This is a genomic window from Parahoeflea halophila (genome assembly GCF_900220985.1).
Taxonomy (GTDB): domain Bacteria; phylum Pseudomonadota; class Alphaproteobacteria; order Rhizobiales; family Rhizobiaceae; genus Hoeflea; species Hoeflea halophila.
The window spans coordinates 1,487,720-1,545,390 of sequence record NZ_OCPC01000001.1 but is presented as its reverse complement, the minus strand read 5'-3'; the positions used below and the strand labels follow the sequence as shown (position 1 = coordinate 1,545,390).

General features: G+C 62.0%; 50 protein-coding genes and 1 pseudogene (2 of these 51 running past the window's edge). 31 read left to right on the top strand and 20 right to left on the bottom strand.

Annotated features, from left to right (window positions below; genetic code table 11):
- From CRO46_RS07240 to CRO46_RS07195, 10 genes are all read left to right on the top strand, one after another.
- A protein-coding gene (locus CRO46_RS07240; RefSeq protein WP_097106597.1) for an ABC transporter substrate-binding protein crosses the window boundary here: on the top strand, positions 1-1,413 show its 3' portion. It extends 183 nt beyond the left edge of the window; the window shows 1,413 of its 1,596 coding nt (coding positions 184-1,596); the start codon falls outside the window, past its left edge; its stop codon occupies positions 1,411-1,413.
- A gap of 64 nt (positions 1,414-1,477) precedes the next feature.
- Positions 1,478-2,509: an ABC transporter permease gene (locus CRO46_RS07235; protein ID WP_244577789.1), complete on the top strand. Its 1,032-nt coding sequence runs from the start codon at positions 1,478-1,480 to the stop codon at positions 2,507-2,509.
- Positions 2,506-3,339, top strand: coding sequence for an ABC transporter permease (locus tag CRO46_RS07230; protein WP_097106305.1), 834 nt, complete (start codon positions 2,506-2,508; stop codon positions 3,337-3,339). Before CRO46_RS07235 ends, CRO46_RS07230 begins: the two co-directional genes overlap by 4 nt.
- Entirely contained in the window at positions 3,336-4,214 is an 879-nt protein-coding gene (locus tag CRO46_RS07225) for an ABC transporter ATP-binding protein (protein ID WP_097106303.1), read from the top strand. The genes CRO46_RS07230 and CRO46_RS07225 overlap by 4 nt, the downstream gene beginning before the upstream one ends.
- Positions 4,211-5,029, top strand: coding sequence for an ABC transporter ATP-binding protein (locus tag CRO46_RS07220; RefSeq protein WP_097106302.1), 819 nt, complete (start codon positions 4,211-4,213; stop codon positions 5,027-5,029). The genes CRO46_RS07225 and CRO46_RS07220 overlap by 4 nt, the downstream gene beginning before the upstream one ends.
- A complete protein-coding gene (locus tag CRO46_RS07215; RefSeq protein WP_097106301.1) occupies positions 5,026-5,526 on the top strand; it encodes a GAF domain-containing protein in 501 nt (166 codons plus the stop codon). The genes CRO46_RS07220 and CRO46_RS07215 overlap by 4 nt, the downstream gene beginning before the upstream one ends.
- Positions 5,526-7,601 carry a hydantoinase/oxoprolinase family protein gene (locus CRO46_RS07210; RefSeq protein WP_097106300.1) on the top strand — a complete coding sequence of 692 codons (2,076 nt, stop codon included), beginning with the start codon at positions 5,526-5,528 and terminating at the stop codon, positions 7,599-7,601. Before CRO46_RS07215 ends, CRO46_RS07210 begins: the two co-directional genes overlap by 1 nt.
- 14 nt (positions 7,602-7,615) lie before the next feature.
- On the top strand, positions 7,616-9,274 hold the full coding sequence (locus tag CRO46_RS07205; RefSeq protein ID WP_097106298.1) for a hydantoinase B/oxoprolinase family protein: 1,659 nt from the start codon (positions 7,616-7,618) through the stop codon (positions 9,272-9,274).
- A 19-nt stretch (positions 9,275-9,293) separates the two neighbouring features.
- The gene (locus CRO46_RS07200) at positions 9,294-10,391 is read left to right on the top strand and encodes a M24 family metallopeptidase (protein ID WP_097106594.1); all 1,098 of its coding nucleotides are present in this window, start codon (positions 9,294-9,296) and stop codon (positions 10,389-10,391) included.
- Entirely contained in the window at positions 10,388-11,974 is a 1,587-nt protein-coding gene (locus tag CRO46_RS07195) for a hydantoinase B/oxoprolinase family protein (RefSeq protein WP_097106296.1), read from the top strand. The genes CRO46_RS07200 and CRO46_RS07195 overlap by 4 nt, the downstream gene beginning before the upstream one ends.
- A gap of 196 nt (positions 11,975-12,170) precedes the next feature.
- On the opposite strand, the gene CRO46_RS07190 is transcribed toward CRO46_RS07195, so the two are convergent.
- The 10 genes from CRO46_RS07190 to CRO46_RS07140 all read right to left on the bottom strand — a co-directional run bounded on the left by CRO46_RS07190 (position 12,171) and on the right by CRO46_RS07140 (position 24,422).
- Positions 12,171-13,685, bottom strand: a complete 1,515-nt coding sequence (locus CRO46_RS07190) for a class I adenylate-forming enzyme family protein (protein ID WP_097106294.1) — start codon at positions 13,683-13,685, stop codon at positions 12,171-12,173.
- A gap of 36 nt (positions 13,686-13,721) precedes the next feature.
- Positions 13,722-14,501, bottom strand: a complete 780-nt coding sequence (locus CRO46_RS07185) for an HpcH/HpaI aldolase family protein (protein ID WP_097106292.1) — start codon at positions 14,499-14,501, stop codon at positions 13,722-13,724.
- Positions 14,502-14,504: 3 nt separating this feature from the next.
- Positions 14,505-16,052 (bottom strand): hydantoinase B/oxoprolinase family protein, encoded by a 1,548-nt coding sequence (locus CRO46_RS07180; protein ID WP_097106291.1) that lies wholly within the window; start codon positions 16,050-16,052, stop codon positions 14,505-14,507.
- Positions 16,052-18,130 (bottom strand): hydantoinase/oxoprolinase family protein, encoded by a 2,079-nt coding sequence (locus tag CRO46_RS07175; protein WP_179758973.1) that lies wholly within the window; start codon positions 18,128-18,130, stop codon positions 16,052-16,054. Before CRO46_RS07175 ends, CRO46_RS07180 begins: the two co-directional genes overlap by 1 nt.
- Positions 18,127-18,906, bottom strand: coding sequence for an IclR family transcriptional regulator (locus CRO46_RS07170; RefSeq protein WP_097106288.1), 780 nt, complete (start codon positions 18,904-18,906; stop codon positions 18,127-18,129). The genes CRO46_RS07175 and CRO46_RS07170 overlap by 4 nt, the downstream gene beginning before the upstream one ends.
- Positions 18,907-18,910: 4 nt before the next feature.
- Complete coding sequence (locus CRO46_RS07165; protein ID WP_097106286.1) at positions 18,911-20,188, bottom strand: TRAP transporter large permease; 1,278 nt, start codon at positions 20,186-20,188, stop codon at positions 18,911-18,913.
- On the bottom strand, positions 20,185-20,745 hold the full coding sequence (locus CRO46_RS07160; protein ID WP_097106285.1) for a TRAP transporter small permease: 561 nt from the start codon (positions 20,743-20,745) through the stop codon (positions 20,185-20,187). The genes CRO46_RS07165 and CRO46_RS07160 overlap by 4 nt, the downstream gene beginning before the upstream one ends.
- Positions 20,746-20,883: 138 nt before the next feature.
- Complete coding sequence (locus CRO46_RS07155; protein ID WP_097106284.1) at positions 20,884-21,252, bottom strand: cupin domain-containing protein; 369 nt, start codon at positions 21,250-21,252, stop codon at positions 20,884-20,886.
- A gap of 4 nt (positions 21,253-21,256) precedes the next feature.
- A complete protein-coding gene (locus tag CRO46_RS07150; RefSeq protein ID WP_097106282.1) occupies positions 21,257-22,240 on the bottom strand; it encodes a TRAP transporter substrate-binding protein in 984 nt (327 codons plus the stop codon).
- Positions 22,241-22,973: 733 nt separating this feature from the next.
- Positions 22,974-24,422, bottom strand: coding sequence for an aminotransferase class V-fold PLP-dependent enzyme (locus CRO46_RS07140; RefSeq protein WP_097106278.1), 1,449 nt, complete (start codon positions 24,420-24,422; stop codon positions 22,974-22,976).
- Positions 24,423-24,505: 83 nt separating this feature from the next.
- Here CRO46_RS07140 and CRO46_RS07135 point away from each other — a divergent pair, with 83 nt between their 5' ends.
- The 6 genes from CRO46_RS07135 to CRO46_RS07110 all read left to right on the top strand — a co-directional run bounded on the left by CRO46_RS07135 (position 24,506) and on the right by CRO46_RS07110 (position 29,713).
- A complete protein-coding gene (locus CRO46_RS07135; RefSeq protein WP_425479239.1) occupies positions 24,506-24,979 on the top strand; it encodes an Lrp/AsnC family transcriptional regulator in 474 nt (157 codons plus the stop codon).
- Between the two features lie 576 nt (positions 24,980-25,555).
- Positions 25,556-26,029 (top strand): (2Fe-2S)-binding protein, encoded by a 474-nt coding sequence (locus CRO46_RS07130; RefSeq protein ID WP_210421487.1) that lies wholly within the window; start codon positions 25,556-25,558, stop codon positions 26,027-26,029.
- 1 nt (position 26,030) lies between these two features.
- Positions 26,031-26,372, top strand: a complete 342-nt coding sequence (locus CRO46_RS07125) for a RidA family protein (RefSeq protein ID WP_097106274.1) — start codon at positions 26,031-26,033, stop codon at positions 26,370-26,372.
- Positions 26,373-26,525: 153 nt separating this feature from the next.
- Positions 26,526-26,816 carry a LysR family transcriptional regulator substrate-binding protein gene (locus tag CRO46_RS07120; protein WP_097106272.1) on the top strand — a complete coding sequence of 97 codons (291 nt, stop codon included), beginning with the start codon at positions 26,526-26,528 and terminating at the stop codon, positions 26,814-26,816.
- Between the two features lie 26 nt (positions 26,817-26,842).
- The gene (locus CRO46_RS07115) at positions 26,843-28,246 is read left to right on the top strand and encodes an amidase (protein WP_097106270.1); all 1,404 of its coding nucleotides are present in this window, start codon (positions 26,843-26,845) and stop codon (positions 28,244-28,246) included.
- Between the two features lie 663 nt (positions 28,247-28,909).
- Positions 28,910-29,713, top strand: a complete 804-nt coding sequence (locus CRO46_RS07110) for an IclR family transcriptional regulator (protein WP_097106268.1) — start codon at positions 28,910-28,912, stop codon at positions 29,711-29,713.
- Here the strand turns inward: CRO46_RS07110 and CRO46_RS07105 are convergent.
- The 3 genes from CRO46_RS07105 to CRO46_RS07095 form a co-directional block, all read right to left on the bottom strand.
- Positions 29,700-30,584, bottom strand: a complete 885-nt coding sequence (locus CRO46_RS07105) for a DMT family transporter (RefSeq protein ID WP_097106265.1) — start codon at positions 30,582-30,584, stop codon at positions 29,700-29,702. The two genes, CRO46_RS07110 and CRO46_RS07105, sit on opposite strands and share 14 nt — an antisense overlap.
- Before the next feature lie 80 nt (positions 30,585-30,664).
- Positions 30,665-32,365 carry an FAD-dependent oxidoreductase gene (locus tag CRO46_RS07100; protein WP_097106264.1) on the bottom strand — a complete coding sequence of 567 codons (1,701 nt, stop codon included), beginning with the start codon at positions 32,363-32,365 and terminating at the stop codon, positions 30,665-30,667.
- 29 nt (positions 32,366-32,394) lie between these two features.
- On the bottom strand, positions 32,395-33,147 hold the full coding sequence (locus tag CRO46_RS07095) for an SDR family NAD(P)-dependent oxidoreductase (protein ID WP_097106262.1): 753 nt from the start codon (positions 33,145-33,147) through the stop codon (positions 32,395-32,397).
- A gap of 154 nt (positions 33,148-33,301) precedes the next feature.
- Between CRO46_RS07095 and CRO46_RS07090 the strand changes: the two genes are divergently transcribed.
- The 5 genes and pseudogenes from CRO46_RS07090 to CRO46_RS07070 all read left to right on the top strand — a co-directional run bounded on the left by CRO46_RS07090 (position 33,302) and on the right by CRO46_RS07070 (position 38,132).
- Positions 33,302-34,336, top strand: a complete 1,035-nt coding sequence (locus CRO46_RS07090) for a TRAP transporter substrate-binding protein (RefSeq protein WP_097106260.1) — start codon at positions 33,302-33,304, stop codon at positions 34,334-34,336.
- A 123-nt stretch (positions 34,337-34,459) separates the two neighbouring features.
- A complete protein-coding gene (locus CRO46_RS07085; RefSeq protein WP_097106259.1) occupies positions 34,460-35,032 on the top strand; it encodes a TRAP transporter small permease subunit in 573 nt (190 codons plus the stop codon).
- Entirely contained in the window at positions 35,025-36,371 is a 1,347-nt protein-coding gene (locus CRO46_RS07080) for a TRAP transporter large permease (protein WP_097106258.1), read from the top strand. The genes CRO46_RS07085 and CRO46_RS07080 overlap by 8 nt, the downstream gene beginning before the upstream one ends.
- A gap of 310 nt (positions 36,372-36,681) precedes the next feature.
- Positions 36,682-37,203 (top strand): annotated as a pseudogene (locus tag CRO46_RS07075) (ABC transporter permease); the annotation flags it as partial.
- 14 nt (positions 37,204-37,217) lie between these two features.
- On the top strand, positions 37,218-38,132 hold the full coding sequence (locus CRO46_RS07070) for an SMP-30/gluconolactonase/LRE family protein (protein ID WP_097106257.1): 915 nt from the start codon (positions 37,218-37,220) through the stop codon (positions 38,130-38,132).
- Between the two features lie 70 nt (positions 38,133-38,202).
- Here the strand turns inward: CRO46_RS07070 and CRO46_RS07065 are convergent, their stop codons facing one another.
- From CRO46_RS07065 to CRO46_RS07040, 6 genes are read right to left on the bottom strand one after another with little or no spacing between them, the layout of a single operon-like run.
- Complete coding sequence (locus CRO46_RS07065; protein WP_097106256.1) at positions 38,203-39,696, bottom strand: FGGY-family carbohydrate kinase; 1,494 nt, start codon at positions 39,694-39,696, stop codon at positions 38,203-38,205.
- 29 nt (positions 39,697-39,725) lie between these two features.
- Positions 39,726-40,979 carry an alpha/beta fold hydrolase gene (locus tag CRO46_RS07060; protein ID WP_097106255.1) on the bottom strand — a complete coding sequence of 418 codons (1,254 nt, stop codon included), beginning with the start codon at positions 40,977-40,979 and terminating at the stop codon, positions 39,726-39,728.
- On the bottom strand, positions 40,976-41,953 hold the full coding sequence (locus CRO46_RS07055) for an alpha-ketoacid dehydrogenase subunit beta (RefSeq protein WP_097106592.1): 978 nt from the start codon (positions 41,951-41,953) through the stop codon (positions 40,976-40,978). Before CRO46_RS07055 ends, CRO46_RS07060 begins: the two co-directional genes overlap by 4 nt.
- A gap of 11 nt (positions 41,954-41,964) precedes the next feature.
- Positions 41,965-43,002: a thiamine pyrophosphate-dependent dehydrogenase E1 component subunit alpha gene (locus CRO46_RS07050; RefSeq protein WP_244577788.1), complete on the bottom strand. Its 1,038-nt coding sequence runs from the start codon at positions 43,000-43,002 to the stop codon at positions 41,965-41,967.
- Complete coding sequence (locus CRO46_RS07045; protein ID WP_097106254.1) at positions 43,002-43,850, bottom strand: sugar phosphate isomerase/epimerase family protein; 849 nt, start codon at positions 43,848-43,850, stop codon at positions 43,002-43,004. Before CRO46_RS07045 ends, CRO46_RS07050 begins: the two co-directional genes overlap by 1 nt.
- On the bottom strand, positions 43,850-44,824 hold the full coding sequence (locus CRO46_RS07040; RefSeq protein WP_097106253.1) for a sugar-binding transcriptional regulator: 975 nt from the start codon (positions 44,822-44,824) through the stop codon (positions 43,850-43,852). Before CRO46_RS07040 ends, CRO46_RS07045 begins: the two co-directional genes overlap by 1 nt.
- 227 nt (positions 44,825-45,051) lie before the next feature.
- Here CRO46_RS07040 and CRO46_RS07035 point away from each other — a divergent pair, with 227 nt between their 5' ends.
- The 6 genes from CRO46_RS07035 to CRO46_RS07010 all read left to right on the top strand — a co-directional run bounded on the left by CRO46_RS07035 (position 45,052) and on the right by CRO46_RS07010 (position 51,259).
- Positions 45,052-46,038, top strand: coding sequence for an autoinducer 2 ABC transporter substrate-binding protein (locus tag CRO46_RS07035; protein WP_097106252.1), 987 nt, complete (start codon positions 45,052-45,054; stop codon positions 46,036-46,038).
- Positions 46,039-46,113: 75 nt separating this feature from the next.
- Entirely contained in the window at positions 46,114-47,613 is a 1,500-nt protein-coding gene (locus tag CRO46_RS07030) for a sugar ABC transporter ATP-binding protein (protein WP_097106250.1), read from the top strand.
- On the top strand, positions 47,610-48,611 hold the full coding sequence (locus tag CRO46_RS07025; protein ID WP_097106248.1) for an ABC transporter permease: 1,002 nt from the start codon (positions 47,610-47,612) through the stop codon (positions 48,609-48,611). The genes CRO46_RS07030 and CRO46_RS07025 overlap by 4 nt, the downstream gene beginning before the upstream one ends.
- 28 nt (positions 48,612-48,639) lie before the next feature.
- The gene (locus tag CRO46_RS07020; protein ID WP_097106247.1) at positions 48,640-49,638 is read left to right on the top strand and encodes an ABC transporter permease; all 999 of its coding nucleotides are present in this window, start codon (positions 48,640-48,642) and stop codon (positions 49,636-49,638) included.
- A gap of 14 nt (positions 49,639-49,652) precedes the next feature.
- Positions 49,653-50,654 carry a dihydroxyacetone kinase subunit DhaK gene (locus CRO46_RS07015; protein ID WP_097106245.1) on the top strand — a complete coding sequence of 334 codons (1,002 nt, stop codon included), beginning with the start codon at positions 49,653-49,655 and terminating at the stop codon, positions 50,652-50,654.
- A complete protein-coding gene (locus tag CRO46_RS07010) occupies positions 50,651-51,259 on the top strand; it encodes a dihydroxyacetone kinase subunit L (RefSeq protein WP_097106243.1) in 609 nt (202 codons plus the stop codon). Before CRO46_RS07015 ends, CRO46_RS07010 begins: the two co-directional genes overlap by 4 nt.
- Positions 51,260-51,365: 106 nt before the next feature.
- Here CRO46_RS07010 and CRO46_RS07005 read toward each other — a convergent pair whose 3' ends face one another.
- A complete protein-coding gene (locus CRO46_RS07005; protein WP_097106242.1) occupies positions 51,366-52,445 on the bottom strand; it encodes an aldo/keto reductase in 1,080 nt (359 codons plus the stop codon).
- 1,012 nt (positions 52,446-53,457) lie between these two features.
- Between CRO46_RS07005 and CRO46_RS07000 the strand changes: the two genes are divergently transcribed.
- From CRO46_RS07000 to CRO46_RS06985, 4 genes are all read left to right on the top strand, one after another.
- Positions 53,458-53,688, top strand: a complete 231-nt coding sequence (locus CRO46_RS07000) for a hypothetical protein (RefSeq protein WP_097106241.1) — start codon at positions 53,458-53,460, stop codon at positions 53,686-53,688.
- Between the two features lie 68 nt (positions 53,689-53,756).
- Complete coding sequence (gene ku / locus CRO46_RS06995) at positions 53,757-54,638, top strand: non-homologous end joining protein Ku (protein WP_097106240.1); 882 nt, start codon at positions 53,757-53,759, stop codon at positions 54,636-54,638.
- On the top strand, positions 54,638-57,124 hold the full coding sequence (gene ligD, locus CRO46_RS06990; protein ID WP_097106239.1) for a DNA ligase D: 2,487 nt from the start codon (positions 54,638-54,640) through the stop codon (positions 57,122-57,124). Before ku ends, ligD begins: the two co-directional genes overlap by 1 nt.
- A gap of 106 nt (positions 57,125-57,230) precedes the next feature.
- Positions 57,231-57,671 carry the 5' portion of a TetR/AcrR family transcriptional regulator gene (locus CRO46_RS06985; RefSeq protein WP_097106237.1) on the top strand. The gene runs 150 nt beyond the window's last position, so the window shows 441 of its 591 coding nt (coding positions 1-441); its start codon is at positions 57,231-57,233; its stop codon lies off the right edge, out of view.

The following is a 57,671-nucleotide window of genomic DNA, read 5'->3' as shown; positions in this document are numbered from 1 at the left end:
CTGGTGCTGCCGGCGCAGGGAGCTCCCGGCCACGTCCCGCATCTCGCGGCAAGCTGGGAAGGCGACGGCACGACCTACACTTTCAAGCTGCGCGATGATGTGAAATTCGTCTCAGGCAACCCGATGACCGCGGAAGACGTCGTCTTCTCGCTCGATCGCATGAAGGCGATGGGCAAGGGGCTGTCCTACCTGTTTGCCAATGTGGAGGGCGCGGAAGCCGTTGATGACTCGACCGTGAAATTCACACTGAGCCAACCCTACGCGCCGTTTGTCGCTTCACTGGTGCGCCTGCCGATCGTCGACAAGAAGACCGTGATGGAAAATCTCGGCGAGGGCGAAGGCGAGATGAAGGACTGGGGTGCTGCCTATCTGACGGCCAACAGCGCCGGAACCGGGGCCTACAGGATCGTTTCGCACAATCCGCAGGAAGAAACGGTGATGGAGAAGAACCCGGATTACTTCCTCGGCGTTCCCGATCCTGCTCCCGACACTGCCCGCCTTCGCTACGGACTTGAAGCCGCGACCGTGCGTACGCTGATCGCGCAGGGCGAACACGACATCGCCTCGCAGTGGCTGCCGCCCGAAGTCATCAGGGCGCTGGCCTCGAACGGGGCGCAGGTTCTGACCGAAAGCGGCACCGGCGGGTTCTACGTCAAGATGAACACCACCAAGCCGCCGCTTGATGACGTCAATTGCCGCAAGGCTTTTGCCAAGGCGTTCGATTACGGCGCTGCGATCAAGATGATCGCGGTTACCGACACCGTCTCGCAGGGTGCTGCCGCCACCGGTGCGATCCCCGTGGGCATGTTCGGCGCAAATCCCGCCGACCAGATGCTGACCCGCGATCTCGAGGCCGCAAAACAGCATCTGGCGGAGTGCAAGTACAAGCCCGAGGATTTCACGCTCGAAATCTCGTGGATTGCCGAAGTGCCGCTGGAAGAGCGCTTTGCGCTTCTGATGCAGGCCAATTATGCCGAACTTGGCGTCAAGTCGGAAATCAGGAAGATGCCCTGGGCATTGTTCGCCGAACAGGTTTCCAAGCCGGAAAACACGCCGCACATGTCGCAGCTCTTCGTCAACGCGGTGACCGGCGATCCCGATACGCTGCTTTACGGCATGTATCATTCCTCTTCTGCGGGCACATGGCAGTCGCCCGAATATCTCAACGATGCCGAGGTCGACAAGCAGCTCGATGCGGGCCGCACGGCCGCGACGCCGGAAGGGCGGGAGGAAGCCTATGCCGCGCTCAATGCCCGGCTGATGGAAATCGCCCCCACGATCTATGGCTACGACCGCCAGTCGGTCTTCGCTGCCAGCAATCGCGTCAAGGTTCCGGCCTTGTCCGATCCATCCAAAGCCTTCGGTCTCGACGGAATGGGTTTCACCTTCCGTCTGATGGAAGTCGCTGACTAGAGACACTCCCAGGACGGCCGGGATCGCTCGCCTCGCGGCAAGTTTTCCCGGCCTGATGGAGCACATGACCATGATACCCTTGGCCCGCCTTCTTGCGAAGCGGCTGGCAACGTCGCTGATTGTTCTCATTGGCGTGTCCATGCTGATATTCGCCATAGCCCGGATCATCCCCGGCGACCCCGCGCGCATTGCGCTGGGACCAAACGCAACCGCCGAACAGATCGCCGATTTGCGGGCCGAGCTGCATCTCGATGACAATATTGCCGTTCAATACGGCTACTTCATTGCCGATGTCGCCCGGGGCGATCTCGGCATATCGCTCTACACCAACCGGCCGGTGACCGCGGACATCGCGCTTTATCTGCCGGCGACGCTCGAGCTCGTGCTGGTCGCGGGGCTGATGATGGTGTGCATCGGCCTGCCACTCGGCATCTGGTCCGCGCGCTGGCGCGGGCGCGCGGCGGACAACATCATTCGGCTGATCTCGTTGCTCGGGGTGTCCGCGCCAAGCTTTGTCTGGGCGGTGATCCTGATGTTGCTGTTTGCGTTCTACCTGCCGCTGTTTCCGATCGCCGGCCGTATTTCCGATAGCTACGCCATATCGCCGGTGACCGGTTTTCTGCTGATCGACACGTTGCTTAAGGGCGACATCCGCGCCTTTGGCAATGCCGCCTGGCACATCGTGTTGCCGGCGTTCGCACTGGCCCTTTCGGGCATCGGCCAGGCGGCGCGGCTGACCCGCGCCAACATGGTGGAAACCTATGAGAAGCCCTATATCGAGATGGCGCAGTCCTACGGCTTTCCGGCCCGCCGCATTGCCAATCACTACGCCTTCCGCCCGTCACTGATTCCATCGCTGACCATCATCGGCCTCGATTTCGCGGCGATGCTGGGCAATGCCTTTCTGGTCGAAGCGATCTTCGCCTGGCCGGGCCTGTCGCGCTACGGCGTGGCGGTGATCCTGCGCAAGGATCTCAACGCCATTGTCGGCACCGTGTTGATCATCTCGGCCACGTTCCTGCTGGTCAATATCATCGTCGACCTGCTGATCGCTTTTCTCAATCCCCGTATCCGCTACTCACAGAGGCCGGCATGAAACGCACCCTTGCCATCCTTCTGGCCAACCCGCTGTCGCTGCTGGGCGTTGTCCTGGTTTCGCTGGTGGTGCTGTCGGCGCTGTTTGCCGATTTCATCGCGCCGTTCCCCGAACACAGGGGCGCGGTGGTGGATTTCGTCAATTTCAACAAGGCGCCCGAGTGGCCCTACATCTTCGGAACCGACCTCGTCGGCCGCGACATGTTCAGCCGGATTCTCTACGCCTACCGGATCTCGCTGATCCTTGGCGTGGTGGTGCTGGCGATCGCCGTCCCGATCGGCGTCACCATCGGACTTGTCGCCGGCTATCTCGGCGGCCGTTGGGAATATGCGCTGATGCGGCTTACCGACGTGTTCCTGTCCGTGCCGCCGCTGGTGCTGGCGATGTCGATCATGGGCGTGCTGCAGCCGACGCTGGCCAACGGAATGCTGGCGGTCACCGCCATGTGGTGGCCCTGGTACACGCGGCTTGTCTACAACATCACCCGCGGCGAGAAGGAGGAGGGCTATGTGCTGGCCGCCGAGGTGATCGGCGCGTCGAGGGCCCACATCATCTTTCGCGAGATCCTGCCCAATTGCGTGCCCGCCATCATCACGAAGATGACGCTCGACATGGGCTTCGTCATCCTGATCGCCTCCTCGCTGTCGTTTTTGGGGCTCGGTGTCCAGCCGCCGACGCCGGATCTGGGCTCAATGGTGGCTGATGGCGCCAAATACCTGCCCGACAGCTGGTGGCTGACGATCTTCCCCGGCCTTGCCATCCTCGTTGCGGTCTTCGGCTTCAATCTGATCGGCGACGCGCTGCGCGACATTCTGGGAGCCGAGCAATGAGTGCGCCGACACTGGACATCGAAAACCTGAAGCTCGGCTTCAAGGGCTATACCGGCTACACCGAAGTGCTCCACGGCATCTCGCTGTCTGTCAATCCGGGCGAACGCGTCGCTCTGGTCGGCGAATCCGGTTCCGGCAAATCCGTCACCGCCCGCATTGTTCTCGGATTGCTGCAGGAGCTGCGCGCGGCCCGCATCGAAGGACGTGTCAGGTTCGAAGGGCAGGATCTCGACAGCTTGAACAGGCGCGAACGGCACGCTCTGCGCGGCAAGGCCATGTCGATGATCTTCCAGGATCCGACATCCTCGCTCAATCCGGTCTTCAGGATCGGCGACCAGTTCCACGATGTTCTGCGCCGGGCAGATCCGCGTATCACCCGCGACGCGGCGCTGGGCCGGGCTGCGTCGATTCTGGCCGAGGTCTCGGTCCGTGACGCCGTACGTGTGCTCAACGCCTTTCCATTCCAGCTGTCGGGAGGGCTCAACCAGCGCGTCATGATTGCCATGGCGCTCGCCAACGAGCCGGCACTGCTGATTGCCGACGAGCCGGGCACCGCGCTTGACGTGACGGTGCAGGCGCAAACCCTGCATCTGATGCGCAAGCTGGTGGAGGACCACCACACCGCCGTGCTGTTCATCTCGCACAATCTGGGCGTCGTGCGAGAGTTCGCCGACCAGATCTACGTCATCTACAAGGGCAGGATCGTCGAGCAGGGGCCGACGGAAGCGGTGTTCGATGGTCCGCGCCACCCCTACACCCGCGCATTGATGGCAGCCGTGCCGCGGCTGACGGGCGGCGGCATTCCCGACATCGACGAGAATTCCCCGGATTTTGGCGCCCCGCTCGAAACCCATGAGAGGGAGGGCAGGCAATGACCGCTCCGATCCTCGAACTTGCCGCGGTGTCAAAGATCTTCGGAACCGGGGCTGACGCGGTGCGCGCAGCCCAGTCGATCTCGTTTGCCGTCAACAAGGGCGAATGCCTGGCAATTGTCGGCGAATCCGGATCGGGCAAGAGCACGGTCGCCAACATGATCCTCGGCATCTACCCGCCGTCCGGCGGAGAGATCCGGCTCAACGGCACGACGCTACCGGCGAGCCGCAAGCTTGAGCATCGTCGCGCCATCCAGCTGGTGCAGCAAAACCCGTTGTCCTCCCTCAATCCCAGACGCTCGATCGGCGCATCGCTGCGCCTGGCGCTCGATGTGCACGGCATCGGTGCACGCAAGGAACGGGCGGATCTGGTCGGCGGACTGCTCGAGGAAGTCGGGCTGCCGGCAGATTTTGCCAGACGCTCTCCGGCTGCCTTGTCCGGCGGACAGTGCCAGCGCGTCGCGATCGCCCGGGCCCTGGCCTGCCAGTCCGAGATTGTCGTGCTGGATGAGCCGACCTCGGCGCTCGACGTTCTGGTTCAGGCGCGGGTGCTCAAGCTGCTCAACCAGCTGCGCGAAACCCGCAACCTGACGTTTGTTTTCATCACCCACGACCTTTCGGTGGTGCGCAACATCGCCAGCCGCATTGCCGTGTTCGAGAAGGGGCGGATGGTCGAACTGGGACAGACCGAAGACCTGTTTGCCAACCCCGCCCATAGCTACACCCGCCGCCTGATCAGTGCAGTGCCGGTGGTCACACGTGAAGAAGACGCGCTGCGCAGTTCGCTGGCAGCGGGCCTGGAGGAAACGACCAAATGAACCAACACCAAGATCTTGCCACTGCAATGGCATCTGCCGACAACCAGCCGCGGAGCACGTTCGAGGCCCTGTGTGCTCTGGCCAGGCAAGCCGTCGGCGCCAGGCTGTTCACCCTGATGACGTTCGACGCCCGTTCGCGCGGCGCCCAACGGATCTTTTCGAGCATGCCCGATGCCTATCCCGAACTGGGCACCAAGCCGCTCAACGAGACCTGGTGGTCGGACCACGTGCTTGATGGTCACAAGACCTTCGTCGCCAACGACATTGGCGCGATCGCGGAGGTGTTCCCCGATCACGAACTGATTGCGTCGATCGGCTGCGAGTCGGTGATCAACGTCCCGATTGTCATCAACGGCAAGGTTTGCGGCACCATCAACTGCCTCGATGCGGCGGGGCATTACACGCCTGAGCGTGTGGCGGCTTCCGACGCCCTGAAGCTGCCCGGCGCGGCGGCTTTCCTGCTCAACAAATCCATTTCATCCGGGAGTGTCCTCTAATGGCAAACAAGACCATCCGCGTCGCCACCGATGTTGGCGGCACCTTCACCGACCTGGTCTGTTTTGAAACCGATCAGGCAACCGGCAAGTCTACCATTCGCACCGCCAAGTCCGACACCACGCCGCCGAATTTTGAAAAGGGCGTGCTCGACGTGCTGGAAAAGGGTGGCGTCGATCCCGCAACGGTGGATTTCCTTGCCCACGGCACCACGGTCGTCATCAACGCTCTGACCGAGCGCAAGGGCGTGAAAGTCGGGCTGATCACCACCGAAGGGTTTCGCGACACGCTGGAGATCGCGCGCGGCAACCGGCCGGATTTCTTCAACCTGCATTACCGTAAGCCGCAGCCCTTCGTGCCGCGCTACCTGCGCCGCGAACTGCCCGGTCGCATGACCTACAAGGGTGACGAGCGCGAAGCGCTCGATATGAGCGCGCTTCCGCAGATCATTGCCGATTTCAAGGCCGACGGCGTCGAAGCCGTGGCGATATGCTTTCTGCATTCCTACGCCAATCCGGCGCATGAAAAGTCTGTCCAGGCCGAGGTTGAACGGCTGTGGCCGGAGGTGGCCACGGTTTCGTCGCACCAGATCACCCGCGAATGGCGCGAGTATGAGCGCACCAACACCGCCGTGCTGTCGGCCTATGTCCAGCCGGTTGCCGAGCGTTATCTCAAGCGGCTCGATTCCGGTCTCGCATCGCGCGGCTTCAAGGGCAGCCCCTACATCATGCAGTCGAACTGTGGCGTGGACTCGCTGGAAGCTGTGGCCCGGGTTCCGATCACCATGGTCGAATCCGGCCCGGCCTCGGGCTTCTGGGGCGCGGCCGAACTCGGCAAGCTGATCGGTGAAGACAATGTGCTGGCGCTCGACATCGGCGGCACGACGGCGAAATGCTCGCTGATCGAGAAGGGGCAGGTCAAGATCATGACCGACTACTGGATCGAGCGCGACCGCACGTCGGCGGGCTACCCGATCATGGTGCCGGTGGTCGATCTGGTTGAAATCGGCAATGGTGGCGGGTCCATCGCCTGGGTCGATGACTATGCCAAGCTGCATGTCGGCCCGCAATCGGCGGGCGCTGCGCCCGGTCCGGCCGCCTATGGGCGCGGGGGCAGCGAGGCCACCACCACGGATGCCAATCTGTGGCTGGGCCGCATCAACAAGGATTACTTCTGTGGCGGTTCGGTCGAGGCCGACATGGAGGCCGCGCATTCGGCAATCCGCGCCGTCGGCGAGAAGCTTGGCGTCGACACCGATGAGGCTGCGCGCGGTATCGTGCGGATCGCCAACAACAACATGGTCAATGCGCTCAAGCTGGTCTCGCTCAACCGCGGTTTCGACCCGCGCGACTTTACCCTGGTTGCCTTTGGCGGCGGCGGCGCCATGCACGCCGTGGCGCTGGCGCAGGAACTGGGCGTGAAGAAGGTCGTCATTCCCACCGGTGCCGCCGTATTTTCTGCCTGGGGCATGATGATGTCGGATTTGCGCCGTGACTATTTCGTCACCAGCCTGGCCGACCTCAAGCCCGACAGCGCCGCCTCCATCGAGGCTCTGTTCACAGAGACCGAAGAGCTGGCGAAGCGCCAGTTCGAGGCCGAGGGCGTAGAGGCGTCGAAGGTCAAGTTCCTGCGTTTCGGCAAGTTCCGCTACCAGAACCAGGAACACACCACGGAAGTGCTTCTGGGCGACGGTGAAGTCAGCGCCGAACGCATTGCCGAGATCGCGTCGTCGTTCCACGACACCTATGAGCGCGAATACACCTACCGTCTCGATGCGCCGGTCGAACTGGTCGGCATCCATCTGGTTGCGTCCGCCGAGGTCGGCAAGCTGACCATGGAGAAAAGGCCGCTCGGTTCGCCGGATGCGGGCCCGGCGCGCAAGGGCGAGCGCGAGGTGGATTACGCGACCGAAGGCCGCCACCTGGCTGAGATCTATGACGGCGAAAAACTCGAGCCGGGGATGGAATTTGCCGGTCCCGCGGTCATCGAGGATCCCGGCACGACGGTCGTCGTCCACCCGGCCAACCGGGTGGCGATCGACGGCTACGGCAATGTCATCATCACGCTTGCGAACTGAGAAGGGAAAACGCCATGACGACGAATGACCCGATCACCCTGGAGATCATCCAGAACTCGCTGCAATCGGCAGCCGACGAGATGTTCGCGGCGATGAAGAAAACCGCGATGAGCTCGATCATCTACGAAGTGCTCGACATGGGCACCGGTATCCTTGACGCTGAGGGCGACATCGCCTGTTCCGGCGCCGGCATCCCGGCCTTCATCGGCGTGCTCGACAAGGCCGTCAAGGTGATCGCCGCGAAATATGACAAGTCCGGCGACATCGAGCCGGGGGACGTCTTTGCCACCAATGATCCCTATTATGGCGGCGTCACCCATCTCAATGACATCGTCGTGGCCATGCCGGTCTTCTTCGAAGGCAAGATCATCGCCTGGACGGCCAACATCGCCCACAATTCCGATGTCGGCGGCATGGCACCGGGATCGCTGACCGGCGACGCAACGGAGATCTTCCAGGAAGGCCTCAGGCTTCCGGCGATCAAGATCATCTCGAAGGGCGAGCCGATCCGGGCGGTGTTCGACATCATCAAGGTCAATTCGCGCATGCCCGACGTTCTGGAAGGGGACGTCTGGGCCGCCATTGCCTCGGTTCGCATCGGCACCAAGCGCCTGACCGAGATCGCCGAGAAATACAGCAGCGAGACCTTCCAGGCCGCGATGACCCATTTCCAGGACTATGGCGAAAAGGTCTCGCGCGCCGAACTGGCGCATCTGCCCAAAGGGACGTTCGAGCTGTCGGAAGAACAGGATGACGGGCGTATCTTCAACGTCAAGATCACCATTACGGACGACGAGTTCAAGGTTGACCTGCGCGACAATCCCGACCAGATGCCGAACCCGGTCAACACCAGCCGCGACGGCGTGATGGTGGCCGCACAGATGATCTTCAAGTCGCTCACCGACCCCTATTCGCCGGCCAATGGCGGGTCCTTCAGGCCGATCACGCTGCTGACCCGCGAAGGTTCGGTTTTCCACGCCAGGGAGCCTGCACCGATCGGCTTTTATTACGAGATCGAACTGAGGGTCTACGACCTGATGTGGCGCTGCCTCGCACCGCACATGGACGGCAAGCTCGCGGCGGGGCATTTCGCCTCGGTCTGCGGCACCTTCATCGGCGGCATCCATCCCGACACCGGCCGCCAATACACCATCATCGAACCGCAGATCGGCGGCTGGGGTGCAAGCCAGGGCCATGACGGCAACAGCGCCATCTTCTGCGGCTTCCACGGCGAGACCTACAATTGCCCGGCGGAAATCAACGAGGCCCGCAACGGGCTTTACGTCGACCGGATGGAGCTGAACATGGAGCCGGGCGGCGAGGGCGAGTTCACCGGCGGCCGCGGCATCGTCATGGATTACCGGGTCCGCGCCGACAACGGGTTCCTCACCGCCGGCTACACACGGTCGAAATTCCCGGCCTGGGCGGTCGATGGCGGACAGGAGGGCTCGTCCAACTATGTCGAGTACCGGCCGAGTGACGGCGAGCCGCAGCGCTACGCTTTCGTTTCCGGATTGCAGACCAAGAAGGATGACGTGATCCGCGTCGTCACCGGCAATGGCGGCGGCTCTGGCGATCCGAAACGGCGCGATCCGGACAAGGTGAAGGCCGACATCCGCAACGGCCTGATAACGCCCGAACGGGCAAGAGACGTCTATGGCGTCGACGCGTGAACAAGAAGCAGGAAAGACCATGAGCCAAACCGAAAACCGCTTGAAGAAACTTCGCACCGTCATGGCCGAGACCGGCACGGATCTGGTTGTCCTTGGCCCGGGTGCGCACATGCACTGGCTGCTGGGTTTCCACCCGCACGGAGATGAACGGCCCTGTCTGCTGATGATCGGGCGCGAACGCGAGATGTTCCTGATGCCCGCGCTCAACGCCGAGGGAACCCGCGAGGAGACCGATATCGCGTTTTGCGAATGGTCGGACGACCAGGGCCCGGACGCGGCCCTTGCGCAGGCGCTGGACCGGATCGGTGTCAGCGGCGGGATCAAGGTCGTTCTCGACGAAACCATGCGCGCCGACTTTGCGCTCCTGGTGCTCGGGGCACTGCCCGGCGCCCGACACGATTTCACCGTCGACACGGTGGGTGCGTTGCGGATGCGCAAGGACGACGCCGAATTTGCCAAGCTCAAGGAAAATGCGCTCATCGACGACCGTGCCATGCAGGCCGGTCTTGCTGCGCTGAAACCCGGCGTCACCGAGCTGGAAGTCGCCGACGCCATCCGCGCCGAATTTGTCCGGCAGGGCGCAAAGCCCGAATTCACCATCGTCGGCTCCGGCCCGAACGGGGCCTTTCCGCATCATGCTACGGGCAATCGCAAGCTTGAGACGGGGGATGCCGTGGTCATCGACATCGGCGGCCGCAAGGACGGGTTTCCGAGCGACATGACGAGGATGGCCGTGATCGGTCATGCGCCCGAGGGCTATGAGGAGGTTCACGCAATCGTCGAACGTGCGGTTCAGGCGGCGATGGCTGCCGCGCGCCCCGGCGTCAGGGCGATGGATGTGGACGCCGCGGCGCGCAACGTTATCGCCGAGGCCGGCTATGGCGAATATTTCGTCCACCGGCTCGGGCACGGACTGGGCATCGAGGTACACGAGCCACCTTACCTGACCTCGACCTCCGAGACCGTGCTCGATGAAGGCATGGTGTTCTCCATCGAGCCCGGCATCTATCTTCCCGGCCGCTTCGGCCTGCGGCTTGAGGACATTGTCATCCTGCGCGCCGACGGCCCCGAAGTCCTCTCCTCGCTGCCGCGCGATGTTCACGTGGCCGGAAAATGAGCGCAGCCGCACAGGATCCGATCACCTTCAGCGTCATCCAGGCCGGGTTGACGGCGGCGGCAGACGAGATGTTCGCCGTGCTCAAGAAGACGGCGATGAGCCCGATCATCTACGAGGTGCTCGATGTCGGCACCGGCATCACCGACGCCAGGGGCGAGCTCGTCTCGTCCGGCGCCGGGATTCCAACCTTCGTCGGGGTGCTCGACAAGGCGGTCAAGCGCATCCTCGAGATCGAAGGCACCGGCAATCTGCGCGAGGGGGACCTCTTCGTCACCAATGACCCGGCCTATGGCGGGGTCACGCATCTCAACGATGTCGTGGTTGCCATGCCGGTGTTTGCCGACGGGGTCCTGGTCGCCTGGACCGCATCGATCGCCCACTGGAACGACATAGGCGGCATGACGCCGGGATCGATGTCGACAACAGCAAGCGAGATTTTTCAGGAAGGCTTGCGGCTGCCGGCGGTGCGGCTGTTTCAGGCCGGCGAAGTCTTGCAACCGGTCTTCGACATCATCATGGCCAATTCCCGGCTGCCGGATTTCGTGCGCGGTGACCTCTGGGCGCAGGTCGCTGCCAGCCGCCGGGCAGGAACCCGGGTGGCGCAGCTGGTCGAAACCTATGGTCTCGACACGTTCAGGGCGGCGCTGGAAAACCTGTTCGAGGAAGGCGAGCGGCGCGCGCGCGCAGGCCTGGCGCTGCTGCCGAAGGGCATCTTTCGCATCGAGGAACAGCAGGATGACGGCGCGCTCTGGCAGGCCGAGATCCGCATCACTGAAGACAGCTTCACGGTCGATCTTGCGGCCAATCCGGAGCAGCGCTCGGCCCCCTACAACACCAGCCGCGACGGCGCGGTGATTTCCTCGCAGATGATCTTCAGGGCGCTGACGGATCCCACTCTTGCCGCCAATGCCGGGTCATTCAGGCCGTTGAAAGTCATCACAAGGGAAGGGACCATCTTCCATGCCACCGGGACTGCCCCGCACGGCTATTACTTCGAAACCCGGATACGGCTTTACGACATGCTGTGGCAATGCATGGCGCGGGCGCTGCCCGGGCGGATGCCGGCGGGGCATTTCGCCTCGATCTGCGGGACGGTTCTTGCCGGCGACCATCCTGACACCGGCCGCCGCTTCACCATGGTCGAGCCGCAGATGGGCGGCTGGGGCGCGACGGCCGAGCGCGACGGGCTCGATGCTATGTATTCCGCCAGCCATGGCGAGACCTTCAACTGCCCGGTCGAGATCTGCGAGACCCGTTACGGCATCGATGTCGGCTACAAGCGCCTAAGCGAAAGCGCCGACGGCAAGGGCCTGCATGCGGGCGGCAGGGGGCTTTCGGTCTCCTACAGGCCGCGTGGACGCACTGTGCTGGCAGGCGGCTACAGCCGCAACAAGGTTCCGGTCTGGGGCCTGAATGGCGGCGAGGCCGGCGGCACCAATGCAATCTCCGTCACCCGAAAGGACGGATCGAGCCGGAGCTACGCCTTCATAAGCGGCCTCGTGATCGAGCCGGGTGACGAGATCATTGTCTCGACCGCCAATGGCGGCGGCTGGGGAAGCCCGGTCGCAGACACAAAGGAGTGAGCCGGCCGTCCGCTGCCTGTTGTGCTGCCTCCGCCGGCGCCAGATAATACTGCACCGTGATTGGTGCTCTCCGGACCCCCGGACGCCACAAAGTCCCTATCTGCCGCTCTCCGCATGTCTCGCGGGGCTCCAGCGGATCCGAACGAGGCTGAGCATGCCGCCTGCCAATGAACCATTGTAGACGCAGCTCTGACGGCTAATCTTGATTCAGCCGCTCTCTCAGTTCGGTCTTGAGCACCTTGCCGTAATTGTTTTTCGGCAGGGCCTCTTCGAAGACATAGCTCCTGGGGCGCTTGAAACCGGCGATGAGCGAACGGCAATGAGCGTCGAGATCGGCGACGGCCGGTATTTCGGTATCGGAAGCAACGATGAAGGCGACGACCTCCTCGCCCCATTCGGCACTGGGCCGACCGACCACGGAAACTTCCGCCACGCCCGGGTGGATGAGCAAGGCTTCCTCGACCTCGCGCGGGTAGATATTGGTGCCGCCCGAGATGATGACATCCTTGGAGCGGTCATGCAGGGTGAGATAGCCATCCTCATCGAGCGAGCCCATGTCGCCGGTCCACAGCCAGCCATTCCTGATGCTTTGGGCGGTGGCATCGGGGTTTTTCCAGTATCCCTTCATCACCGGCGCACCAGAGGCGACGATCTCGCCGATCTCTCCCACGGGCTTGTCCTCGCCGTCCTCGCCGACCACACGGATCGCGACGCAGGACTGCGCGGTGCCGACCGAAGCCAGCCGTTCACGCCATCTGGGATGTTTGCGGTCCGTGACATCGTCGCGCGACAGCGAGGTCAGCGACATCGGGCATTCGCCCTGGCCGTAGATCTGGACGAACCGGGCGCCGAATTGTTTTGTCGCTGCCTCGATGTCGGAGAAATACATCGGGCCGCCACCGTAAACGATGGTGCGCACGCCTTCTCCCGCATAGCCCGACTGCCGTGCGGCCGCCAGCCAGCGGCTGATCATCGTGGGGGCGGCGAACATGGTGACGTTGCCAAGCCGCGGCGCAAGGTCCGAGAGTTCGCTCGGATCAAACCCGCCCGAGGCAGGTACGACATGGCGGCTTCCGCGCAGAACGTGCATGAAATTGTAGAGCCCCGCACCGTGTGACAGCGGTGCGGCATAGACTGCTGCATCCTCCGGCAGGACGTCATCCACATCGACGAAATAGGCATAGGCCATTGCATGAAGATTGGCGTTGGTCAGCATCACTCCCTTGGGCTTCCCGGTTGTCCCCGAGGTGTAGAAAAGCCAGGCCAGGTCATCGGGCGCACGCGGCTCCGGTGCGGCAAGCGGTTCGACTGCCGTATCGAAAGCGGGGCCGGCTGCGAGATCTTGCATCGTGCACGTGGATGGCAGCAAGGCAGCCAGTTCCTCGGCGCCCGAGACAAACACAACCCTGGCTCCGGAATCCTCGACAATGAAGGCGGCTTCGCGCGGATGTAGCTTGGCATTGATAGGCACGGCCACTGCGCCACAAAACCAGATGCCATAAAGCAATTCGAGATAGGCCGGGCTGTTCTTCATGAAGACGGCAACCCGGTCGCCGGGCCTGACGCTGTGCCGGGCGCGCAGGAAGGCGCCAACGCCCGCGGCATTAGCGGCAAACCCGGCGTAAGTTGCCACCAAATGTTCGCCCGACAAAAGTGCCGGTCTCTCCGGCTCGCGCCTGGCCGTGCGGACGAGCCATTCTGCCAAATTCATATTGTTTCTCCATGATCCCGCGCACGAGCCATCGTTTCAACTGCTGTTACCCGCAAATGCATTACGCATGGCGGCACAGCCCGCCCGGGCCGATTGCATCAGAAAAGACTGGTCGGTACCCAGTACAAAAAGATTGCAGCCACCAGCGCTCCACTCAGCCACGGCCGAAGCATCAGACAAGAACATTCCGGCGGATTTGCCGGAGTCCTGCGCAGCAGACATCACTTGCGCGGCCAGCCCCTTGATCTCCGGCATCGAAGGATCTGTCATGCCATTCGATACTGCAAGATCCACAGGCCCTACCAACAAGCCGTCAACGCCAGCCACCGCGGCGATCTCTCGGGCTACGGAGACAGCGCTGGGATCTTCAATCTGACAGATCAAGACGGTTTCCAGCGGTTGAGCCTGCAGATGTTTCTTGATACCGCGCGTGCCGTAGTCCGCGGCGGCGGTCGAAGGTGAGAAGCCACGGTCAGCGTCATGTTTCATCATGCGGGTGAGGGTTTTTGCCATCGCTTCGCTGGCAACCTGCGGCGCAACAATGCCGGCCGCACCGCAATCCAGTGCCGTTGAAATCCACGCTCCGTTGACTTCCGGGATCCGGACCAACGCGGCCAGGTTGGCGGCGCGGGCGGCAAGCATCGCAATCGCGAGGTTCTCGCGTCCAAACGGGGCATGCTCGGCGTCGATGACTACGAAGTCAAACCCGCAATGCCCCAGCATCTCGATCACGGCGGGATCGCGGAGCTTGACGAATGTGCCGATCAAGGGCGCGCGGGCGCGCAGCCTGTGAGCAAATTGCTGGCGCAACGGCATGGCTCAGGCCTGTCCGTAACCGCCACCCCCAGGCGTGATCATGAATACCTCGTCATCCGGGTTCATCTCACGCTTGCGGGTATCAGCCACATCCTGACCGTTGATCTGGAAGGATCCCTTGGCCCCGTCGCCACCACCGAAAACGCCTTCAGGGCCGTGCGACAGACGGCTCGGGATGGTGTTGAGCAGCCAGCGCGAATTTGTGCGCATCCGGTAGCCGATCCGCTGGCCGTCGCCGCCGGGCTGGCGGCCTTTTCCACCCGTGCCGCGCTCCAGTTCCTTGCAGGTGAATGCGATCGGGTAGGAAGCCTCAAGCACCTCGACGGGGACCGCCGAAACGCCGGTGGGATAGCAGATTGCCGAGAGGCCCGGTTTGTGAGCGCGTGCGCCCATGCCGCCGGAATAGTTGAACATCGAACTGGTGAACGGCTTGCCACTCGTATCCTTGCCCTGGATCTGGATGGTCCAGACCGCGCCGGAGCCTTCAGCGATCACCGCGTCGGGCAGAATCTGTGCCAGCGCTTTCAGGATCGGGAACGGCACGTACATGCCGACCACGTGGCGGGCATTGACCGGCGACGGGTACTGTGCGTTGACCACGCACGCGTCGGGAAGCTTGAGCTTGATCGGCGCCAGCGAGCCCGCATTGTTGGGCAGATCCGGGTTGAGCGTCGACCGGATGGCAAAGGTCGCGTAGGCGTGTGTGTAGGCAGGGACCACGTTGATACCCATGGCGCTGGGCCCGGAGGAACCATCGAAATCGATGGTGATCTCGCCCGCGTCCGGATCGACGGTCACCGCCGTCTTGAGTTCGATGACCTCGCCGCCGGGCACATCGAATGTCGATGCGCCATGCCAGGTTCCCGCTGGCAGCTTGGCGATCGCCTCACGGGTCGCCTTCTCGGAGCGGGCTATGATCTCTTCGGACAGTTCGGAGATGTCGTCGAGGTCATAGCGGTCGCAGAGTGCATTGAGCCGCTCCGCAGCGATCATACCACTCGACACCTGGGCACCGAGGTCGCCCATAAGTGCATCGGGTGTGCGCACGTTGCGCTTGATGATCGAGAACAGCGTCTCGTTCGGCCGACCCTCCTCGTAAAGCTTCATCACAGGAATCCAGAGACCCTCCTCGTGGATGTCGCGTGCGCCCGAGCCGATACCGTATCCGCCGATATCCGAATGGTGAATGGTCGACCCCGCATAGGCGATTATTCTGCCATTGCGGAAGATCGGCGAGATGATGGTGATGTCGAAGAAATGGCCTGCCGACATCCAGGGATCGTTGGTAATCAGGACGTCGCCGGGGCGAAGCTTGTCCATGTCGGTGTGATCAAGCAGGTTGCGGGCAGCGGCCGCAAGCGAGTTGATGTGGCCGGGTGTTCCGGTGACGGCCTGCGCCACCATCCGCGCCTTCTCATCAAAGAGGCCGTTGGCGAGGTCGCCCGCTTCGCGCACGATCGGGCTGAAGGCGATCCGCTGAAGGGCCCTTGCCTGCTCACTGACGATGCCGATGAGGTTGCTCCACAGGATCTGAAGTTCGACGCCGTCCATTACGAGGCTCCCTTTGTCTTTTCCGCCACGATGCTGCCGCTGGCATGCAGGGTGGCAACCCAGTTCTCGAGTACGAAGATAGTGGTCTCGCGTTCCTCGATTATGGCGGGACCGGCAATGCGGTCCTCCGCCGTAATCATCGCGCGCTGGTAAACAGCAACCGATTGCGGTTCGCCGCCGATGAAGACATTGCGGCTTTCGCTGCGGCGCTCGGCTCCCGCCTGTGCCTGGCGTGCAGCCGGGCGGTCCGCCTGGGCACCGCTGGCTGTTACCAGCCAGTTGACAATCTCGATGCCCATGCCTGCGAGCTTTAGACCGTACTGGCGGTGATACTCGGTTTCGAACAGGTCTTGTATGCGCCGCGTGTCGCGCGCCGACACCACGTCGGCGGGCAGGTTGATCCGCACTTCCGACTGCTGGCCGGCATAGCGCATCTCCACCGCGTAAGCGAAGCAAGCTTCGGAATCGGGAATGCCAGCTTCACGCAACGCGTCACCGCCTTCCTTCATCATGCTTTGCAAAACGCCATCCACTGCAGCCCAGTCCAGGCTTTCGAGCGGCGAGACAAGGCTGCGAACGAGGTCGATCTGCGCCGGAGTGACCAGCGTTCCGAAGGCCGAGAGCACGCTTGCCAGCGGCGGATATATCACCTTGGTACTTTCGGTCAGTTCCGCGACCATGCAGGCATGTACCGGTCCGGCGCCACCAAAGGCCAGCAGTGGAAGGCCCCGATAGTCAATGCCGCGCTCGGTGGCGTGGGTCCGGGTTGCAGCGGCCATCTGTTCGCAAACCACTTCAAAGACGCCCCAGGCCGCCTGCGAGCGCGGCAGGCCTAGCTTGCCGCCCAGATCGTCCAGCGCCGTCTCGGCGGCTGCAGTGTCGAGCTGCATGTCGCCGCCCAGGAAGCGTTTCGGGTCGAGAATGCCCAGTACTACGTCCGCATCGGTGACACAGGGATCGGTTCCGCCGCGGCCGTAGCAAGCCGGCCCGGGCATGGAGCCCGCGCTCTCCGGTCCGATCTTGAGCAGACCCAGATCATCGACGGAGGCGATCGACCCGCCACCCGCGCCGATCTCGATCATGTCGATCGAAGGCACGGTGATCGGCATGCCGCTGCCCGGCTTGAATCGGTAACGGCGGTCGACCTCGAAGGTGCCGGTAACCAGCGGTTCGTGGTCCTGCACGATGCAGGCCTTGGCCGTGGTACCGCCCATGTCGAAGGAAATAAGGTCGGGAATGCCAAAGATGCGGGAGAAGTAGCACGCAACCAGCGCGCCGGCGGCAGGGCCGGATTCGATCATGCGCACCGGTATGGTGCTGGCGCGCTCGGCGCCGATGACACCACCGTTGGACAACATGATCAACGGCTGCTGGGAAAAGCCGCGGGTCTTGAGTTCGGTAATCAGCGCTGAGAGATACGGCCGGGTGATCGGGACCGTGTAGGCGTTGATGGCCACGGTCGAGGCGCGCAGGTATTCGCGCATCTGCGGCGCGATGACGCTTGAAAGCGAGACATAGATGTCCGGCGCCTCCTCTGCAAAAATGCGACGCACCTCTTCCTCGTTGGCACCGTTGCGGTAGGAATTGAGGAAGCAGACGGCGACTGAGACGATGCCGGCCTGGCGGCACTTGCCGATGATGTCCAGGATTTCCTGGCGATCGACGGCGACGTCGACCGTGGCATCGGCGAAAGTGCGCTCGCGAACCGTAAACGTGCGCTCCATCGGGATCAGCGGTTCAGCAAACTCGATCTGCGGATCGTACATGTCATAGCGATGCTCTTCGCGGATATAGAGCACATCGCGAAACCCTTCGGTCAGCAACAGGGCTACCGGCGGACCCTTGCGCTCGATCAGTGCGTTGGTGACCACCGTTGTGGCATGAACGACTACGTCGTCCACATCGGCCGGCCCGATGCCGGCCTTGCCCAGAACCAGATCGACACCGCGAAAAAATCCCTCCAGCAGATTGTTGTGGGTGGTCAGGGTCTTGTCGACGTAGCTTCCGCCGTCGGAAGCCAGAAGCACGGCGTCGGTAAAGGTTCCGCCAATGTCGATGGCGAGCGAATAACGTGTCATGTCGGGTACTCCGTGCATCCCAAGTCCATGGAAATTGCGCGCGCGGCTTGGGTCACCGCTGCGCAGAGGCCTGCGGACGGTTCAGGCGGAATATCCTGCACCGAGCCGGCAATTGTGATGGTGGCGACGAACCGGTTCTCGAGATCGAAAATCGGAGCGGAGATCGCATTGAGTCCGCTTAGGGTTTCTTCCGGGGCGACGGCCCAACCGGTCTTGCGCGCGCGGGCGATTTCGGCCTCGAGGCGGGCCGGATCAACGGGCTTTCCGTTGGGCAGGGTGTTATGGTTTGCGGCAAGCACCGATGGCAGCAGGCCCGGATCACCGAATGCGAGGGCAATCTTTCCCTGGGCCGAGGCATGAAAGGCGAGGAGCGCTCCGGGCTTGGTGACGATCTGGACGGGAGAATCGACGCGAATGATGTCGACCACCCGCATGGCGCTTTCCTCCGGAATGGAAAGCGTGCAGGTGAACGCCACCTTGTCGCGCAACTGAACCATGACCGGTCGGGCGGTGCTGGTCAGCTGGGTTCCGTCGGCGATCGCCTGACCGACATGGAACAGTTTCAGTGTCAGCCGGTAGCGCTCGGTGACCGGGTCCTGCCGGACGTAACCTATGTTGCTCAGGGTTTGCAGGTAGCGATACACCTTGGCCCGCGGCATGCCCAGCCGCTTGGCCAGGTCCGTGACGCGCACCGCTTCGTTCATCGGCGCCATTTCCTCTATAATCTGGAAGGCGGCGATTGCGGAATGATTGTTAATCTTGCTTGTGTCTTTCATCTCGTTACCCCGGGAAGAGTGCTGGCAGCGAAAGTGTCAGAAACGGCACGAAAGCGACCAGAGCTAGGATGACAAGGGCGATGCCGATCATCGGCAGAATGGCGACGGCGACTCTTTCCAGAGGTGTCCTGCCGATCGCTGACACGATGAAGAGGCAGAGGCCGACCGGCGGAGTGATCATTCCGATCATCAGGTTGAGAACCACCATCACACCGAACTGGACACGGTCGATTCCCAGCAGCGGGAAGATCTCGTTGAGGATCGGCATCACCAGAACCAGAGCCGCCAACGGCTCCAGGAACAGGCCGAGCAGCAGCAGCACCAGATTAAGCAGAAGGATCAGAACCCATGGCGTGGAACTGATGTTGAGCATCTGGGCGGCAATCTCGCGCGGGATATTCTCAATGCCGAGAATGAACGAGGTCATGCTGGCCATGGCGACGATCAGCATCACGCCGGCGGTCATCGTCGCCGCCTCATAAAAGGAAGAGAAGATCTTGCGGGCATCGAGGGTGCGATAGAGAAGGAGCCCGACAGCGAGTGCATAGACCACTGCCACTGCGGCAGCTTCGGTGGGCGTGAACACCCCGCTTCTGATGCCGCCTACGATGATGACCGGCAGCAGCAGCGCGGGTACTGCCTTCAACGCCAGCGATGCACGTTCGTCGGCAGGGACTTCGGGCGGCAGCGGATGGTCTTCGCGGCGAGCCTTGATCAAAGCGTAGACGAGTAAGCCGGCGCAGAGGGCGAAAGCCGGGAAGATGCCCGCCAGGAACAGGTCGGCAATCGAGGTCCCGGTCAACACGCCGTAGAGGATGAGGGCCAGCGACGGCGGCACAAGCGGTCCGAGAATGGATCCGGCAGCGGTCACAGCCGCTGCATATTCAGGCTTGTAGCCGTCGCGTTTCATCGCCGGGATCATGACGCTGCCGATGGCCGACGCTTCAGCGGTAGCAGCACCGCTGACACCCGAAAACATCATGCTGGCGATCACGTTGACAGCGGCCAGTCCGCCGCGAACCCGGCCCACGAGCATCTGGGCGAAGCGGACGATCTGGCGGGTGAGATCGGCCGAGTTCATCAGGTTGCCGGCAAGAATGAAGAAGGGGATGGTCAGAAGCACGAAATTGTCGATGCCGGCGATCATCTTCTGCGGAAAGCCGATCATCAGGTGCATCTGGCCGTTGACGATCAGATAGGCAATCGAGGACAGGCCGAGACTGAAGGCAACCGGGATGCCGATGATCAAGAAGCCGAGAAAGCTGAGCAAATAGAGGGTCACTGGCCCGGCCCTCCATGCGAGGCGGCAAGGTCCTGGAGCGTTCGTCCATCTGCCCAGGCGCGAAGATAATGGACGATGTTGATCGCGATGCGCAGGCCGAGCAGCATCATGCCCAGCGGCAAAGCAAAATAGACCCAGAAGACAGTCGGCGCCGCCGGGGCACTGGAACCGAATATATCTCCGAGAATGAAGCTGATCGCCGGGATCGGCTGTGATCCTACGAGCTTTGCGTAGAGATAGCCGTACCAGGCGAGCGCTCCGCACATGGCTGCCGAAAGCACGCCGCCGACAATGGCGAGCGCAAGCGCCGGCACGCGCGGCAGCGAATCAGCCAGGATCGAAAGTGCCGCAATCTCACCGCGCTCGAAAGCAAAGACCATGGCCAAGAAAGAGCACCAGATCAAAAGGTAGCGGCAGAGTTCCTCCGACCAGAGCAGCGAGGAGTTGAAGCCGTAGCGCATGATGACCTGGGCGGTCATCACCGTCAGCAGCGTGGCCATCAGCATAACCAGAAGTGCCTTGAGGCCGGTTCGAAAGACAAGATGAAATGCAGTCATTGTCGCGATGCCTCCTCCGGTTTGCGAGCCACGTGAGTGTCCATGTTCTGCTGCCTTCTGAGCAAAGTTTTCCTGGTGACCCGGCGTTAGAAACGCCGGGTCATTCCTGCTTGGGCACAGGATGTTGTCTGCAGAAAATCAGCCGAAATCGGCTTCCTGGTAGTCCGTCAGGTGCAGATAGTCCTCGCGGACGGGTGCAAAGACATCGAGGTTGAGCGCAACCTCGTTGCCCATGGCTTCGCCGCAATGAACGACATCAGGGGGAATACGGACGACCTGCCCAGCTCCCACCTCGACCACATCATCGCCGATTTCGAAACGGACCCGGCCGGAAACCACATAGGCAAGCTGCTCAAAGGGGTGAGAATGGGGTTTCTTCTCCATTCCCGGCTCAAGCCAGTTCATGACCATGAGGGCATTGTCGCCGCGGAAGGCGGTTCGCGACACTCCGTCGCGAACCTTTTCACGGGGAAGACTGTCCCAACCGTAGACCCTGATCGACGCCATCGGATCACTGTCCCGCCGCAAACGCGTCGGTGAACTTGGCGATCATCGGATCCTTGCCCTGCCAGGTCGTTACCACCGAAGCCGTAAGTGCCTTGAGGTCGTCTAGATCGCTGAGCTTGTTGATAGTGACTCCATTGGCCTCGAGGAAGGCCACGGTTTCCGCATCCTGCGAGGCGGCAAGCGCATAGGCCTCGGTGGTGGCTTCCTTGCCCGCCGCTTCGACCGCGGCCTTATCGGCATCGCTCATCTTTTCCCAGGCAGCGTTCGAAATCATGATCACGCCGGGCCAGAAATAGTGGCCTGTCAGGGTGACCTGCTTGGCGGCGTTGTAGAGACTTTCGGACTTGATCGAAGACACATTGATCTCGACGGCATCGATGGTGCCGGTTTCGAGAGCCGAGTAGACCTCGCCGTATGCCATGCCGATCGGATTGACGCCGATGGTCTCCCAGATCGCCTTGTGCAGGGGGATCGGGACGATGCGGGTCTTGAGGCCCTTCATGTCGGCTAGACTGGTGACCGGCTTGTCCTTGGACAGGAAGTGGCGCAGGCCGGCGTCGACGAAGCCCACGCCCTTGATGTTCTTTTCGTCCAGCGTCGCGAGCAGTTCGTCGCCGAGGTCGGAGGTCAGCACAGCGGAAAGCTGCTCGTAGCTCGACACGGTGAAAGGCTGCTGAAGCGCGTCGAAAGAAGCGGCGCCCAGGACCAGCGGCAGGGTTGCCGAAGACACCAGCGCTCCGTCGATGAGGCCAATCTGTATGCCCTCGAGAAGCTGCTTGTCGTCGCCCAGCTGCCGGTCGCCGTAAACCTCGATCTTGACGTTGCCGTCTGTCTTTTCGTCGACCTTCCTGGCGAAGATTTCGAGACCGGTGTGAAAGATGTGCGTCGAAGCGGCCGCATGCCCCATCTTCAGGGTGACTTCCTGCGCCTCGGCAAGCGACGGGAGCACCATCATGGCAACCCCGGCAATAATTGAAAACCTGTTCATTCCATCCTCCCAACAAAAAACCTTGCCTGCGCATTTTGTTTCATTCTGCGTAACAAGATAATGAAGAGTGAAACAAATTCGATTTTACGTCAAGCTTTGGTTCACCAGGCGGGGCAATAAGGAGGAACTTTGCGAGCAGCAGGGGGCATGGTCGACCTATCGATGTAGAAGGCAGCCTCTCTGATGTCTGGTTGTGGAACGAGACTCTCCGGCCGGCATCGCCAACCTGACGGCAGCTTGTCGCATCGGCCAGAATGTGGACGCAGGCGCGCCTTTCCCGAATGATTATGCTTCACGTCTGAAGGCCGCGCGACCGAAACTTGTCATGCGGGTGAGGGGTGTTGTGGCGACCTGTTTCGATTGTTGTTCTTGTTCCACGCGGTGGATTGGTGCGGGCGCACTTCAGTGCCTGACAAGAACAGCGTCTCGTTGAGGCACTCGTCATTGAAACAACGGTTATTCCTCTTGCGGCCCGTTCGAGACTGATAGCAACGACAGCGCCTCGTAAGCAGCGTCCTGGCCGCTGACAATGGCTGCTTCCCTGCGATACCGGACCACCACCCCGTTCGCGTCGGCTGCCACGTGCACGACCGGTGAGCGATAACTGATGCGCTGATCTTTCAGCTTGCCTGCCGGGCCCGCGGCCGAGCCGGCTCGAGCCTGTGCCGGCCGCAAGATTTCATCATCGGGAGGGGAAGGCAGTGCCACCGATACCGGGCCAGCTGAGTGCGCCTCAGGCCGGGGTGAAGATGGCCGTTGCTGGATCGCAGGAATAGGCTGCCTCGTGCTGACCTGCGCTGTCGGCAAGTTCGAGCACCGATTTGAGGATGGTTTCAACCTCTTCATCGGTGGCCAGATAGCTGAAATTCAGTCGGACGAAGCCAGGTTTCTCGAGCTCCCGTCCGGCAAGGATCTCCGCGCGTATCTGCTCTGAGCTGTTATCATCAATGTTGAGAACGCGGTGCACATAGGGCCCGGCGCAGGCGCAGCCGCCGCGGGCCTGGATGCCGTAGCAATCCGACAGCAGGCGGGTCACCAGCTGCTGATGCACATAACCACCCTTGCCGTTGCCCAGCCGGAACGAAAAAATCGGAAGCCGCTCGCAGACGAGATTTCCGAGCAGCTGGATATTGGGATGCGAGCCCCATGCCTGCATCGCTTTCCGGCAATTTTCCCGGTTGCGGCTCGTGATGTAATCCTGGCCGATTTCGGCCTTGACCAGTAAGCAAAGGGCTGCGCGCAGGTCGCCGATTACATTCGGGGTGCCTGCCTCTTCGCGGGCTTCCACATTTCGGGAATAGTCGTGGCCTGTCGGGGAGACGAAACGCACCGTGCCGCCCCCCGGAATTGTGGGTTTTTCGGCCCGCACGGCGTCGTGGCGAAGGATCAGCAGACCGGACGCCTGAGGCCCGCCAACAAATTTGTGCGGCGAGAGAACGACCGCATCAATCAGGGCGTCCAGCGCCGGGCACATGTCAATCGGAAGATAAGGCGCACCGCCCGCATAGTCCCAGACCACGGTGGCACCGGACGCCTTGAGGACGCGGCTGACTTCTTCCACATCGCTGACGATCCCCGAAACGTTGGAGGCGGCGGAGAACGCGCCGATGACTGGCCGGCCCTTGACGCTGGCAAGCGTCCTGTGCAGCGCCGGCAGGCAGGGCCCGCCGGTTTCGGCTTCCGGCACTTCGATCACCTCGGCACCGCTTTCGCGCCAGGGCAGGATATTCGAATGGTGCTCGTATGGACCGATGAGAACCACGGGGGCTTTGCCCTCGGAGACCATTTCCGGTAGTCCGAGAAGATGGACAAGCCGATTGATGCCGGCGGTCGCACCCGATCCGGTAAAGATCACCGCGTGATCCTGGGACGCGTGGCATTCCGCGCGGATGATGTCACGAGCCTGCCGGCGCAGGCGGGTCATCATGCCGCCGACAAAAGAGGCTTCGGTGTGGCTGTTGGCATAGAACGGCAGCAGTTCGGTTAGCACAAACTCCTCGATCTGGCGCAGCGCACGGCCGGAAGCGACGTAATCGGCATAGATCAGTGGCTTGTTGCCCAGCGGCCCGTCGATCGTCGCGTGATGCCCGATCAGGCCGTCGGTCAGACGTGCCACCGTGTCGCCGGTTCGGATGCTGGCGCGGAAACGGTCAAAGAGGTTTACGGCAGGGGACTTGGTCATCACGGCACTCTCGTTCGTTTGTGCGGAGTAATTTACCTGCTTTCAGATCAAATTTTTCTCTTGAATTTGCGCTGTATATAAGAATATTGGGTCATATGATCGAATTGGACGCCATTGACCGCAAAATTCTTGCAGTGCTGCAAAAGAACGGCGCGCTGTCGCAGCGCGATGTTGCCGAAGCAGTCGGACTTTCCCAAAATGCCTGCTGGCGCAGGACCCGGCGGCTGACGGATCTCGGCGTGATCGAAGGCTTCCATGCCCGTTTGAACGCTGATCTGCTGGGGCTGGATCTGACGGTTTTCGTGATGATCCGGACCCGCCAGCACAGCGAGAGCTGGATGCGTGAGTTTCGCAAACACCTTGCCGCCATTCCCGAAATCGTTGATGTGCACAGGATCGGCGGCGATTGGGACTACATGATCAAGGTCGTGACCACCTCGATGTCGGGTTACGACCGGGTCTACAAGAAACTGATTGCGAATGTTGATCTGGAAACGGTGACCGGATTGTTCTCGATGGAAACGATCCTGAAGGACCAGCCGCTGCATCTGCCCTGAGCGCGGTCGGCCATTTCGGCCGATTCCGGCGCGATTTCAGCTCGAATCGGCAGCTGTACCGCAAAATTCGAGTTGCCTCGAGCTTTGGTGCGGCTTGCGATTTGCCCATCGAAGCTTGTGGCCCTCGGGCGACCGCTGGCCGATACGGCCCGGAACCCCAGATTAGGGACAGGCCATAACCAAACTGAATAGCCCTAGTATGATTTGTCATTTAACGTAATGACCCCGCTTCGCATCTTTGACCGATCCGGTGTCTTGAAGGAGCCCTCCATCAGACCCGAAAGTCGTCGCACATGATCCGGACATTTGCGACCGACTTGATGTGGAGCATGGAACAGATCCGCTGGCGGTCCTGTTCCATCTGGCATTTGCGCAATGTCATTGGCGCGTTGCGCAAGGCGAGTGTGGGACGGTTTGCGCGAATCGCGCGTGAATGTTGGCGTGCTTGAGCAATTGCCCGCCTTGTCGTGAAGCAAGTGGTGATGGGCGTCGTAGGGCCAGTGGCGGGGCAGTGGCGGCCGGAGCGGACAAGGCCATGTCTTCATCGCCGGCGACAGCGCCGGCATCGGTGGCGCGGTGGCGGCCGAACTAGAAGGCGCGATCGCAGCGCTAGCCATTGCCTGCGATCTGTCGGTGATCACACGGTCCACGCGGGACAGGGCAGCCCGGCGGCTGCGCCGCAGGTTGCGCGGCGAGCTGGCGGCCCGTCCGTTCATCGACAGGGCCTACCCTCCTCATGCTGAGGCGCTGGCGCCGGCCGACGAGACGATCGTGTGCCGCTGCGAGGAGGTGACCGCCGGCGCAGTACGTGGCTTTGCTCGGCTGGGATGTCTGGGCCCAAACCAGGCCAAAGCCTTCGGACGGCCCGGCATGGGCCCGTGCCAGGGGCGCTATTGCGGCCTGACGGTGACGGAACTGCTCGCCGATGCCAACCGACAAACGCCCGATGCGGCCGGTTATTACCGGATCCGGCCGCTGATCAAGCCGGTCACCCTTGGCGAGCTCGCCGCCATGCACGAGATGCGACAGCAACCAGATCAGGAGCATTGAGATGATTGAGAGACTTCAGACGTCAGCCCGCATGAGCAAGTTCGTCAAGCACAACGGCACCGTCTATCTCTGCGGCCAAGTCGGCGAAGGCGCGAGCGTGGCCGAGCAGACGGCGGAATGCCTTTCGCGGATCGACGCGCTGCTTGAACAGGCAGGATCGTCGCGCAAGCAGATGCTGCAAGCCATCGTCTGGCTTGCCGACATGTCGGATTTCGACGAGATGAACGCGGTCTGGGATGCCTGGGTGCCTGAAGGCCATGCCCCCGCACGGGCCTGCGGCGAGGCAAGACTGGCGCGCCAGGATCTCAAGGTCGAGATCATCGTCACCGCCGCCCTCGACTGAAGGCCAGAGTGATTTGACGCACGGCCGCAGACAGCGGCGCGGGCCTGGGCCTGCTCCTCAACTCGGACCTGGACGCGATCACAGAAATCCGTCGCTTCCCTGATTTCACTGATGTTTTCGTGTGATAGAACCCTCCTGTAGCGAGGGTGCGCGATGTTGAATCTGTCTGCCGCAAAAGATTTCCTGGAGGTCGCACGGCTGCTTGCGATCCGTCTGGCGGCGGACCGGTTGCATGTGGCGCTGCATCTGCGCCAGATCGGCTTCGTCCATGACCACTTTTCCCATCCGTCGCTGGAGACGGTGAGCAAATGGCGCCAGCCGCTGCTTGCAATGGTGCACCCCGATCATCCGCTCGCCGGCAGGAGCGGGCTGACGCTCCCTGACCTGGTGGACATGCCCTGCGTCCTGCCCGATGACGGTTTCGGAATCGCTCACAAGGTTTGAACATCACGCTACGAGAGAGAGCCACCTTGAAACATCACTCCCTTGCTCAAATTGGCGACGACCTGCGGCGCAGGAAGATTTCGGCTTCCGCGCTGGTTTCACAGGCCATCGCCAGTTTTGAAAACTCCGAACCCGAGCTTCGCGCCTACAAGCATTGGGCAGGCTCGCAGGCGCTTCAACAGGCCGGCGCTGTTGATGTGCTTTTGAGCAGTGGACAAGATCACGGGCCATTGATGGGTATGCCTGTCTCGGTCAAGGATCTGTACGGGGTTCCGGGAATGCCGGTCCATGCCGGCACCGATACCAGATTTCCCGAGAGCTGGGAGCGCGCCGGACCGCTGGTGCGGTCTCTCACAGGCCAGCTCGGCATCGTGATGGGCAAGACCCACACGGTGGAATTTGCCTTCGGCGGCATCGGCACCAATCCGCATTGGGGTGCGCCGGTCAATCCCTGGTCCTCGAAGGAGGCGCCGCGGGTCTCCGGCGGGTCCAGTTCCGGCGCCGGCGTCTCGCTAGCGCAGGGGTCCGCGCTCCTGGCGCTGGGCACAGACACCGCGGGCTCGGTCCGCATCCCTGCCGCCTTTACCGGTCAGTGCGCACTCAAGACCACCCATGGCCGGTGGCCGGCTGACGGCATCGTGCCCCTGTCGCCATCGCTCGACACCCCCGGCCTGCTGTGCCGCACGGTCGAGGATCTGGCCTACGCCTTCTCAGCCCTCGACATTCAGGCGAACAACGAGACGAACGGCGCGATCACGCCGCGGCCGCTGGCGGGGCTGCGCATCGGTGTGGTGGAGAATGTTGTCTGGGACGGGATCGACCCTGAGATCGCCGCCAACACCGAAGCGGCGCTGGCGACACTCGAACGCAACGGCGCCTCGCTGTCGAAAGTCTCGCTGAACGGCCTTGATGCGGTGCTGGAGATCTTCCGCCATGGCGGTTTGGCGGCCCCCGAATTGCGCAGCTTCATGGATCTGAATTTTCCGGACCGGATCGGTCGGCTCGATCCGATGGTGCGTGCCCGCGTCGAACAGGCAGACGAGGTCTCCGCGATCGAGTACCTGCGGCGGCGCAACGTTCTGCGGACCTCGGGGCATGCCGCACTGAAGGTGTTCGAGCATGTCGATGTGCTGGTGTCCCCTACCGTGCCGATCAGCGCGCCGTTGCTGTCGGACGTGGCCGAAGGTGATGCCTATCGCGCCGCCAACATGATGGCGCTGCGCAACACCGCCATCGTCAACCTGTTTGGCTGGTGCGCGCTGACGCTGCCATCGGGCCTGGACGGCAACGGCATTCCCTCCGGATTGCAACTGATTGCTCCGCCGATGCGGGAGCCACAGCTTCTGGCCATGGCGCTCGGCGTCGAAAACGTGGTCGGCAAGGCGCCGGAGCTCTTGGGCCCGTCCCCGCTGTGCTGGCGACGCTGCTGATTGTCGTGACCCTGGTCATTCTCTCCCTTGTGCCGCTGTTCAGCATGTGGTTGTCCAATCCCTTATATTGAAGATATCCGAGGCGTGACCAGCCAGGCTTAGGATCGACATGAGAGTCTAACTGTCTTGGCCAGCTCCCTGTTTTCTCACTGCCCCAGGGCAGGTGTTTTGACGGATCTTCACCGAGACGCAGGCCTGGACTGGGGACGTTGGTGTCTTCCGCTCCGGAGTAATCCTTCAATCAGGATCTGCCGTCTTGTTCGACAGCGGAATCGCGGCTGATGATCGATTTCCTGGTCGAGATCGAGGCGATTGCTTGCTAGTCTGTCTGAGCTCTCGGAGCCCAGCCGAAGGGCTTTATGCACAAAAAGGCGAAGGTCAGGTGAACCTGCTTCAGGTGGTCTCGGCCGTGGGGTTCGCCAAGAATTGACGAGCTATTGCGCGCCGTTTTTACTGGATCAACCGGCGGCTTGCCCCTTTGCACGATGGAACCCAATCCGTCACCGGCTGAGAAAGCAACTGCCCGGCAAGCATGGACATTTGCGGTGGACTTGCTGCGTGGCTTCGAACTTCTGGCCATTCTGGCAATCAAAGAGGGCGACAATCTTCACACGGGCCACTAACAAGGTAAGTGTGGGACCAAAGAGTTAGAGACAAGAATCCGTGGCCAAGACCGTTTCCCCGAAATCCCGCGCCCCGCGCGGCGTGCAGTCGATCGAGACCGGTGGTGCGCTTTTGAAGGCACTCGCGCAGGCCGGCGGGCCGGTGAAACTGCGCGATCTTGCCGAGCGGCTGGACATGGCTGCGGCGCAGCTTCACCCCTATCTGGTGTCGTTTCGCAACATCAACATGGTCGAGCAGACCGAAACCGGGCAGTATCAGCTTGGACCCTTCGCGCTGCATCTGGGCCTGACGCGCCTGAACAACCAGAACGCCTATCGTGAAACCATCCGGCGGCTGCCGGTGCTTGCGGAGAATCTCGGGCTGATGGTGACGGTCTCGGTTTGGGGCCTGCACGGCCCGACCATCGTCTACCTGCAGGAATCGGAAGCCCGCATCCACTCCAACGTGACGCTGGGCGGCGGCTACATGGTGACCGCGACGGCCACCGGCAAGGTCTTTGCCGCCTTCATGCCGGCCAAGCAGACAGAGCCGATCATCAGGTCGGAACTGGACGGGCGGGTGGCCCAGCTTTACACGGTTCCGAAAATCAGCGAGAGTTCCTTTCGCGCCGAGGTCTCGGCGATTCGTGAAAAGGGCTATGCCATCACCCGGGATTTGCCAATTCCCGGTGTCAGCGCCATCGCCGCGCCGGTGTTCGACCACACCGAAATGGTGCAGCTGGTGGTGACGCTGATCGGCCCGAGCAACTTCATCGATGTTTCGGAAACCGGCGCCAGCCTCGAGCAGCTAAGGCGTTTTACCGGCGACCTGTCCTACGATCTCGGCCACGTCACTTCCGGCTGAAATGGCGTGCCACCCGATCGAGAGACACGATCAGGCCGGCCGATGCGATAACCACGCCGAGGATCTGCAACCCGTTCGGCCATTGCCGGGCAAGCGGGATGGCAAGGATCACCGCCAGCGGTGGAACCAGCGCGGGAAACAGGCCCGCCAGCCCCGATCCAAGCAGTCTGATCGAGCTTGCGAAGGCGACGATCGCCAGGCCGCCGCCGATGGCGCCCTGGTAAATCAGCTGTTCGATCCATGCCGCCGCCGGCAATTGCGCAGGCGCGAACCACATAAGATAGACCGGCAGGAAGGAGAGGGTGGACAGGATCGACACCGCCGCCGTAGTTGCAACGGCCGGCAGATGCCAGCGTGCCATCAGATAGATGAAAGTGCCCCACAGCGTCCCCGAACCGACAAAGCAGAGATCTCCCAGGATCGCACTGTCGCCGGCCTCTGTCGCAGACGGGCGATCGGCGGCAATGGCGATCACGCCGATGATCAGGATTGCAATCCCAAGCTTGCGGTTACCTGACAGCCGCTGCCGGTCAAGCAGAACCGGAAGCAGATTGGCAACAAGCATCGACATTCCGGGCGAGATGACGACCGCATGGGCGAGCGGCGCCAGCCCGTAGCCGGTGTTGAACAGGAACGCGAAGGGCGGACCGATGATGCAGCTGAGCGCGAGCGCCCGGCCAGAGGTCAGGGATGCTGGCAGTCTGCGCCATTGCAGCATCAGCAGCGGCGCCAGGATCAGCCCGGCGCCGCCATAACGCAACAGCGCCAGGTCTGCACTGGTGAAACCGTCGGCGCGGCCGATCTCGACACCGACATTGTAGATCGCCCAGAGCAGGGCGGCGGCAAGGCCGAAGCCGAGACCCTTTAGCATATCGGGCCGGCCAGCTGCGGCGCCCGCTGCCCTGTCGGCTACCCCATCTGTTGCCCTGTCCGTGTCCCTTGCTGCGGTCGTCACGAATTGGCGCCGGACATGTGCCGGGCCGCGATGTAGCCGAAGGTTATGGCTGGTCCAAGCGTAATGCCGCCGCCGGGATAGTTGCCGCCCATGATGCTGGCCGCATCATTGCCTGCCGCATAGAGGCCGGGAATCGGCTTGCCTGCCTCGTCGAGCACACGGGCGTTCTCGTCGCTGCGCAATCCGGCGAAGGTTCCCAGGTCGCCGATCACCAGCTTGACGGCATAGAACGGGCCGCGCTCGACCGGCGCCACACAGGGGTTGGGCTTGTGTTCGGGATCCCCGAGCGAGCGGTTGTAGGATGTCGATCCCTTGTGAAATTCCGGATCCTCGCCTTTGCGGGCATGGGCGTTGAAGTTCGCCACGGTGCGCTCGAGCTGGGCGCTGTCGGCGCCGATCTTTGCCGCCAGTTCGGCAAGCGTTGCCCCTTCATAAAGATAGCCTGAGCGGATGTGGGGCCGGTAGGGAACCGGGCTCGGCTTGACATAACCGAGACCGTATTTTCTCAGGGTCTTGTGGTCGGCAATGAAGAAGGCGCAGATTTCCCCCTGCTCCTCCTTGCAGGCCTTCACCATCGCCTGGCAGAAATCATGATAGGAGTTAGCCTCGTTGACAAAGCGTTTGCCCGAGCGGGTGACGGCAATGACGCCGGGTTTCGACCGGTCGACGAAATGCGGAAATGTGCCCAGTGTACCATCGGCGCGGGGTGGCCGCGAAACCGGTACCCAGGCCGCGCTGTTGGGCAGGGTGTCCTCGACGGTGGCGCCGATGGCTTCGCCCAGACGCAAACCGTCGCCGGTGTTGCCGGGAGGGGCGGGCGAGGCGTGTTCATGGCCGTTCGGCGCATGTGGGAACATGGCCTTTCTGCGCACCGGGTCCTGTGGGAAGCCGCCGGCTGCCAGCACAACGCCACACCGGGCGGTGATGTTGACCGGGCCTTCGGCCGTATCGACGATGGCTCCGGTCACCCGCCCGTCCGGCTCGCGGATGAGTTCGCGCACCGGCGACCGGGTCCAGATCGGAACATTCTTGTCAAAACAGGATTTGGCCAGCCGTGCGACCAGTGCGTTGCCGTTCATCAGCCGCATCGGGCGGCCGTGAAACGCCATGTCGCGCAAGAACTTGATAAACAGCTTGGCGACGTAGAAAGCGGAGACCGGCGAGCGGGTGACATTGAAGAAATGCAGCAGTTCCTTGCCCGAACCGATCATCATGCCGAGAAAGGTGATCTCGGCCAATGGCGGCCGCAAGCGCTTGATTTCGCCCTTCAGCTCACGGCCATCGAAGGGCCGGGCGACGATCGAACGGCCGCCATCCATGCCGCCGGGCGCATCGGGATGATAGTCGGCGAAAGTCGGCCCGAGGTCGAATTGCAGCGCGGTCTTTTCCTCGAAGAACTCGACCGCCCTGGGACCGGCTTCGAGAAAGGCGTCGACACGGCGGGCGTCGAAATGTTCTCCGGCTTCGTGCTGGAGATATTGTCGCGCCTTTTCCGCGCTGTCTTCAATCCCTGCTCGCTTGCCCGGAGCATTGCAGGGGATCCACATCCAGCCCCCCGACCGCGCACTGGTGCCGCCGAAGACCGGTTCCTTCTCGACCACCAGGACATCGAGATTGCGGTGTGCTGCGGACACGGCGCTGGCCAATCCGCCGGCGCCGGAGCCGACAACGAGAACGTCGCATTGATGATTTTTCATTGAATGACTTTCCACTGCAATTTTCAGGATCAAGCCGCCAGATAGCCGCCGTCGACAGGAAGGATCACGCCGGTGACGTAGCTCGACATTTCGGAGGCGAGGAACAGCACCGGCCCAACCAGCTCTTCGGGCTTGCCGGTGCGGCCAAGCGGGGTGTGCATCATGAAGCGCGAAATGGCGGCGTCATTGGCACGGGTTGTTTCAGTCATCGGCGTGTCGATCACGCCCGGCGCCAGCGCGTTGACGCGGATGCCGCGCGGTGCGAGTTCATGCGCCAGCGCCTTGGTGAACTGGCCGATGGCGCCCTTGCTAGCGACATAGGCGGGAATGCCCGCGCCCGCGGTCTGCGACATGATCGATGCGAGATTGACGATGCGGCCGGCGGTCCTTTCAAGCTGCGGCACGAAGGCCAGCGTCATGTTCTTGGTGCCGTCGACATTGACGCGGAAGGTCGCATCCCAGTGCTGGTCGAAATCCGCGTCGGCGATGCCGTGACGCCGGATGATGCCGGCATTGTTGACCAGAATTTCTGCGTCTCCGAGTTCAGCGGCGACAGTTGCGGCGAAGTCCCGGCACTGTTCCCGGTCCCTGACATCGGCCCGGCGGCTGATGGCAACGCCGTTCTCGGTGCGGATCATCGCGGCCGTTTCCTCTGCCAGCTCGGCGTTCAGATCGCACAATGCAAGCCGCGCTCCGGCGCGCGCCAGGCCGATGGCGATTGCCCGGCCGTTGCCCTGCCCCGCCCCGGTAACGACGGCGATCGCCCCGTTCAAATCCCGCATGATGGCTCCCAAATTAGGTTATTGCTAATTCGTTTGATTATAGATAATAATCGCCAAGGACAAGCGCTTGCCGAAAATTTCGGTTCGCCATCTGATCAGAGGTCCGTGTGCAGGCTGATCTGCCACAAACGAGAAATACCCAGGGAGGTTTCACATGAGAAAAACCATTGGCGCTGCAACCATGGCGGTTGCGATGATGACTGCCGCTCCGGCAACGGCCGAAAGCTTCGATCTGCAGAGCGTGTTCGGCCTGCAGGTGCCTTCGATCGGGCCGAGCCCGGTGAAATGGGCCGAGCGCGTCAAGTTGATGACCGGCGGCGACATCGACATCAAGGTGCACGGCGCGGGCGATTTCGTGCCGCCATTCGAAGTCTTCGGCGCAGTCAGCTCCGGCGCACTGCCGATGGGGTTTGACTGGATCGGCTACTGGGCCAGCACAATCCCGGTCGCCAACCTGATCGGCTCGATGCCGTTCGGCCCCACCCCGGACGTCGCGCTTGCGTGGATGTTTGAGGGCGGCGGGATGGAAATCATCCAGAAGGCCTATGACCCACACGGCGTCAAGGTGATTCCGTGTCACCTCGTCGTTCCCGAAGCCGGTGGCTGGTTCAACAAGGAAATCAACTCGGTCGACGACTTCAAGGGTCTCAACATGCGCATTGCCGGTCTCGGCGGCAAGACCCTGGCGCGGCTTGGCGCCAACACCCAGCTGGTTCCCGCCGGCGAGATCTATGTCTCGCTCGAAACCGGCCGCATCGACGCAACCGAGTTTTCGGCGCCGCAGCTCGATCTCGGTTTCGGCTTCCAGAAGGTGGTGAAGAACTACTACTTCCCCGGCTGGCACCAGCCTTCAAGCTGGGACTCGATCATCATCAACATGGATGTCTGGAACGGCTTCAGCGAAGATGTGCAGAACATCATGGTCGAGGCCTGCAAGGCCAACATCGCCTTCAACCTGGGTGACCAGCTGCATGCACAGGCCGATGCCATTGCCGCCATCCGCGAAGCCGGTGTCGAGATTCGCCGGTTCCCCGACGAGGTGCTCGCAGACATCCGCACCGAAGCGGAAAAGGTGTTGACGGAAGAAGCCGCCAACGACCCGATCTTCAAGGAAGCCTACGAATCGCTTACGGCCTACATGGATCGCGTGGGTGAATGGGAACGGCTGCAGGCCATCCCGGCAAAATAACCGTCTGCAACAGATGAGTTGCTGACAGAACTTTGAGAGCGCATCCCGGCCCGTCATGTCGGGGTGCGCTTTGTCTTGATGGCCCTATTGGCCGTGCAAGCCTGAATTCTGGGAAACACCGCAATGAGCAATATCCTCGAACGGTTGCAGGACATGTGCACGCTGCCGGGCAGGCTGGTCGGGTGGCTTGTCGTGCCGTTGATCGTCAGCGTCTGCCTGACGGTTCTGGCGGCACAATACGGCATCAACCTGCTGGCGGAATGGTCCGACCCGCTGCCGCTCTTCGGCAAGGCGATCACGGTCAACACCCTTTTGGACCTGCAATGGCATATCTTCTCGCTGATGGTGCTGTTTGGCGGCGTGCTTGCATTCCGTGACAACAGCCATGTTTCCGTCGACGTGTTTTCGTCGTCGCTGTCACCGCGCACGCAACTGGCGTTCCGTCTGTTCGGCGACCTGGTGTTTCTGCTGCCGTTCTGCATCGTCATCGCCTGGTACGGCTACAGCTTCGCCGTCAAGGCTTTCGCCACCGGCGAGGGCTCGACCTATGGCGGCATGCTCGACCGCTGGGTGATCAAGGCGATGATCCCGTTGTCGTTTTCCCTGCTCGGCCTGTGCGCGATCCTCCGGGCGATCGAGACCGCAAGGCAATTGATGCGCCCAACCCTCAAGAACAGTGAACAGCCACATGACTGACGCCTACCTGCTGCCGATCCTGATGCTCGTCGGGCTGATGGCCGGCATTTTCACCGGATATTCGGTTGCCTTCGTGCTCGCCGGGATCGGCCTGATCTTTGCTTTTTTCGGCGACGTGCCGATGCTGTTTCTGTCGCTGGGCGTGTCGCGCATCTATTCGGGCGTCTTGACCAACTGGCTGTTGATCGCGATTCCGCTGTTCGTCTTCATGGGCCTGATGCTGGAACGTTCCGGCGTCGCGCAACGCTTGCTGCGCTCGCTGGCGGCGCTGTTTCGCGGCATGCCCGGCGGCTATGCCTTCGCGGTTGCGATCATCGGCATCGTCATGGCGGCCTCGACCGGCATCATCGGCGCTTCCGTTGTCCTGATGGGCATGATGGCGCTGCCGACAATGCTCAAGAACGGCTACGATCCGAAAATCTCCACCGGGCTCATCGCCGCCAGCGGCACCCTGGGAATCCTGATACCGCCAAGCATCATGCTGATCGTGTTGGGCGACCAGATGCGGGTCTCGGTCGGGGATCTTTTCATGGCCGCCGTCGGGCCGGGTCTGCTGCTGGGAAGCCTTTATCTCGCCTATCTGATCTTCGTGGCCCTGTTCCAGCCCTCGCGCATGCCCGCCTCGCGCGAGCAGGCCGGTACCGATCCGTTGTGGAAAGTGGTGCTCGACCTGACCCGCGACCTGCTCGCGCCAATCATCCTGATTGTCTCGGTGCTCGGCACCATCGTCACCGGCGTCGCCACCCCGACCGAATCGGCGGCGATCGGCGCTGCCGGCGCCATGATCCTGGCGATGCTCTCCCGACAGCTCGACCTTGCCGGTTTCGCCAGCGCCCTGCTCGACACCACCAAGACCACGGCGATGATCATCTTCGTGATGATCGGCGCCACCATCTTCAGCGTCATTTTCCGCAAGCTCGGCGGCGACCAGATGATCATCGACGCCTTTTCCGTGCATGGCGAGCGGCCCTATTTGGTACTTCTGACGATCATGCTGCTGGTGTTCGTTCTCGGCTTCTTCCTGGAATGGGTGGAGATCACCCTGGTGGTCGTCCCCATCGTCGCGCCGATTGTCGCCGCGCTCGATTTCGGCCTGACCCCGGAACAGACGCTGATCTGGTTTGCCGTTGCCCTGTCGGTCAACTTGCAGACTTCGTTTCTGACCCCGCCGTTTGGCTATGCCTTGTTCTACCTGCGAGGCATTGCCCCCGAAGGCGTCGGCATAGGCACCATCTATCGCGGCATCATTCCCTTTGTGGTCCTGCAGCTGGTCGGGCTGGCGACGGTCATCCTCTGGCCCGACATCACGCTGTGGCTGCCCGCCTACCTGTCGCAATGAGGCAGAGCCGGACCGAAGCCCAGAAGGCGGTTGCAGCACCTGTCTGAGATCGATCCGGTCTGTTTGACTGTCCTGCCTTTCCGGTCCTGGCACTGTGGGCGCTCGAATCGGGTTAACGGCTTTACTCTCTGCCCTGGCTGGAGCATTCGGCTTGTGGGACAGCCAAAATTTGAAATGACAGACCCGTTGAGGCGACGCTTCCCACAGGATAGCCGAGCGCGGGGTGTCGTCGCGGACCCGGCCTCGCCGGTGCCGGGCAGCGGTGAGTGCCAGGCGCCTGTCGGTATCGTGTTCGGGCCCAAGCCTCTGACTGCGGGTCAAGCCGCCGTCCTGGCTGGCGGAGTTCACCACTTCGAGCCTGTTCGGGGTGCCCAATGTGGCGCTGATCGCGCTTTGCATTTCGGTGCTGGCCTGGGTGCTTCTGGAAAAATCGGTCGATGGTCGCTGGATCTCGGCGATCGGCCAGAGCATGTCGGCTGCGCGCATGTCGGGCATCCCGGTTGACGGCACACGCTTCGTCACATACCTGCTTTGCGCCGTGCTTGCCGCGGTGGCCGGCTATCTGCTGACCTGCTTCTCCGGTGGTTCGGCGCTGAACATGGGGGCGGAGTATCTTCTCATGTCGATCGCCGTCGTGATGATCGGCGGAACGTCGGTGGCGGGCGGCGATTCCAACGTGCCGGGCATCTGGAGCGCATCGCTGTTCATGTTCCTGGTCGTCTCCATGCTAAACACCAACGGGATCGGTGCCGGTATCCGGCTTATCATGACCGACCTCATCATCATCAGCGTCATCATGCTCGCCGGCGGCCGCCGGTCGGGCATGCAGTAAACGGGACCCTTGCCATGGCAGAGACCAGCATCTACGAAATTCACGATCCGCGCTTCCGGCACCTGATCGTCACGAGCGCCCATCTCGACGAACTCTATTCCGGCTGCCGCTGGGCCGAAGGTCCGGTCTGGTTCAATGACGCCAACCAGCTGCTGTGGAGCGATATTCCCAATCAGCGCATGTTGCGGTGGACGCCCGATGGCGGGGTGTCGGCCTACCGGCAACCCTCGAATTTCGTCAATGGCCACACCCGCGACCGTCAGGGAAGGCTCGTCTCCTGCGAGCATGGCACGCGCCGCGTTACCCGCACGGAAATCGACGGCGCGATCACCGTGCTCGCCGACCGTTTCGAGGGCGCCCGGCTCAACTCCCCCAATGACGTGGTGGTCAAGTCCGACGGCACGATCTGGTTCACCGATCCCACCTACGGGATCCTGTCCGACTATGAGGGCTATCGTGCGGACCCGGAGCAGCAGGCGCAAAACGTCTTCCGGCTTGACCCGGAGACAGGCGACCTGTCCGCCGTTGCCACGGATTTCATCCAGCCCAACGGCCTTGCCTTCTCGCCGGACGAAAGCCTTCTCTACGTGGCGGATTCCGCTGCAAGCCATGATGACAGCCTGCCGCGGCATATCCGTGTGTTCGACGTCGCAGAGGGCAAGCGGCTCGAAAACGGCCGCGTCTTCTGCCTGATCGACAATGGAATCCCGGACGGTATCCGTACCGATACCAATGGTAATTTGTGGTCAAGCGCCGGCGACGGTGTGCATTGCTTCGATCCGGCCGGCCGGCTGCTGGGCAAGATCAAGGTGCCGCAAACCGTGGCCAATCTGTGTTTCGGCGGCCCCAAACGCAACCGCCTGTTCATCACGGCGACCCGGTCGCTCTACGCGCTCTATGTCACAGCCACCGGCGCGCAGGTGCCATAAGCTGAGTGACCCTGCGGCGCCGGAAAAGCCGCCGACGCGTGCCGGTGGCCCATGCGGCGATCATGCGAAATCAGCCCTCGAGCGCACCCTTGAGCGCGGGATAAAGCGCCAGATATTTCTGGTAGATCTCGTCATAGGCGCGCATCGCGGCCGGGTCCGGTTCGACAAGCCGTCCGGGCTTGACCATGGCCTGGATGCCTTCGTCAATCGTCGCAAAATGCCCGGCCCCGTGGGCCGCGAGAATGGCCGAGCCCAGGGACGGACCGTCCGCCGAGGCTGGAATGCGAACCGGAATTCCGGCGGTGTCGGCATGGATCTGCATCCACAGGGCCGAGTTGGTCGCGCCGCCACCGGCCACCATCTCTGTGGCTTGGTACCCGCCTCTGGAAAAGGCATCGAGGATGGTCCGGGTGCCAAAGGAGATGCCCTCCATGATGGCGCGGAACACGTGGTGCGGTTCATGCGCCAGCGTGAGACCGGTGACCGCGCCGCGCGACAGGGCGTCGGTATAGGGCGTCCGGTTGCCCTGGAAGTGGTCCTGGATGACGAGACCTTCCGATCCCGGCGGCAGCAGCGCCGCTTTCTGATTGAGGGCTTCGAAATCCAGCTCGCCGCCGGTAAACCGCTTCAGCCAGTTGATGATCGAGCCTGTCGATGTCTGGCCGCCTTCGACGATGTAGAGATCCGGATAGACGATGTCGGCATAGGCGCCCCACATGCCTTCGGCGTGGAACGGCTTTTCGGTGACGCCGAACTGCAGGTGCGAAGAGCCGGTTATCAGGCACAATTGCCCTGGCCTGGCGACCCCGAGCCCGATCATGCCGATCAATGCGTCGGCGCCGCCCTGCACCAGTTTTGTCGCAGTGGTCAGGCCCAGCGCTTCTGCGGCCTGGGCGGTGAGATTGCCGACTACTTCACCGGGTGCGGCAACCCGCGATGGCCATTTCTCGATCAGGTCCGGCATGCCGAGCGCCGTAACCAGTGATTTCGCCCAGCCACCGTCGCGATTGGCATAGTGCCAGCGCAGACCGGCATTGTTGAGCGCCGCGCAGCGTTCGCCGGTCAGCCGAAGCGTCAGGTAGTCCTGGTATTCGCAGATGGTCGCCGCCTTGTCGTAGATCTCTGGCTCGTTGCGCTTGATCCACAAGGCCTTGGGGATCATCCACTCGGCGGACACCGGTCCGCGGCCATTGCTGTTGAGCTTGAGCCGGTCATCGCCCGTCGCCAGCACCGCCTCGGCCTCACTCGACGCGCGGACATCCATCCACAAGAGCGCAGGCCTGAGCGGATTGCCGTCGTCATCCAGTGCGACGACGGTACAGCTGGTGGTCGCATAGGCCATGGCTTCGATCTGGTCGGGCTTCAGTCCGGATTCGGCCATGCAGGCGCGCGTTGCCTTGCACAGGCTCGTCCACCAGTCTTCAGGCCGTTGCTCGGCCCGGGTCCCGGCAGAGAAAACGGTTTCATAGGGTTCGGCATGAGAGGCGACACAGTTTCCCTGCAGATCGTAGATGCGTGCCCGCAGGCTTTCGGTGCCGCCGTCGGCTGCCAGAAAATAGGCCATCTTTTCCCTCCCGATGGTTCGCTGCCGTGTCAGTTGCTGCCGCGGATCAAGCTTTCCAGCAGGGCTGGATCATCCCAATGCGGCATATGCCCCGTGGGGACGATGTGCGATGCGACCCGTGGCGGCATGTTGAACATATGTTCTTTGGCGATGATGCTGTCGGCACTGCCGAAGATCGCCCGGACCGGAACATCTTCGCTCAGCGCGCCAAGTGCTGCAATCGTGTCGATCAGCTGTGTATCGCCGCGCGCAATGACCCCGGCGAGCGTCTGGAGCCGACCCTTGGCCAGTTCGGTGGCCATGGTCCCGACTGCATCCGCGGGCAGGCGGGAGGCTTCCGGGCCCAGCAGCCGGAGCAGGTGGAGCAGCTCACCCGCCGTGCGCGTGTGTGCCATGCCGTGGACAAAGCCGCCATTGATGTCGTGGCCGCAGCCCGCAGGCGCAACCAGGGTCAGGCGGCTGACTTTCGAGCGCGTCCGGTTCGCGGCCAGCGCCGCCACATGGGCACCGAATGAATGGCCGACCAGATGCACGGGCCGGTCCTGCGCGCTCAGCCAGTCGCCAAGCCATGCGACACATTCCTCGACGCTGTTGGCTTCCGCGGCGTTGCGGCCATGGCCGGGCATGTCCGGCGCTTCGGTTTTCAAGCCTACCTTCTGCAGCCTTGCCCGCAGCTTCTCCCAGTTGGAGCCAAGGCCGGCAAACCCGTGAATGAACAGGACGGGGCCGGAATCGGCTGCCGCATTGGCGTGCGCCGCAACTGGCGTCCCCGGCTGTGTGTCCGTGTGTGTCGATGCCTCGATCGCGGAACGGACATCCCGCGCCTCGATGCGGCCGCGCCGGCCGGTGCCTTGAAGAACGGAAAGATCCACGCCGCCCTCGCGCGCCAGCCGCCTGGCAAGCGGCGTCGCCCGCCGCTGGCCGGCCTCCGGCCTCGCGTCCGCATCTGAGCTGGTGTCCGGCAGGCTCGCAGCCGGCGCCTTTTCCGCCGGTTCTTCGCTGGCTGGGCTGTCGGCGATGCCATCCCAGGCCTCCGCGGTTTCGATGATGGCAATCGGTGCACCGACATCGACGACATCGCCGGGACCGACCAGCATCTCGATCAGCTTGCCAGCGCCAAGGGCGGGGTATTCCACCAGCGTCTTGTCGGTTTCCAGCTCCAGCAGCGGGTCGCCCCGCGCGAAGGTTTCGCCGGTCTTGACCAGCCAGGTTGATATGGTTCCCTGCTCCATCGTCTCGCCGAGGCGCGGCATTGGGAGCTTGACCTGCGTCACTGTGGTCATTTCAGCATCATTCTTGCAACTTCGGTTATGAATTCCGGCGTCGGGACTGAGTGCTTCTCGAGCAGCGGCGACACCGAGATCGGAATATCCTCGCCCGCCACCCGGACCACCGGGTCTTCGAGATAGTCGAAACATTCCTCGGTGATGCGCGCCGCAAGCTCGGCCGCCACACCCGCTGTCATCACGCCTTCAGAGACGACCATTGCCCGGCCTGCCTGTTCGACGAGCGGGCGGATGGTGGCGAAGTCGATCGGATTGAGTGTCCGCAAGTCGACAACAGCAGCCTGAATTCCGTTTTCCTTCTCCAGCGTATCGGCTGCGGCAAGCGCATGATGGAGCTGGCGCGAATAGCTGACGATGACCACATCGGAGCCTTCGCGCATCACCCGCGCCTTGCCCCAGGCGGCGGGCTCGGCGCTCGTGTCCAGCTCGCCCTTCATCGTGTAGAGGCCCTTGTGTTCGATGAACACGACCGGATCGGGCTGCTTCATGGCCTGGCGCAGCAGGTGATAGGCATCCTCGACCGTCGCCGGCATGGCGAGCCTAAGCCCCGGGGTGTGCATCACATAGGCTTCCAGGCTCTGGCTGTGCTGTGCGCCCGCCGAGCGGCCGGTGCCGCCCTGGGTGCGCAAGATCATCGGCACGCCGATCTGGCCGCCGAACATGTAGCGGATCTTGGCGGCCTGGTTGGCAAGCTGGTCCATGGTCATGCCGATGAAATCGACATACATCAGCTCCGCCACCGGCCGCAGCCCGGCCATTGCTGCGCCCACTGCTGCGCCGACGATCGCGGCCTCGGAAATCGGCGTGTCGATGACCCGGTCCTCGCCGAATTCGTCGATCAATCCCTTGGTCACGCCGTAGGCGCCGCCATAGCGGCCGACTTCCTCGCCCATGATGACGACGGCTTCATTTTCCTGCATGGCGTCCGTCAGCGCCTGACGCAAGGCACCGCGATAGGTTGTCTCGATCATGGCCATCCCCGTTACTGCCGCGCCAGAATACGTTCAATGCGCGTGCGAACCGGTTCCGGCTCTGCTTCCTCAGGCGCGTAGACATCGCGGAACATGGAGCTCATCTGCGGCTCGTTTCCGGACACGGCGAAGTCGATGGTGGCGTCCATTTCCTGGGCGATTTCGGCATCCATGGCGTCAAGATCGGTTTCCGCCATGATGCCGGATTCAATGAGCTTGGTGCGGGCGCGCAAGACCGGATCCTTGTTGCGTCCTTCTGCTTCCTCGGCCTCGGCGCGATAGGGCGATTTGTCCTTTCTGGCGTGGCCATAAAAGCGGTAACACTCGATTGCCAGGAACGCGGGCTTGCCGGCCCGTGCGCCGGCAATCAGCTCTGCTGCGGCATCGGCCACTTCCTCAACCTCCAGCCCGTCCACCGTGCGGGCGACAAGTCCGAAGGCCTCGGCCCGCTCATGCAGCCGCGGATTGGCTGTCGCCTGGTCGATGCGTGTGCCCATGCCGTACTGATTGTTGATGCAGACAAACATCACCGGCAGTCTCCACAGCGCCGCCATGTTCATGCTTTCGTAGAGGATGCCTTGCCCCGTCGCACCGTCGCCGAAGAAGGCCAGCGAGACGACATCCTTCTTGCCGTTGCGCGCCGCCAGGCCCGCACCGACCACGGCGGGAATGCCGCCGCCGACGATGGCGTTGGCACCCAGATGGCCAAGCCCCATGTCGGCAATGTGCATAGAACCGCCCTTGCCATGGCAATATCCGGTCTCCTTGCCGGCGATTTCCGCCATCATGCGTGCGGGATCCGCCCCGCGGGCGAGAAAGATGCCATGGCCGCGGTGATGGGTGGTGAATGTGTCACCGTCATGCATGTGCGAGCACACGCCCACGGCGGCACTTTCCTCGCCGACGGACAGATGCAGCATCGACCCCGCCGACTTGCCGCGGACGAACAACTCGCCAACGCGCTCCTCGAATGTGCGCACGCGGCGCATATGGCGATAAAGATCCGGCAGACCTGAATTGCTGCCGGGCATGCTGTTCTTTTCAGTCATCAAATCAATCCATACTGCCGAGCTTTGTTGCGCAGGAACGGCAGGCCGTTTTCCATCACTTCGGCTTCGCCGGACGCCACGGGACGCCAGACCGAAAGCCCGAAGGCGATTTCCGGTGGCATGTCGATAAAGCTTTCCATTGCCAATCCCCCCTGAAAATTCACCGCGCGCAGGGCGGCGAAGATCTCGTCCCAGGCAATGGTGCCAGCGCCGGGGGTTCCGCGGTCGGATTCGGAAAGGTGGATGTATTTCAGGTGCTCGCGCGCATCGATGATGCCCTGGGCGATGCCTTTCTCCTCGATGTTCATGTGGTAGGTGTCGAGATGAACGAAGATGTTGTCCGCCCCGATCCGCTCGATCATGTCGACGGCCTGCCAGCCCGTGTTCAGAAGGTGGGTTTCGTAGCGGTTGACCGGCTCTATGCCGAGCTGAAGGCCGAGGCTCCTGGCGTGGGCTGCGGCCCGCGTCAGCGCCGAGGCGACATTGTCCAGCTCATGCCGGGTCGGCGGCTTGCCGGTGCGTTCGCCGATGCCGCCATAAATCACGCCTGACAGGGCTTCGCTGCCGATCGCGGCGCATTTGTCGAGCGCGATCTTGAGAAAATCGACCGCACCATCGGGATTGCGAGAGGCCCAGACCTGCTCGGGAAGTCCGAGAGAACACACCGAGCGCATATTGTGCGCTTCAAGCGTCTTGCGGCTGTGTTCCGCATCCACCGATGGCGGATCGAGCAATGCGATCTCGAGGAAGTCCACGCCATAGGAGGATGCCTTCGAGACAGCTTTCTCACACCCCGCAGGGTCCCATGACATGGTCCACATGCTGGTATGGACACCAAAACCCTGCATCAGCCATTTCCCTCGTCAATGCGCTCCAGGAGGAGCGTTCCAAGCGCTTCATCCACCATCAGCCGTTTGGCGAAGCCTGCGCGCAACACGGCCAGTGTAGCGGTGCATTTACCCTGGCCGCTGGCGAGCAGAACGGCATCCATGCCGGCAAATTCCCGCGGCTGGACGCACGGTGTACTCCTGTTCAACTCGATGTCGGCGATGGAGCCGTCGGCCTTGAAAAACACGCCGCAGCAATCGCCGACCACATCGGCCTGCCGCAATTGCTGGAACTGTTCCTCGCTAAAAATATCGCTTTCGAACAGGATGGCGCCATCACGGCATTCGCCGACACTCATCAAGGCGTGATCTGCCTTGCCTGCCTCTGTCAACGCGGCCTTGACCAGCCGCTGTGACTTGACCACTTCGCAGGCCTCGGCGCTGTCTGTGACGAATGGAGCCGGCAGCAGCAAGGCACGACCGCCAGTCTGTGCAGCCAGGCGTACACAGACATCGCCGGGTGCGGTGTGCGTGGCCTGGGTGACAGACCCCATGAGCGACACGAAGGTCAGGTTGGGATTGGTGACCGCTGTCACATGGTCGGCCATTGCCGAAAGAGTGCGCCCCCAGCCCACTCCGATCGTCAACGGCGTTTCGGATGCAGCAATGCGCTTGAGATAGGCCGCACCCAGCATCCCCACCGCAGTGCGGCCATAGGCGCTGTCCAGGCTGTCGCTTGGCGTGGGGGCGACTTGCACCTCCTTGAGACCAAAGGCATCGGCCAGGCGGTCGGCAAGCGCGAGTGTTCGTGATGTCCGGTGTTCGACGGATATCCGGACCAGGCCCTGCTCGCGCGCATCGGCCAGCATGCGCAGGACCTTGAAGCGGGAAATGCCCAGGCGCTCACTGACTTCCTGCTGGCTCATGGTCCCCACATAATAGAGCCAAGCCGCCTGTACGATGTCATCGTCTGCCTGACGCTTACCCGGATGCATGGCTGTTTCCCACCTCCAACTGTTGGTCGGCATAAATGGCTTGACCGCGACTTTCACCGATATATAGTCACATACGTGCAGTCAATGCACAACTGTTGCATATCGCGATACGACGGTCCATATCGCCGTCGGGTCAGGTGTGCAGCACCGAAACCTATGGAGGCACGGCCCGTTGTTTCGGGCCTCAGGGAGGTATCCGCAGCAGCGGATCAAGGTAGGAACAGACCATGAAAAAACATACGATACTCCTCGCAGGCGCACTCGTGGCCGGGACGGCTCTTTCAGCCTTCGCTGCGAGCCACGGCGGCAGCAAGCAGATTGCCACGGTGGTGAAAATCGCTGGAATTCAGTGGTTCAACCGGATGGAAGAGGGCGTGAAGAAGTTCGCCGAAGAATCCGGCAACAATGCTTACCAGGTCGGGCCCGCGCAGGCAGATCCGCAGCAGCAGGCAGCGCTGATCGAAGACATGATCGCGCAAGGCGTCGATGCGCTTGCAGTCGTGCCGATGTCGCCGGAAGCTCTCGAACCGGTGCTCAAGCGCGCAATGGACTCGGGCATCACCGTGATCACGCATGAGGCTGCAGCGCAGGAGAATACGAATTACGATCTTGAAGCCTTCGTCAACGAAGACTTCGGCGCCAACCTCATGGAGCAGCTCGCGCAGTGCATGGGCGGCAAGGGTGAATATGCCGTTTATGTCGGTTCGCTGACCTCGCAGACCCACAACCAGTGGGTTGACGGCGGCATCGCATACCAGAAGGCCAACTATCCCGACATGGTGCTGGTCGGCGACAAGAACGAAACCTTCGACGATGCCGAGAAGGCCTACACCAAGGCGCAGGAAGTTCTGCGTGCATACCCCAATATCAAGGGCATGCAAGGTTCCGCCTCCACCGATGTGGCCGGTATCGGCCGTGCTGTCGAAGAGCGCGGCATGGAAGACGACATCTGCGTCTTCGGCACCTCGCTGCCGTCCATTGCTGGGCAGTATCTGGAAACCGGCGCTGTCGATGGCATCGGGTTTTGGGATCCGGCGGTTGCCGGCGAAGCCATGAACAAGCTCGCGGTCATGGTCATGGAAGGCGAGACTGTCGCCGATGGCATGGATCTGGGATTGCCCGGCTACGAGAAGGTCACTCTCGACGGCAAGGTCATCTACGGCCAGGCATGGGTCAACGTGAACAAGGACAACATGGCGGACTATCCGTTCTGATCATGTAGCTGTCACGGGAGGGCGGCTGCCAGGCCGCCCTCCAATTGTCTAGTCTCATAAAAGTAACGAGTCGGCATGTCGGACGTGGGCGAACACGCATTCATCGACCTTGCGGGAATCACCAAACGCTATGCGGGGGTTACCGCGCTGGACGGTGTGGATTTCACGGTTCAGCCGGGTGAGGCCGTGTGTCTCGCCGGTGAGAACGGGTCGGGCAAGTCTACCCTTATCAAGATCATTTCCGGCGTCGAGAAACTGACCGAGGGCCGGATCCGGATCGGCGGCAAGGACCGCCCGGTGCTCAATCCGCGGATCTCGGCAGCGGCCGGCGTCATGGTCATCTTTCAGGATTTTTCGCTGTTTCCGAACCTCAGCGTTTACGAAAACATTGCCTTTGCGACGCAATTGTCTGCGCACAGGCGCCTGTACGAGCGCGACAAGGCGCGCGAGATCGCCCGCGAGGCGCTCGACCGCATCGGCGTGAAGATAGACCTCGATGTGCGGGTCGAAAGTCTGCCGGTTGCCCACAAGCAGCTGGTTGCCATTTGCCGGGCGCTCGCCTCCCAGGCCAAGCTGATCATCATGGACGAGCCGACGACCGCGCTTACCGAAAAGGAAGTGCGTCGGCTTCTCGGCATCATTCGACGCCTGAAGGAAGACGGAGTCGCGGTGATCTTCGTTAGCCACAAACTCGCCGAAGTGCTGGAAGTCTCGGAGAAGGTTGTCGTGCTGCGCAACGGCAAGAAGGTGGCGGAAGGTCCGGCGTCCGAATTCGACACCCAGTCGCTCGCCTATCACATGACCGGCCGCGAGATGCCGGAGACGCCGCCGAGCGCGGTTCCAGCCGGCGCCAAGACGCTGATGCGCGTCGACAACCTGGCCAAGCAAGGCTCTTTCGCGGACATAAATTTCGAGCTCAATGCGGGCGAAGTCCTGGGGATCACCGGACTCCTGGGCAGTGGGCGCACGTCGCTGGCCAAGGCGCTGTTCGGTCTGGTCGCCCCCGATCGCGGCTCGATCCAGGTCGATGGCCGCGACGTGGCAACCGGCGACCCGATTGCAGCCTGTTATGCCGGCATCGGCTATGTCCCCGAAGACCGCCTGACCGAAGGGCTGTTCCTCAGCCAGTCGATTGTCCGCAACGTTGCGATAGGCCGTCTCGACAAGCACTCGGGAAGTGGCGGATTTCTGAAAGCTTCCGCGATGATCGAAGAGGCGGCCGGCTGGCTTAAGCGGTTGAAGGTCAAGGCCCCGGACATCGACGCGCCGGTGCAATCCCTGTCGGGCGGAAACCAGCAGCGCGTCGTGCTTGCACGCTGGCTGTCGCGGGCACCACGGGTGCTCATTCTCAATGGCCCGAGCGTCGGGGTGGATGTCGGGTCAAAGGCGGACATTCACAGCATCATCCGCGATCTGTCGGCGGAAGGCATTGGCGTCATCGTGATTTCCGATGACCTGCCGGAATTGCTCGCAACCTCTCACCGCATTCTGGTGATGCGCGATGGCAGGGTCACCGACGAGGTTGCAGGAAACTCGGTGACGGAAGAAGAACTCGCGCATAGGTTGGCGTCATGAACAAGTGGGTGCCGCAGGATTTCTGGACGCGCAATGAAACGCTCGTTTCCGGCGTTATCGTGCTGTTTTGCGTTGCTGCAACGCTGTCTGATCCGCTGTTCTTATCCGTCACCACCCTGTCGGATCTGTTGCGGGCATCGATCGTCATCGGCATTCTGGCGATTGGCGCCATGCTTGTTCTGGTGTCGGGCGGTATTGATGTAAGTTTTACCGCCATTGCCGTGTTTGCCATGTATTCGGCGACGGTCTTCTCGCTGGCGGTGTGGCCTGACATGCCGTGGCCGGTGATCTTCCTGATATCGACGGCGATCGGCGCGCTGCTTGGCGCAATCAACGGTGTGTTTATCGCCTTTTTTGGCCTGCCCACACTGATCGTGACCCTGGGCACATTGTCGGTGTTTCGCGGGTTTCTGCTCACCTTCATCGGTTCCCAGCGGATTTCCGCCCTGCCGCCGGAAATGCGGGATTTTTCCCGCGGGGTGATCGCGCGCGGCACCACAGAAGCTGGCAGTTTCTATTCGTTCCCCTGGGCGCTTGCGGCACTTGTTGCGGTGATCGTGCTGACCTGGTTCATCCTGCACAAGACGATGCTGGGGCGTTCGATCTATGCGATCGGCGGATCGACCGAGAGTGCGCGGCGGCTCGGCATCAATGTCAAGGCAACGCAGTTCTTTGTCTATGTCTATGTTGGTGCCCTCGCAGGTCTTGCCGGTATCATCCATGGTTCCATGGGCCGCATGGCCGATCCGTTCTCGCTGGTGGGGCTTGAACTGTCGGTGATTGCGGCGGTGGTGTTGGGCGGGGCCCGGCTGATCGGCGGCTACGGTACTTTGACAGGCACCCTGCTAGGCGTTGCGCTGATCGTGATCGTGCAGAACAGCCTGATCGTGGTCGGGATTCCCACAACCTGGCAGTCGGTCGCCATTGGTCTCCTGATCCTGATTGGAACGGGTGTTCCGGCCTATCGTGCCAAGCGCGCGGCTACGCGAGCCGGATGAGGATGTGATGACAGTACAAGGCCAGAAAATGAGTTTTACACGGTCGCCCGAGTTTCGCTTGCTGATCATCGCCTGCGCGGTATTTGTGTTCATGTCGCTGCTGTCGCCGGACCGGTTCCTGTCGGGGCAGAACCTCACGTCGATGGCATTCCAGTTCCCGGAATTTGCAATTCTGGCCCTGGCGATGACGATCACGATGATGACCGGCGGCATCGACCTGTCCGTGGTGGGCGTCGCAAACCTTTCCGCGGTTGTCGCGGCCCTGATCCTCACACAGCTCGCGGGTCCGGAAATGGCTACCGGCCCGTCGCTGATCTGGCTCGGTTTTGCAGTGGCGGCGGCCCTGTGCATTGGCGCCGCGGCGGGTCTGGTAAACGGCTCGCTGGTTGCCTTCTTCGGGTTGCCGCCGATTCTGGCCACGCTCGGCTCCGGCCTCGTCTTCACCGGCCTGGCCATTGCCATGACCGGCGGCAGTGCGGTGATGGGGTTCCCGGCGACGGTCGCCTGGATCGGCAATGAAAGCCTGCTGGGCGTGCCGGTTCCGCTGATCCTGTTCGGACTGCTGGCGCTCGGGCTGCATCTGCTGCTGACCAAGACGGCTTTCGGCCTCAGGGTGACCATGTATGGTGCGAACCCCCTGGCAGCGCTCTACGCAGCCGTCAACATCAACCGGGTGCTGCTGAAAGTCTACGTGATCGCCGGCATGCTGGCCTCGTCTGCAGGGCTTGTTATCATGAGCCGCGCCAACTCGGCAAAGGCGGATTATGGCTCGAGCTATCTTCTGCTTGCCGTTCTCATCGCCGTGCTTGGCGGCGTCAATCCCTATGGCGGCTATGGCCGGGTGATTGGCGTGGTGCTTGCCGTGCTTTCGATGCAGTTCCTGTCGAGCGGCCTGAACATGCTGCAGGTCTCCAATTTCGCCCGTGAACTTATTTGGGGCGTGCTGCTGATCTTCGTCATGGTGATCAACAGCAATGCAATCGGCCGCGGTTTCTTCGCCCGGGCCAAACCGACGAAATCCAGCTGAAGCGGGAGGATGCCATGAAAAAGATACTCAACGATCCGGAAAAATACGTCGACGAGATGCTGGAAGGCTTCGTTGCGGCGCATCCGGAATTCTACCGGATGCACGGCGACAGCGGCAAGGTCGTCGCGCGCGCCGAAAAGGCCAAGGCGGGCAAGGTCGGCATTGTCACCGGCGGCGGGTCGGGCCACTTGCCCGTCTTCACCGGTTATGTCGGCGAAGGCCTGCTCGACGCCTGCGCGATTGGCGATGTGTTTGCCTCTCCCTCCGCCGATCAGATGGCCGACGCCATCCGCGCGGCCGATCAGGGTGCGGGCGTGCTGCGGCTTTACGGAAATTACGGCGGCGACATCATGAATTTCGACATGGCCGGCGAACTTGTCGAGTTTGACGATATCGAGTGCACGACAGTGCTTCTGACCGACGATGTGGCATCCGCCCCGCCCGAAGACCATGCAAAACGCCGTGGCGTCGCCGGTATGGTCTACGCCTTCAAGCTGGCCGGGGCCGCAGCGGAAGAAGGCCGCGACCTTGAGGGCGTGACCGCGGTGGCGCAAAAGGCTGCCGATGCCTGCCGCTCGATCGGTGCGGCGCTGTCGTCCTGCACGGTGCCGCAGGCGGGCAAGCCGACCTTCGACATTGCCGATGACGAGATGGAAATGGGCATGGGCATCCACGGCGAACCGGGGGTGTGGCGCGGCAAGCTGCGTACCGCCGACGAAATCGCCGGGGAGATGATGGACAGGTTGCTCGCCGAGACGCCGCTGTCGTCGGGCGACCGGGTTTCGGTGCTGGTCAACAGCCTTGGCGCAACGCCTCCCGAAGAGCTTTACATTCTCTACCGCACGGTGAAGCAGCGGCTTGAAGCTGCGGGCGCGACCATCGTCATGCCGCTTGTCGGACGCTATGCAACCTCGATGGAAATGTCGGGCGTGTCGTTCACGCTGTGCAAGCTCGACGATGAGCTTGAAGCCCTGCTGAAGGCTCCCTGCAACTGCGCTTTCTGGAGGGTTGGATGACCCTTTCCAAGGCGGCGCTTGTGCAGGCGATAGACCGCGTGACACTTGCCATGGAGCGTGATTTTGATGAACTCAATGCCGCGGATGGAACCCTGGGTGACGGCGACCTCGGCGTCACTCTGACCCGCGGCATGCGCGCCATCACGCAGTTGAAGGATGACCTGCCGGACGATCTGGGCATGGCGCTGATGCAATGCGCCCAAGCCTTTACCAAATCCTCGGGCTCGTCCTACGGCACGCTGATGGCGACGGGTTTGATGTCGGCTGCCAAGGCGCTCAAGGGCCAGACAGAGTTCGAGGTTGCCCAGGTATCGGATCTTGTAGCGGGTGCCCGCGACAAGATGCAGGAGCGCGGCAAGGCCGAAATCGGCGGCAAGACCGTTCTCGACAGCCTCGATGCGGTTGCCCGGGCCACCAGCGGACTGGACGACAAGGAAGCCGTTGCCTCCGCCGCCGCGGACGCCGTCGATCAGGCGCTTGAAGAGTTCCGCCAGAAACCCGCAACCATCGGCCGCGCCCGTATCTTCGCCGAAAAGAGCATCGGCCTCGATGACCCGGGCATGCTGGCCATGCAGCGCATCGTCAAGGCCGCCGCCGGGCGCTGATGCACGTCACGTTCAAATGGGTTCATTTGAATGGTAACACACACGCATCATTTCAAAGTGTTTTGGCTTCTCGCGTTCAAGTAAACCCGTTTGAACGCGATATTTACTAGATCAGCGGATCGTCGCCGCCGTAATGCCGGTCGGAGTAATCGTCGTGCAAGGCCCGGTCGGCGGCGCTGAAGCGGTCGCGGGCGAAATTGTGCTGGTGCCAGTAGGGGTAGATCAGGGGCAGCCGGCTGACATCATTGATCCGCTGCAGCTGGTCCTCGGTCAGCACGATATCCACTGCCTTGAAATTCTGCCGGAACTGCTCTTCATTTCGTCCGCCGACTACCAGCGATGAAATCGCCGGGCGCCCGAGAAGCCAGGCCAGCGCAATCTGTGCCGCCGACACATTGTGTTCCTCGGCGACAGCCACAAGCACATCGACGATGTTCCACATCCGCTCCATGTCGCGGATCGGCGGCTCGTTCCATCCGGCCGCCTGCCGGGATCCTTCAGGCGCATCCTGGCCGCGCCTGTGCTTGCCGCTCAGCAGGCCGGCAGCGAGCGGGGACCAGACCAGAACTCCAAGACCCTGATCGACCGATAGGGGCAGCAATTCATACTCGGCTTCGCGTGCTTCCACCGAATAGTGGATCTGCTGGGTGGCAAAGCGCGATGCATGGCTTGGCGCTACCGCCAGGGATTTCATCACATGCCAGCCGGAATAATTCGAACAACCGGCATAGCGGATCTTGCCTTGCTGGATGAGGGTGTCGAGTGCGGCCATCTTTTCCTCGACCGGTGTCGTGCCGTCCCATTCGTGCATGTAATAGATATCGACATGATCGGTGCGCAGGCGTTTGAGCGTCCGTTCGCATTCGCGGATGAGGTGCCAGCGTGACACGCCCTCGTCGTTCGGCCCGTCACCGATGCGCATCCGCGCCTTCGAGGTGACCAGAATGTTGGAATAGCGGCCTTCGAGGACTTCTCCGAGTATCTCTTCTGCAAGTCCGGTCGAGTACATATTCGCGGTATCGAAAAGATTGACACCATTGTCGATGCACAGATCCACCAGCCTGCGCGCCTCCGCGACACCCTGTTCGGCCACCATGCCGAACGGTCCCTTTCCGCCAAAGGTGAACGTACCCATGGTGATTTCGGAGACTTTCAGTCCGGTGCGTCCGAGTGTGCGGTATTTCATGATCTATCCTTAGGCTGTAAAATCGAGTGCCAGTGCAGGCTACTTGGCAAGCAGCTTGCAATGTCGGCCGGAACCCGTTGGTTCCGTGTCGAGTAGAAATGATTTTGTCTAATAAAACCAGTAGCGCATGACTGTCAGATGGTCGCGCATTGCCAGATTGGCTGTGTCTGGAGCCGAATTAACGGCAGGGCGGTTTTCAAGCCGTCATTTCGGCCATTCAGTCGGCCGCCCCGTTACGATTGGTAAATCAGGTTAGAAGGAACCATGGTTCCAATTAGGACCAACCCAATATCCGGGAGCAAAAGCCCTTAAGAAATGCGACAATTGGAGCAGATACGGATGAGCCGGTTCTGACTCGATTGGAGACAAGGGGGCATTGGATTTCCGGCATCTTTAACAAGGCTGGCTTCGGCATGATCGTAACCTGGGACTCGGGACCAACTTCACGGAAGGCAAGGTCGCGGATTTCCGCACAGCCGTGCAGGCTAAGGATGACGAAACAGTTTATTTTCCTGGATCGAGTGGCCCGACGAAGAGACAAGCGACACGACCATGAAGACGATGAACGACTGGATGGAGAACCCCGAAAAGGTCGATCCGCGCATGGACCCAAAAAGGAATCCGATGTCGTTCGGCGGCTAGCGGCTCATCCATGAGGGCTTCGAACCGGTGGTGGAAGTCTGACAATGCCGAGACAAGTACCTTGCGCGCAATCGACACTGGCCAGACGGGTGAACCGCCCCCCCGGCCTGCTTCGTTGCCGGGTGGACCGCGGCCGATTCCAAGACCGGATACCAGTTCACAACATTCCAACCCGCCCGGCAACAACGGCATTGGTGAGCTGGGGGTCAGCAGTGCGGCCGGGCAATCCCCGATGCGGTGCACAAGGCAACCGGCGTGCAAGGTAGGAAATACCCGATCCATCCGGAAGACGTGCTGCAGTAGACCTGCTGCAAAGCGGATGGAACCCGAGCAGGGTTTTGGCGTTTGACTCTGAAGCCAGGAGAACGCCATGCGAACCCGCACATTCATCGCCGGCACGATCGCCCTGCCCATCAATGCCGTGCTCTTCGGAGCCGGTGCGATCACCGTGTTATCCATCCCCGCGCTCGCCGAGCAGGCCAGGTATCTCTTGCCCGCTGTCATCGTGGCTGGCTTCGTGGCTGCAGTTCCGCTTGCCTGGATGCTCGCACCGAAGCTGCGCGCCGGTGAGCATTATTCCGATGTCGGGAGCAATGCCTGAGGCCTGGGTTGGTGGGGATGTCAACACGCCCCATCCTTTCACATGACACTCGAAGTCTGGAGTAGATGATGGCTGCACGACCGGTCTGGAAGGGGCAACTCCGCCTGTCGCTGGTGTCGATCCCGGTGGAAATGTACTCGGCAACGAAAACGGGTGCGCGTGTCAGCTTCCGCCAGATTCACGAGCCTTCGGGCAAGTCTGTGCGCTACCAGAAGACGGTGCCCGGCGTCGGCCCGGTCGATGCCGGCGATATCATGAAGGGCTACGAGTACGAAAAGGATCAGTACCTGCTGATCGATCCCGACGACATTGACGAGATCAAGCTCGAAACCAAGAAGACGCTAGAGCTGGTCCAGTTCGTCGACGCCTGTGAAATCCCCCCGCTCTACTTCGACAAGCCTTATTACCTGGTGCCGACTGACGACCTGGCGGAAGACGCTTACCGCGTTGTGCGCGACGCGCTGCGCTCGACCAAGATGGTGGGGCTCGGCCAGGTCACGATGCGCGGAAAGGAATATCTCGCAGCCGTCAAACCCTGCGGTGACGGGCTGTTGCTCGAAACGTTGCACTACGCCGAGGAAATCCGCGATGCGGACCCACTGTTTTCCGACATCGAGGATGACACGGCCGACGAGGAATTGCTCGAGGTGGCCAAGTCGTTGATTGAGCGCAAAGCCGGTCCGTTCAAGGCCGATGCGTTCAAGGACAATTACTCAATCGCGCTCAAGGAGCTGATTGAGCGCAAGACCAGAAGCAAGTCGACCAAGCGTGTCCAGACTGATGACAGCGAAGGCGAAAGTGGCGGTGGCGACAATGTGATTGATCTGATGGCTGCCCTGAAGCAAAGCCTGGCCAAGGCTGACGGCAAATCTTCCGGCAAATCCGCCAGCAAGTCGGGCAAGGCCAATTCCAAGACCTCCAAGACAGCGGCGAAGAAGAAGTCGGCCTGATGTCTGTGTCGGCCGACAGGCTTGCCGAGTATGTCGCCAAGCGGGATTTCAGCAAGACAGCAGAACCGAGTGGCGATGCGCAGTCCAAGGCGTCCGACCGGCCGGCCTTCGTGGTGCAGAAGCATGATGCCCGGCGGCTGCACTATGATTTTCGCCTGGAATGGGAAGGGGTCCTACTGAGCTGGGCGGTCACCAAGGGGCCAAGTGCCATGACCTCGGTCAAGCGGCTGGCGGTACGGACGGAAGATCACCCGCTCGATTATGGCGGTTTCGAAGGCACGATCCCGGCAAAGCAGTATGGTGCAGGCACCGTGATGCTTTGGGACCAGGGCTGGTGGGAGCCGCAGGAGGATTTCGCCAAGGGTTTGAAATCGGGAAAGCTTAAATTCATCCTGCACGGGCAGAGAATGAAAGGGCGCTGGACCCTGGTTCGGATGCGTACCAAGGAAAAGCGCGAAAACTGGTTGCTGATCAAGGAACACGACAGTTTCGAGGAAGAGGACGAAGACGGTCTCATCCAGCGCTACGTCACCAGCGTCGCCAGTGCCCGGAGTATGGACGAGATCGCGGCGGGCACAGCACCTCGCAAGCAGCCGACAAAGGCTGCCCGGAAAAAACACGACAAGGTCACTTTCACGTTGCCGACCCCGAGGTTTCGCAAGCCGCAACTGGCCAAGCTCAGCGACCAGGTGCCTGAAGGCGATGAGTGGCTGCATGAGACGAAGTTCGATGGCTACCGTTGTCTGGCCGCCCTGGGAAAGAGCGGGGTAAAGCTCTACACCCGCTCCGGTCGCGACTGGAGCGATCGCTATACCGGATTGCCGGAGGCTTTCGCAGCCCTTGATTGCCGCAATGCGTTGATCGATGGCGAGGTGGTTTCGGCAGGCAAGGCAAGCGGTTCGCCCTTCTCGGCGCTTCAAGCCGATCTTGAAAAGGGGCGGCCGGTCATTTTCATGGCCTTTGATCTGCTCGAACTCAATGGTGAGAAGCTCCACAAGCAGCCGTTGACGGAGCGCAAGGCAGCGCTGGCGTTGCTGCTCGAGGGGCAGGGAAAGGACACGCCGATCCGATACTCCGAGCACGTGGCCGGGCACGGGCCCGAGGTTTTCGAGGCGGTCGAGAAGGCTAGTGGGGAAGGGATCATCAGCAAGGCCTGCGACAGCACCTATGCGGGCACCCGCAGCGGCAGCTGGCTGAAGATCAAGACCAAGCAGAGACAAGAATTCATCGTCGGCGGTTTCTCGCCCTCGTCTGCAAAGCACCGACCATTCGCGTCACTGCTGGTCGGCTCACGTGAAAATGGGAAGTTCGTCTATCGGGGTCGCGTAGGCGCCGGGTTCGGTGAAGCCGATCTCGACAGGCTTTCCTCCCTGATGCGGAAGCGCATGCGAGAGACCAGCCCCTTTGCCGAGGTTCCGGGCGATGTCGCCCGCTCTGCCCGCTGGGTCAGGCCCGATCTGGTGGTTGAGGTTGAGTATGCCGAGCTTACGGATCAGGGCAGTATCCGGCATGGCGTGTTTCAGGGCATGCGCGAGGACAAGGAGGCAGAGGTGGTGAAACTTGAGAAACCGGAAAAGGCCAGCGGTGAAACCAGGACCGTGCTGGGCGTGCGCATCAGCAGCCCGGACCGGGTGGTGTTTCCCGATGCCGGATGCACGAAGGGCGACGTGGCGGCATATTACGCCAAGGCTTCCAAGCGGATGCTGCAGTCGTCGGGAGATCGCCCGGTGTCGCTGCTCAGGTGCCCGGACGGCAGGGACGGGGACTGTTTTTTCCAGAAGCATGCGGGCAAGGGGTTTCCCGACGGGATAGGGACCGTCGACATTGAGGAAAGTTCCGGCAAGACCGAACCCTACATGGTAATCAGGGACGCGGCAGGCTTTGCCGCCGCGGCGCAGATGGGCACCATCGAGTTTCACATCTGGGGGGCGCGTACCGATATTCTGGAGAAGCCGGACCGGTTGGTTTTCGATCTTGACCCGGATGAAGGGCTGACATTCTCCGACGTCAAGAAGGCTGCCAGGGATGTGCGCGATCTGCTCGCCGGCATCGGGCTTGAAAGCGTGCCGATGGTCACCGGCGGCAAGGGCGTGCATGTGGTGGTGCCGCTCAGACGGACGGCTGAATGGGAAACGGTCACCGTCTTTGCGCGCACCGTTGCCAGCTTCATGGCGCAGCGCAATCCGGACCGCTATGTGGCGACGATGTCGAAGGCGAAACGAAAGGGCAAGATCTTCATCGACTGGTTGCGCAATGACAGAGGATCGACGGCGGTGGCGCCCTATTCGATCCGGGCGCGCAAGGGTGCCCCGGTCGCCGTTCCTGTCACCTGGCAGGAATTGTCGCGCCTGCGCGCGGCGAATTCCTTCGACATCAGCAAGACGCTCAAACGGCTGGACAAGCCCTGTCCGCTTCAATCGGTTGAAGCAAATCAGTCGATATCGCAAGCGGTCGTCGAGGCACTCGAGGCACAGATCTCGGCTTAGCCTGGTGTTCCGGTCGTCACGAACTGGTTCAGCAGCTTGGTTGGGTGATCGGCAAATGACAGTCTGAGAGCTTGCAAATTGAAATATGAATCAGTATTCATGTTTTATGGCGACCAATGCTTACCCCAGAACCAAGAGAGGCATCGCCCGGCGCGAGCAGATCCTGCGTGCGGCAGAGGCCACGATCGGCGAGCAGGGGTTTTCGGCCGCCTCGATTGCGGACATCACCCGGCAAGCCAAGACAGCGCTTGGTACGTTCTATATCTATTTTTCCAGCAAGGAAGACGTGTTCCGGGAACTGGTTCTGGAAATGGGTCAGCTGACGCGCGGCGTCGTCACCGAAGCCGTGACCGACGCGCCGAACCGGCTGGATGCCGAGCGGGCCGGGCTCAAGGCCTTCCTGCGCTTTGTTGCCGCACGTCCGTCGCTGTACCGGATCGTCGAGGAAGCCCGATTCATCGATTCCGAGGCCTACAAGGCCTATTTCACCAGTTTCGCCAAGGCCTATGCAGTGCAGCTTTCCGAGGCCGCCGCAGCGGGCGAATTG

Excerpts from the sequence above, each read along its gene's own strand:
- CRO46_RS07235 (WP_244577789.1), top strand. The coding sequence starts at position 1,478 with ATGACCATGATACCCTTGGCCCGCCTTCTTGCGAAGCGGCTGGCAACG.
- CRO46_RS07230 (WP_097106305.1), top strand. The coding sequence starts at position 2,506 with ATGAAACGCACCCTTGCCATCCTTCTGGCCAACCCGCTGTCGCTGCTG.
- CRO46_RS07225 (WP_097106303.1), top strand. The coding sequence starts at position 3,336 with ATGAGTGCGCCGACACTGGACATCGAAAACCTGAAGCTCGGCTTCAAG.
- CRO46_RS07220 (WP_097106302.1), top strand. The coding sequence starts at position 4,211 with ATGACCGCTCCGATCCTCGAACTTGCCGCGGTGTCAAAGATCTTCGGA.
- CRO46_RS07215 (WP_097106301.1), top strand. The coding sequence starts at position 5,026 with ATGAACCAACACCAAGATCTTGCCACTGCAATGGCATCTGCCGACAAC.
- CRO46_RS07210 (WP_097106300.1), top strand. The coding sequence starts at position 5,526 with ATGGCAAACAAGACCATCCGCGTCGCCACCGATGTTGGCGGCACCTTC.
- CRO46_RS07205 (WP_097106298.1), top strand. The coding sequence starts at position 7,616 with ATGACGACGAATGACCCGATCACCCTGGAGATCATCCAGAACTCGCTG.
- CRO46_RS07200 (WP_097106594.1), top strand. The coding sequence starts at position 9,294 with ATGAGCCAAACCGAAAACCGCTTGAAGAAACTTCGCACCGTCATGGCC.
- CRO46_RS07195 (WP_097106296.1), top strand. The coding sequence starts at position 10,388 with ATGAGCGCAGCCGCACAGGATCCGATCACCTTCAGCGTCATCCAGGCC.
- CRO46_RS07190 (WP_097106294.1), bottom strand. The coding sequence starts at position 13,685 with ATGAATTTGGCAGAATGGCTCGTCCGCACGGCCAGGCGCGAGCCGGAG.
- CRO46_RS07185 (WP_097106292.1), bottom strand. The coding sequence starts at position 14,501 with ATGCCGTTGCGCCAGCAATTTGCTCACAGGCTGCGCGCCCGCGCGCCC.
- CRO46_RS07180 (WP_097106291.1), bottom strand. The coding sequence starts at position 16,052 with ATGGACGGCGTCGAACTTCAGATCCTGTGGAGCAACCTCATCGGCATC.
- CRO46_RS07175 (WP_179758973.1), bottom strand. The coding sequence starts at position 18,130 with ATGACACGTTATTCGCTCGCCATCGACATTGGCGGAACCTTTACCGAC.
- CRO46_RS07170 (WP_097106288.1), bottom strand. The coding sequence starts at position 18,906 with ATGAAAGACACAAGCAAGATTAACAATCATTCCGCAATCGCCGCCTTC.
- CRO46_RS07160 (WP_097106285.1), bottom strand. The coding sequence starts at position 20,745 with ATGACTGCATTTCATCTTGTCTTTCGAACCGGCCTCAAGGCACTTCTG.
- CRO46_RS07155 (WP_097106284.1), bottom strand. The coding sequence starts at position 21,252 with ATGGCGTCGATCAGGGTCTACGGTTGGGACAGTCTTCCCCGTGAAAAG.
- CRO46_RS07150 (WP_097106282.1), bottom strand. The coding sequence starts at position 22,240 with ATGAACAGGTTTTCAATTATTGCCGGGGTTGCCATGATGGTGCTCCCG.
- CRO46_RS07140 (WP_097106278.1), bottom strand. The coding sequence starts at position 24,422 with ATGACCAAGTCCCCTGCCGTAAACCTCTTTGACCGTTTCCGCGCCAGC.
- CRO46_RS07125 (WP_097106274.1), top strand. The coding sequence starts at position 26,031 with ATGATTGAGAGACTTCAGACGTCAGCCCGCATGAGCAAGTTCGTCAAG.
- CRO46_RS07120 (WP_097106272.1), top strand. The coding sequence starts at position 26,526 with ATGTTGAATCTGTCTGCCGCAAAAGATTTCCTGGAGGTCGCACGGCTG.
- CRO46_RS07105 (WP_097106265.1), bottom strand. The coding sequence starts at position 30,584 with ATGCTAAAGGGTCTCGGCTTCGGCCTTGCCGCCGCCCTGCTCTGGGCG.
- CRO46_RS07100 (WP_097106264.1), bottom strand. The coding sequence starts at position 32,365 with ATGAAAAATCATCAATGCGACGTTCTCGTTGTCGGCTCCGGCGCCGGC.
- CRO46_RS07095 (WP_097106262.1), bottom strand. The coding sequence starts at position 33,147 with ATGCGGGATTTGAACGGGGCGATCGCCGTCGTTACCGGGGCGGGGCAG.
- CRO46_RS07090 (WP_097106260.1), top strand. The coding sequence starts at position 33,302 with ATGAGAAAAACCATTGGCGCTGCAACCATGGCGGTTGCGATGATGACT.
- CRO46_RS07085 (WP_097106259.1), top strand. The coding sequence starts at position 34,460 with ATGAGCAATATCCTCGAACGGTTGCAGGACATGTGCACGCTGCCGGGC.
- CRO46_RS07080 (WP_097106258.1), top strand. The coding sequence starts at position 35,025 with ATGACTGACGCCTACCTGCTGCCGATCCTGATGCTCGTCGGGCTGATG.
- CRO46_RS07070 (WP_097106257.1), top strand. The coding sequence starts at position 37,218 with ATGGCAGAGACCAGCATCTACGAAATTCACGATCCGCGCTTCCGGCAC.
- CRO46_RS07065 (WP_097106256.1), bottom strand. The coding sequence starts at position 39,696 with ATGGCCTATTTTCTGGCAGCCGACGGCGGCACCGAAAGCCTGCGGGCA.
- CRO46_RS07060 (WP_097106255.1), bottom strand. The coding sequence starts at position 40,979 with ATGACCACAGTGACGCAGGTCAAGCTCCCAATGCCGCGCCTCGGCGAG.
- CRO46_RS07055 (WP_097106592.1), bottom strand. The coding sequence starts at position 41,953 with ATGATCGAGACAACCTATCGCGGTGCCTTGCGTCAGGCGCTGACGGAC.
- CRO46_RS07050 (WP_244577788.1), bottom strand. The coding sequence starts at position 43,002 with ATGACTGAAAAGAACAGCATGCCCGGCAGCAATTCAGGTCTGCCGGAT.
- CRO46_RS07045 (WP_097106254.1), bottom strand. The coding sequence starts at position 43,850 with ATGCAGGGTTTTGGTGTCCATACCAGCATGTGGACCATGTCATGGGAC.
- CRO46_RS07040 (WP_097106253.1), bottom strand. The coding sequence starts at position 44,824 with ATGCATCCGGGTAAGCGTCAGGCAGACGATGACATCGTACAGGCGGCT.
- CRO46_RS07035 (WP_097106252.1), top strand. The coding sequence starts at position 45,052 with ATGAAAAAACATACGATACTCCTCGCAGGCGCACTCGTGGCCGGGACG.
- CRO46_RS07030 (WP_097106250.1), top strand. The coding sequence starts at position 46,114 with ATGTCGGACGTGGGCGAACACGCATTCATCGACCTTGCGGGAATCACC.
- CRO46_RS07025 (WP_097106248.1), top strand. The coding sequence starts at position 47,610 with ATGAACAAGTGGGTGCCGCAGGATTTCTGGACGCGCAATGAAACGCTC.
- CRO46_RS07020 (WP_097106247.1), top strand. The coding sequence starts at position 48,640 with ATGAGTTTTACACGGTCGCCCGAGTTTCGCTTGCTGATCATCGCCTGC.
- CRO46_RS07015 (WP_097106245.1), top strand. The coding sequence starts at position 49,653 with ATGAAAAAGATACTCAACGATCCGGAAAAATACGTCGACGAGATGCTG.
- CRO46_RS07010 (WP_097106243.1), top strand. The coding sequence starts at position 50,651 with ATGACCCTTTCCAAGGCGGCGCTTGTGCAGGCGATAGACCGCGTGACA.
- CRO46_RS07005 (WP_097106242.1), bottom strand. The coding sequence starts at position 52,445 with ATGAAATACCGCACACTCGGACGCACCGGACTGAAAGTCTCCGAAATC.
- CRO46_RS07000 (WP_097106241.1), top strand. The coding sequence starts at position 53,458 with ATGCGAACCCGCACATTCATCGCCGGCACGATCGCCCTGCCCATCAAT.
- ku (WP_097106240.1), top strand. The coding sequence starts at position 53,757 with ATGGCTGCACGACCGGTCTGGAAGGGGCAACTCCGCCTGTCGCTGGTG.
- ligD (WP_097106239.1), top strand. The coding sequence starts at position 54,638 with ATGTCTGTGTCGGCCGACAGGCTTGCCGAGTATGTCGCCAAGCGGGAT.